The organism is Frondihabitans sp. VKM Ac-2883, assembly GCF_015350875.1.
GTDB lineage: Bacteria > Actinomycetota > Actinomycetes > Actinomycetales > Microbacteriaceae > Frondihabitans.
On sequence record NZ_JADKSF010000001.1, the window covers coordinates 444,867 to 502,537 of the forward strand.

45 protein-coding genes and 1 pseudogene (2 of these 46 cut by a window edge) are annotated in these 57,671 nt (G+C 68.9%); 11 read left to right on the forward strand and 35 right to left on the reverse strand.

The genetic code is table 11. The features are described from left to right. Together ITJ49_RS02320 and ITJ49_RS02325 are read left to right on the forward strand one after the other, a co-directional pair. On the forward strand, positions 1-4,651 hold the 3' portion of the coding sequence (locus ITJ49_RS02320; RefSeq protein WP_194600870.1) for a DEAD/DEAH box helicase. It extends 173 nt beyond the left edge of the window; 4,651 of the gene's 4,824 nt are visible here — the last part of the coding sequence; its start codon lies beyond the left edge, outside the window; the stop codon is at positions 4,649-4,651. 192 nt (positions 4,652-4,843) lie between these two features. Further along, positions 4,844-5,620 (forward strand): Fpg/Nei family DNA glycosylase, encoded by a 777-nt coding sequence (locus ITJ49_RS02325; RefSeq protein ID WP_194600873.1) that lies wholly within the window; start codon positions 4,844-4,846, stop codon positions 5,618-5,620. 154 nt (positions 5,621-5,774) lie between these two features. On the opposite strand, the gene ITJ49_RS02330 is transcribed toward ITJ49_RS02325, so the two are convergent. The 9 genes from ITJ49_RS02330 to ITJ49_RS02370 form a co-directional block, all read right to left on the reverse strand. After that, positions 5,775-7,751 carry a glycosyl hydrolase gene (locus ITJ49_RS02330; RefSeq protein ID WP_194600875.1) on the reverse strand — a complete coding sequence of 659 codons (1,977 nt, stop codon included), beginning with the start codon at positions 7,749-7,751 and terminating at the stop codon, positions 5,775-5,777. A 119-nt stretch (positions 7,752-7,870) separates the two neighbouring features. Then, positions 7,871-8,602 carry an HlyD family secretion protein gene (locus tag ITJ49_RS02335; protein WP_194600879.1) on the reverse strand — a complete coding sequence of 244 codons (732 nt, stop codon included), beginning with the start codon at positions 8,600-8,602 and terminating at the stop codon, positions 7,871-7,873. Beyond that, positions 8,599-10,548, reverse strand: a complete 1,950-nt coding sequence (locus ITJ49_RS02340) for a glycosyltransferase (protein WP_228513892.1) — start codon at positions 10,546-10,548, stop codon at positions 8,599-8,601. Before ITJ49_RS02340 ends, ITJ49_RS02335 begins: the two co-directional genes overlap by 4 nt. Positions 10,549-10,899: 351 nt before the next feature. Next, positions 10,900-11,784, reverse strand: a complete 885-nt coding sequence (locus ITJ49_RS02345) for a hypothetical protein (protein WP_228513893.1) — start codon at positions 11,782-11,784, stop codon at positions 10,900-10,902. Positions 11,785-11,808: 24 nt separating this feature from the next. Then, positions 11,809-12,111, reverse strand: coding sequence for a hypothetical protein (locus ITJ49_RS02350; protein WP_055964728.1), 303 nt, complete (start codon positions 12,109-12,111; stop codon positions 11,809-11,811). Between the two features lie 188 nt (positions 12,112-12,299). Next, positions 12,300-12,623, reverse strand: a complete 324-nt coding sequence (locus ITJ49_RS02355; protein ID WP_055964725.1) for a hypothetical protein — start codon at positions 12,621-12,623, stop codon at positions 12,300-12,302. A 136-nt stretch (positions 12,624-12,759) separates the two neighbouring features. After that, positions 12,760-13,926, reverse strand: coding sequence for a DUF2510 domain-containing protein (locus ITJ49_RS02360; protein ID WP_194600885.1), 1,167 nt, complete (start codon positions 13,924-13,926; stop codon positions 12,760-12,762). Positions 13,927-14,063: 137 nt separating this feature from the next. Beyond that, positions 14,064-14,915, reverse strand: coding sequence for a helix-turn-helix transcriptional regulator (locus tag ITJ49_RS02365; RefSeq protein ID WP_194601396.1), 852 nt, complete (start codon positions 14,913-14,915; stop codon positions 14,064-14,066). Positions 14,916-15,104: 189 nt separating this feature from the next. Then, entirely contained in the window at positions 15,105-15,944 is an 840-nt protein-coding gene (locus ITJ49_RS02370) for a glycosyltransferase family 2 protein (RefSeq protein ID WP_194600888.1), read from the reverse strand. A gap of 519 nt (positions 15,945-16,463) precedes the next feature. On the opposite strand from ITJ49_RS02370, the gene ITJ49_RS02375 reads away from it, so the two are divergent. Together ITJ49_RS02375 and ITJ49_RS02380 are read left to right on the forward strand one after the other, a co-directional pair. Beyond that, positions 16,464-17,489 (forward strand): glycosyl hydrolase family 18 protein, encoded by a 1,026-nt coding sequence (locus ITJ49_RS02375; RefSeq protein WP_194600891.1) that lies wholly within the window; start codon positions 16,464-16,466, stop codon positions 17,487-17,489. A gap of 112 nt (positions 17,490-17,601) precedes the next feature. Continuing rightward, positions 17,602-17,892 (forward strand): hypothetical protein, encoded by a 291-nt coding sequence (locus ITJ49_RS02380; RefSeq protein WP_123939743.1) that lies wholly within the window; start codon positions 17,602-17,604, stop codon positions 17,890-17,892. Positions 17,893-18,037: 145 nt separating this feature from the next. Here the strand turns inward: ITJ49_RS02380 and ITJ49_RS02385 are convergent, their stop codons facing one another. The 3 genes from ITJ49_RS02385 to ITJ49_RS02395 form a co-directional block, all read right to left on the reverse strand. Further along, positions 18,038-18,319 carry a hypothetical protein gene (locus ITJ49_RS02385; protein WP_370544333.1) on the reverse strand — a complete coding sequence of 94 codons (282 nt, stop codon included), beginning with the start codon at positions 18,317-18,319 and terminating at the stop codon, positions 18,038-18,040. A 14-nt stretch (positions 18,320-18,333) separates the two neighbouring features. Then, positions 18,334-18,930 carry a GNAT family N-acetyltransferase gene (locus ITJ49_RS02390; RefSeq protein WP_194600897.1) on the reverse strand — a complete coding sequence of 199 codons (597 nt, stop codon included), beginning with the start codon at positions 18,928-18,930 and terminating at the stop codon, positions 18,334-18,336. Between the two features lie 191 nt (positions 18,931-19,121). Next, a complete protein-coding gene (locus ITJ49_RS02395; RefSeq protein ID WP_194600900.1) occupies positions 19,122-19,826 on the reverse strand; it encodes a ScbR family autoregulator-binding transcription factor in 705 nt (234 codons plus the stop codon). Positions 19,827-20,010: 184 nt separating this feature from the next. On the opposite strand from ITJ49_RS02395, the gene ITJ49_RS02400 reads away from it, so the two are divergent. After that, entirely contained in the window at positions 20,011-21,114 is a 1,104-nt protein-coding gene (locus tag ITJ49_RS02400; protein WP_194600903.1) for a glycerate kinase, read from the forward strand. Positions 21,115-21,206: 92 nt separating this feature from the next. Here the strand turns inward: ITJ49_RS02400 and ITJ49_RS02405 are convergent, their stop codons facing one another. Together ITJ49_RS02405 and ITJ49_RS02410 are read right to left on the reverse strand one after the other, a co-directional pair. After that, positions 21,207-22,292, reverse strand: a complete 1,086-nt coding sequence (locus ITJ49_RS02405; RefSeq protein ID WP_194600906.1) for an alkene reductase — start codon at positions 22,290-22,292, stop codon at positions 21,207-21,209. Positions 22,293-22,322: 30 nt separating this feature from the next. Next, positions 22,323-23,312: an MBL fold metallo-hydrolase gene (locus ITJ49_RS02410; protein ID WP_228513895.1), complete on the reverse strand. Its 990-nt coding sequence runs from the start codon at positions 23,310-23,312 to the stop codon at positions 22,323-22,325. Between the two features lie 157 nt (positions 23,313-23,469). Here ITJ49_RS02410 and ITJ49_RS02415 point away from each other — a divergent pair, with 157 nt between their 5' ends. Next, positions 23,470-24,363 (forward strand): SDR family oxidoreductase, encoded by an 894-nt coding sequence (locus ITJ49_RS02415; protein ID WP_194600910.1) that lies wholly within the window; start codon positions 23,470-23,472, stop codon positions 24,361-24,363. 39 nt (positions 24,364-24,402) lie between these two features. On the opposite strand, the gene ITJ49_RS02420 is transcribed toward ITJ49_RS02415, so the two are convergent. From ITJ49_RS02420 to ITJ49_RS02430, 3 genes are all read right to left on the reverse strand, one after another. Continuing rightward, positions 24,403-25,617 (reverse strand): hypothetical protein, encoded by a 1,215-nt coding sequence (locus tag ITJ49_RS02420; RefSeq protein ID WP_194600913.1) that lies wholly within the window; start codon positions 25,615-25,617, stop codon positions 24,403-24,405. Between the two features lie 76 nt (positions 25,618-25,693). After that, positions 25,694-26,608: a GH25 family lysozyme gene (locus ITJ49_RS02425; RefSeq protein WP_194600915.1), complete on the reverse strand. Its 915-nt coding sequence runs from the start codon at positions 26,606-26,608 to the stop codon at positions 25,694-25,696. A 2-nt stretch (positions 26,609-26,610) separates the two neighbouring features. Further along, entirely contained in the window at positions 26,611-26,796 is a 186-nt protein-coding gene (locus tag ITJ49_RS02430) for a PspC domain-containing protein (protein WP_055964692.1), read from the reverse strand. Between the two features lie 80 nt (positions 26,797-26,876). On the opposite strand from ITJ49_RS02430, the gene ITJ49_RS02435 reads away from it, so the two are divergent. Then, complete coding sequence (locus ITJ49_RS02435; protein WP_194600918.1) at positions 26,877-27,374, forward strand: SRPBCC family protein; 498 nt, start codon at positions 26,877-26,879, stop codon at positions 27,372-27,374. Positions 27,375-27,567: 193 nt separating this feature from the next. Here ITJ49_RS02435 and ITJ49_RS02440 read toward each other — a convergent pair whose 3' ends face one another. The 5 genes from ITJ49_RS02440 to ITJ49_RS02460 form a co-directional block, all read right to left on the reverse strand. Then, entirely contained in the window at positions 27,568-28,074 is a 507-nt protein-coding gene (locus ITJ49_RS02440; RefSeq protein ID WP_233572921.1) for a hypothetical protein, read from the reverse strand. 128 nt (positions 28,075-28,202) lie between these two features. Continuing rightward, on the reverse strand, positions 28,203-28,715 hold the full coding sequence (locus ITJ49_RS02445; protein WP_194600920.1) for an FBP domain-containing protein: 513 nt from the start codon (positions 28,713-28,715) through the stop codon (positions 28,203-28,205). A 204-nt stretch (positions 28,716-28,919) separates the two neighbouring features. Further along, entirely contained in the window at positions 28,920-29,729 is an 810-nt protein-coding gene (locus ITJ49_RS02450) for a tryptophan-rich sensory protein (RefSeq protein ID WP_194600925.1), read from the reverse strand. Between the two features lie 120 nt (positions 29,730-29,849). Continuing rightward, on the reverse strand, positions 29,850-31,313 hold the full coding sequence (locus tag ITJ49_RS02455; RefSeq protein WP_194600928.1) for a hypothetical protein: 1,464 nt from the start codon (positions 31,311-31,313) through the stop codon (positions 29,850-29,852). Further along, complete coding sequence (locus ITJ49_RS02460; RefSeq protein ID WP_194600931.1) at positions 31,310-39,544, reverse strand: pectinesterase family protein; 8,235 nt, start codon at positions 39,542-39,544, stop codon at positions 31,310-31,312. Before ITJ49_RS02460 ends, ITJ49_RS02455 begins: the two co-directional genes overlap by 4 nt. A gap of 367 nt (positions 39,545-39,911) precedes the next feature. Here ITJ49_RS02460 and ITJ49_RS17960 point away from each other — a divergent pair, with 367 nt between their 5' ends. Together ITJ49_RS17960 and ITJ49_RS02470 are read left to right on the forward strand one after the other, a co-directional pair. Next, on the forward strand, positions 39,912-41,852 hold the full coding sequence (locus tag ITJ49_RS17960; RefSeq protein ID WP_370544334.1) for a LamG-like jellyroll fold domain-containing protein: 1,941 nt from the start codon (positions 39,912-39,914) through the stop codon (positions 41,850-41,852). A gap of 239 nt (positions 41,853-42,091) precedes the next feature. Next, on the forward strand, positions 42,092-42,742 hold the full coding sequence (locus ITJ49_RS02470) for an HAD family hydrolase (RefSeq protein WP_228513989.1): 651 nt from the start codon (positions 42,092-42,094) through the stop codon (positions 42,740-42,742). Positions 42,743-42,946: 204 nt separating this feature from the next. Here ITJ49_RS02470 and ITJ49_RS02475 read toward each other — a convergent pair whose 3' ends face one another. From ITJ49_RS02475 to ITJ49_RS02490, 4 genes and pseudogenes are all read right to left on the reverse strand, one after another. Next, complete coding sequence (locus tag ITJ49_RS02475) at positions 42,947-43,942, reverse strand: carboxypeptidase-like regulatory domain-containing protein (RefSeq protein ID WP_194600934.1); 996 nt, start codon at positions 43,940-43,942, stop codon at positions 42,947-42,949. A gap of 247 nt (positions 43,943-44,189) precedes the next feature. Beyond that, positions 44,190-44,459: an aspartate/glutamate racemase family protein gene (locus tag ITJ49_RS02480; RefSeq protein ID WP_194600937.1), complete on the reverse strand. Its 270-nt coding sequence runs from the start codon at positions 44,457-44,459 to the stop codon at positions 44,190-44,192. A 97-nt stretch (positions 44,460-44,556) separates the two neighbouring features. Beyond that, positions 44,557-44,898 (reverse strand): annotated as a pseudogene (locus ITJ49_RS02485) (helix-turn-helix domain-containing protein); the annotation flags it as partial. Continuing rightward, complete coding sequence (locus tag ITJ49_RS02490) at positions 44,877-45,896, reverse strand: AraC family transcriptional regulator (protein ID WP_194600939.1); 1,020 nt, start codon at positions 45,894-45,896, stop codon at positions 44,877-44,879. The gene ITJ49_RS02490 and the pseudogene ITJ49_RS02485, both read right to left, overlap by 22 nt. Before the next feature lie 209 nt (positions 45,897-46,105). On the opposite strand from ITJ49_RS02490, the gene ITJ49_RS02495 reads away from it, so the two are divergent. Then, the gene (locus tag ITJ49_RS02495) at positions 46,106-47,350 is read left to right on the forward strand and encodes a GAF domain-containing protein (RefSeq protein WP_194600942.1); all 1,245 of its coding nucleotides are present in this window, start codon (positions 46,106-46,108) and stop codon (positions 47,348-47,350) included. A gap of 585 nt (positions 47,351-47,935) precedes the next feature. On the opposite strand, the gene ITJ49_RS02500 is transcribed toward ITJ49_RS02495, so the two are convergent. The 9 genes from ITJ49_RS02500 to dnaK form a co-directional block, all read right to left on the reverse strand. Continuing rightward, complete coding sequence (locus ITJ49_RS02500; RefSeq protein WP_370544335.1) at positions 47,936-48,457, reverse strand: NADPH-dependent F420 reductase; 522 nt, start codon at positions 48,455-48,457, stop codon at positions 47,936-47,938. A 113-nt stretch (positions 48,458-48,570) separates the two neighbouring features. Continuing rightward, positions 48,571-50,106 carry an FAD-dependent oxidoreductase gene (locus ITJ49_RS02505; RefSeq protein ID WP_370544336.1) on the reverse strand — a complete coding sequence of 512 codons (1,536 nt, stop codon included), beginning with the start codon at positions 50,104-50,106 and terminating at the stop codon, positions 48,571-48,573. Positions 50,107-50,216: 110 nt separating this feature from the next. Further along, positions 50,217-50,480, reverse strand: a complete 264-nt coding sequence (locus ITJ49_RS02510; RefSeq protein WP_194600949.1) for a UBP-type zinc finger domain-containing protein — start codon at positions 50,478-50,480, stop codon at positions 50,217-50,219. Continuing rightward, on the reverse strand, positions 50,477-50,929 hold the full coding sequence (gene trxA / locus ITJ49_RS02515; protein ID WP_194600951.1) for a thioredoxin: 453 nt from the start codon (positions 50,927-50,929) through the stop codon (positions 50,477-50,479). Before trxA ends, ITJ49_RS02510 begins: the two co-directional genes overlap by 4 nt. Next, positions 50,926-53,568: an ATP-dependent chaperone ClpB gene (clpB, locus tag ITJ49_RS02520; RefSeq protein ID WP_194600954.1), complete on the reverse strand. Its 2,643-nt coding sequence runs from the start codon at positions 53,566-53,568 to the stop codon at positions 50,926-50,928. The genes trxA and clpB overlap by 4 nt, the downstream gene beginning before the upstream one ends. Beyond that, positions 53,559-53,876 (reverse strand): chaperone modulator CbpM, encoded by a 318-nt coding sequence (locus tag ITJ49_RS02525; protein WP_194600957.1) that lies wholly within the window; start codon positions 53,874-53,876, stop codon positions 53,559-53,561. The genes clpB and ITJ49_RS02525 overlap by 10 nt, the downstream gene beginning before the upstream one ends. After that, entirely contained in the window at positions 53,873-54,820 is a 948-nt protein-coding gene (locus tag ITJ49_RS02530) for a DnaJ C-terminal domain-containing protein (protein WP_370544337.1), read from the reverse strand. The genes ITJ49_RS02525 and ITJ49_RS02530 overlap by 4 nt, the downstream gene beginning before the upstream one ends. Positions 54,821-54,824: 4 nt before the next feature. Then, complete coding sequence (locus tag ITJ49_RS02535; protein WP_194600959.1) at positions 54,825-55,352, reverse strand: nucleotide exchange factor GrpE; 528 nt, start codon at positions 55,350-55,352, stop codon at positions 54,825-54,827. Positions 55,353-55,363: 11 nt separating this feature from the next. Further along, positions 55,364-57,235, reverse strand: a complete 1,872-nt coding sequence (gene dnaK / locus ITJ49_RS02540; RefSeq protein WP_194600962.1) for a molecular chaperone DnaK — start codon at positions 57,233-57,235, stop codon at positions 55,364-55,366. A gap of 189 nt (positions 57,236-57,424) precedes the next feature. On the opposite strand from dnaK, the gene ITJ49_RS02545 reads away from it, so the two are divergent. Beyond that, on the forward strand, positions 57,425-57,671 hold the 5' portion of the coding sequence (locus ITJ49_RS02545) for a CdaR family transcriptional regulator (protein WP_194600965.1). Its footprint extends 1,433 nt past the window's final position; the window shows 247 of its 1,680 coding nt (coding positions 1-247); it begins with the start codon at positions 57,425-57,427; the stop codon falls past the right edge of the window.

A 57,671-nucleotide genomic window follows, 5' to 3' on the forward strand; every position in this document is an offset into this window, starting at 1 on the left:
GATCGACAAGCTGGCGTCGTCTCCGCCGCCCGAAGAGAAGCAGCACCGCACGAGGGTCCTCTACATCTCGCCCCTCAAGGCGCTCGGCGTCGATGTCGAGCGCAACCTCCGCTCTCCGCTGGTCGGCGTCACGCAGACTGCACGCCGCCTCGGCACCGAGGCCCCCGAGATCACAGTCGGCGTCCGGTCCGGCGACACCACGTCGTCCGATCGTCGGCTGCTCCAGCGCACACCCCCCGACATCCTCATCACGACGCCCGAGTCGCTCTACCTCATGCTCACGTCGGCCGCCCGCGAAAACCTCAAGGGCGTCGAGACGGTCATCATCGACGAGGTCCACGCGGTCGCCTCCACCAAGCGGGGCTCCCACCTCGCTGTCTCCCTCGAACGTCTCGACGCCCTGCTCGACAAACCGGCGCAACGGATCGGGCTCTCCGCGACAGTCCGCCCGCCCGAAGAGGTCGCGAGGTTCCTGGGTGGCTCGAGCCCGGTCACGATCGTGGCTCCCCCGTCCGAGAAGAAGTTCGACCTCCGGGTCGTCGTGCCGGTCGACGACATGACCGAGCTCGGCACGGCCACTCCGCTCGAGGGCTCCGCGGCCGGCGCGGCACCCCAGGGGTCGATCTGGCCCCACGTCGAAGAGGGCATCGTCGATCTCATCCTCGAGCACCGGTCGACGATCGTCTTCGCCAACTCCCGCCGCCTCGCCGAGCGCCTGACCGCCCGCCTCAACGACATCTACGTCGAGCGCACCTTCGGCCAGACAGCTGAGGCCGGCGAGCAGGCCGAGAGCGAGCTCGTCGAAGTCGGTTCGCACACGCAGACATCCCAGACGATCGAGGGCGCAGGATCCCGCCCGACCCCGTTCACACCCGCCCCCGCAGGCTCCTCTCCTACTCAGGCGCTGCCCGCCCAGGCTGTGCCCGCTCAAGCTGTGCCGGCCCAAGCTGTGCCCGCCCAAGCTGTGCCCGCCCAAATCATGGGCGGCTCCGGCCAGACGACGGGAGCCGAGCCCCTCCTCGCCCGGGCCCATCACGGCTCCGTCAGCAAAGACCAGCGCGCCCTGATCGAAGACGACCTCAAGAGCGGTCGTCTGCGATGCGTCGTCGCGACAAGCTCGCTCGAGCTCGGCATCGACATGGGCGCCGTCGACCTCGTGGTGCAGGTCGAGTCTCCGCCCTCGGTCGCGAGCGGGCTCCAGCGGGTCGGCCGCGCCGGCCACCAGGTCGGCGAGGTATCGCGCGGCGTGCTGTTCCCTAAGCACCGCGCCGACCTCATCCACTCGGCCGTCGCCGCCGAGCGCATGGTCTCCGGGCTGATCGAAGAGCTCCAGATGCCGGCGAACCCCCTCGACGTGCTAGCCCAGCAGACCGTGGCCGCGGTGGCCCTCGACGAGATCGACGCCGACGAGTGGTACGACACGGTCCGCCGTAGCGCGCCCTTCGCGAACCTGCCGCGGTCGGCGTACGACGCGACCCTCGACCTGCTGAGCGGCAAATACCCGTCCGACGAATTCGCCGAGCTGCGCCCCCGCATCGTCTGGGATCGCGTGCACGGCACGCTTTCCGGGCGCCCAGGCGCGCAGCGCCTCGCCGTCACGAGCGGCGGCACCATTCCCGACCGCGGCCTCTTCGGCGTCTTCATGGTCGGCGAGAAGGCCGCCCGCGTCGGCGAGCTCGACGAAGAGATGGTCTACGAATCCCGGGTCGGCGACGTCTTCGCGCTCGGTGCGACCAGCTGGCGCATCGAAGACATCACCCACGACCGGGTGCTCGTGTCTCCCGCCTACGGCCAGCCGGGCCGCGTCCCTTTCTGGAAGGGCGACGGAATCGGGCGTCCGGCCGAGCTCGGGCGGGCCATCGGCGCCTACACGCGTGAGCTCTCCAATTCGAGCCTCGCCGACGCGACCGCGCGCGTGGTCGCCGGCGGGCTCGACGAACGCGCCGCGAAGAACCTCCTCGCCTTCCTCACCGAACAGCGCGACGTCGCGGGGCACGTGCCGACCGATACGACGCTCGTGGTCGAGCGATTCCGCGACGAGCTGGGCGACTGGAGGCTCATTCTGCACTCTCCCTATGGCATGCGCGTGCACGCACCGTGGGCGCTGGCGGTAAGTGCACGAATTCGCGACCAGCTCGGCATCGACGGCTCGGCGATGGCGGCTGACGACGGCATCGTGGTGCGCATCCCCGACACCGACGCCGAGCCTCCCGGAGCCGACCTCTTCACGTTCGAACGCGACGACCTCGACGCCATCGTCACCGAGGAGGTCGGCGGCTCCGCCCTGTTCTCGTCGCGCTTCCGCGAGTGCGCCGCGCGAGCTCTCCTGCTCCCCCGCTACAACCCGGGTCGCCGCTCCCCGCTCTGGCAGCAGCGCCAGCGGGCGTCGCAGCTGCTCGACGTCGCCCGCAAATACCCGCAGTTTCCGATCGTGCTCGAGGCGGTCCGCGAGGTGCTGCAAGACGTCTACGACCTCCCGGCGCTGATGAGTCTCACCGATGCCCTCGCTCGGCGAGAAATCCGAGTCGTCGAGACCGAGACGCAGATGCCGTCTCCCTTCGCCCGGTCGCTGCTCTTCGGCTACGTCGCGGCGTTCCTCTACGAGGGCGACTCGCCCCTCGCCGAACGGCGAGCCGCAGCCCTGTCGCTCGACTCATCGCTGCTGGCCGAACTCCTCGGCCGGGCCGAACTCCGCGAGCTGCTCGACGCCGACGTCATCGACCAGCATGAGCGAGAACTGCAGAAACTCGTGCCCGAGCGGCGCGCCCGCGACATCGAGGGCGTCGTCGACCTGCTGCGGCTGCTGGGGCCCCTCGCGACCGACGAGATCGTGGAGCGGAGTTGGCTGGCCGAGGGAGCGGCCGCCGCACCCGACGCACTCGATGCGGCGCGACGCGAGCTCGACACGGCGTTGGGTGAGCTGGTGCGGTCGTCTCGGATCCTGCGCTTTACCCACGCGGGCGTGGAGCGCTGGGCAGGCATCGAAGACGCCAGCCGCCTGCGCGACGCTCTCGGCGTGAACCTGCCTATCGGCGTGCCCTCGGCATTCGTCGAACCCGTCGACGACCCGCTCGGCGACCTCGTCGGCCGATTCGCGCGGACGCACGCGCCGTTCGGGCCCGTCGAGGTGGCGCAGCGACTGGGGCTCGGCACGGCGGTGGTGCTCGAGACACTCCGACGCCTGGGCACTCAGCGTCGCGTGATGGAGGGCGAGTTCCGGCCCGACCGTCAGGGCAGCGAGTGGTGCGACGCCGAGGTGCTGCGACGCCTCCGCAGTCGTTCGCTGGCTGCGCTGCGCCACGAGGTCGAGCCGGTGTCGCACGACACGCTCGGCCGCTTCCTGCCCGCGTGGCAGCACGTCGCCACCGGCGTCAAAGGGTCGGGGCTGCGCGGCATCGACGGGGTCGTCCAGGTGATCGACCAGCTCAGCGGCGTCGCGCTTCCGGCCTCGTCGTGGGAGACACTCATTCTGCCGTCGCGGGTCACCGACTACTCGACCGGCATGCTCGATGAGCTGACGGCGACGGGCGAGGTCATCTGGTCGGGTGCCGGTTCGCTGGCGGGCAACGACGGCTGGGTCAGCCTGCACCTCGCCGACGGGGCCCAGGTCACGCTGGCGGAGCCCTCCGGCGACGAGACCACCGAGCTGCAACGCGAGATCCTCAGCGCACTGGCCGGGGGCGGCGCCTACTTCTTCCGACAGCTGAGCGACTCGGTGGGCGCGACCGCATCGTCACCCCTGCTCGACACCGACCTCGTCACCGCCATCTGGGATCTCGTCTGGCAGGGCCAGATCACCAACGACACCTTCGCGCCGCTGCGCACCCAGGTCAGCGGCAAGGCGCCGCGCACCCGGACCCCGACCACTCGCTCCCGCGCCTCCTATCGCGGACGGGTGCCGCGCTCGGCGATGCCCCGCCAGGCCGGGCCTCCGACCGTGGGCGGGCGCTGGTCGCTGCTGCCCCTCGCCGAACCCGACGCCACCGTCCGCGCCGCCGCTCAGGCCGAGATGCTGCTCGAACGACACGGAGTGGTCACTCGTGGCGCTGTGATGAACGAGGGAGTGCGCGGCGGCTTCTCGACGGTCTACAAAGTCCTCTCGACGTTCGAAGAGACCGGCCGGGCGCGTCGCGGGTACTTCGTCGAGGGCCTCGGTGCCGCGCAATTCGCCACCGGACCCACCGTCGACCGTCTTCGCGCGTTCGTTCGCGACGACGACCGTGAAGGCTCCGAGGCGCTCGCGTCCGCAGGTCGAGGCGACGCCGTTCCCGTCGTCACCCTGGCCGCGACCGACCCCGCCAACCCGTACGGCGCCGCGCTGCCGTGGCCGACCGCACCCGACGATGCGCCCGAGGGCGCGCCCCGGGGCCACCGCCCGGGCCGCAAAGCCGGTGCCCTCGTCGTTCTCGTCGACGGGCGGCTCGTCGTCTACGTCGAGCGGGGCGGCAAGACCGTGCTGACCTTCGGCGATCCGACCGAGCGCGATCTCGCTGTCGCCGCTGCGTCGCTGGCCGGTGTCGTGCGGGCGAGGCTCGGCAAGCTCGCGGTCGAGCGGGTCGACGGGGAGTTCGTGCTCGGCAGCCGGTTCGGCGACGCACTGCGGGAGGCCGGGTTCGCGCCGACCCCGAGCGGCGTGCGGTTGCGATCGTGATGGGCCCTGCGGTAGTGACGGGCTCTGCGGTCGTGACGGACCCCGCGGCCGTGATTGGCACTGCAATCCGACGCGGATCGGCCGATCCGACCCGGCGCGCCACGTCGTCATGGCCGAATCGCGTCGCTTCGCTCGCCGGCTCCTCGGCGCCCACCACCGGCACCGCGACCGCCACCGAAACCGGAGCCCACCATGCCTGAGGGCGACACCGTCTACCGCGCCGCAAAGAATCTCGATGCAGTACTCCGCGGGCAACGGCTCACGAAATCCGACTTCCGGGTGCCCGAGTTCGCCACGATCGACCTCGCCGGCGAGGTCGTCGACGATGTCATCAGCCGCGGCAAGCACCTGTTGCACCACATCGGCGACGTGACCTTGCACACTCACCTCAAGATGGAAGGATCCTGGCACGTGTACCGGCACGGCACCAAGTGGCGCCGCCCCGCGTACCAGGCCCGAGTCGTGCTCGAGACGGAGGAGTGGGTCGCTGTGGGCTTCGACCTCGGAATCGTCGAGCTCGTACCCCGCGACGACGACGACAGCGTCGTCGCCTACCTCGGCCCCGATCTGCTCGGCCCCGGCTGGAACGCCGAGATCGCCCTCGCCAACATCGAACGCGACCCCGCCCGCGAGATCGGACTCGCCCTGCTCGACCAACGCGTCCTCGCCGGCGTCGGCAACGTCTACCGCAACGAGCTCTGCTTCTTACGGGGCGTGCTTCCTACCCGGCCGGTGAGCGAGGTGCCGCAGCTGCCCAAGATGGTCGACCTCGCGCATCGGCTGATCCAGGCCAACAAAGACCGGGTGGAGCGCACCACGACCGGCACCCTCCGCGGCACGACCGACTGGGTCTACGGCAGAGCCGGCAAGCCGTGCCTCCGGTGCGGAACGAAGATCAAGCGGGGCGAGCTCGGCGAATCCGAGCTGGAGCTGCGCGAGACGTACTGGTGCCCCCACTGCCAGACCTGAAACCCCCCGCCTGACGCCGACCCGCACCAGCGAGGTGACGCGAATCGGCCGACGTCGCGCGCCGCGGCGCTGTGACATCGGCCGATTCGCGCGAGGTCAGGCCCGGCCCGAACGCCCGGCCCGAACGCGCAGGCCGCAAGCAAGCCCGCGCCAGCTACGCCCCGGCCTCCTGCGCCATGATGTACGCCAGCAGGTACGTGCGCGAGTTGCCGTTGTCGATTGCGGTCGACGGCAGCTTCTTCGCCGCCGCGAGTGCCGAGGCCGCCGCATCCTTACCGGCGAGCGACTCGTACATGAGCACGTAGTCGATCAGCGTTGCGTCTGCGCCCCCGGTCAGAGCTGCCGCGACCAGCTTCTTGATGTGCGAGGCGCCGCCGCCCGCCGACGACCCGAGGTACGTCGACACAGGGCTCATCGGGATCAGCTGGATGCCGATGATCGCGCTGGGCGCCGCCGAGAACCAGGTCGCGTAGTCGCGCTTGCCACCCCAGTTGAGCGACACGAGGTCATGCGAGAAACCGTCGAACTGCGGCTCGTCAAGCGACGGGTTGACGTAGTAAGCGAGCGCCGACGCGGTCTCGCCGCTGAGCAGCCAGTTCGCCTCGCCCTCGAGAGCTGAATCTCCTGAGGCTTTGGCCCACAGGGCGAGCCCCGTCCACGCGTTGACGGCTTCGGACGACGACTCCTGGTTGTTCCCGTCGGCGAAGGGCGAGTAGCCGGACGCCCAGCTGTGCGAGAAGTACGGGTCGTAGACGCGGGTGTCGGGAAAGTATTTGCCCGAGCCGTCGCCGGTGTTGGTGGCGATGTCGGCGGCGAGCAGGTTCATCACCGGTGCCCACTTGGCGGCGAGCGACGGCGTCGACTGGGCGACCACGCCGGCCGCGTAGAGAAAGTACCCGTAGTGGAAGTGGTGGTCGTTGTCTTCCTCCGAGCCGAACGAGTTCGCGAGCCCCACGATGGTCTTGAGCTTTGCGTCGTAGACGAAGCACTCCTGTGCGCGTGTCGTGCAGCCGCCGGGTTCCATCCACTTGTCGATCTGGGTGGTCAGGGCGGTCGTCAGCGTCTTCTCGGATGCGTCGTCGCCGAGCTGGCGAGCGAGCTGCAGCAGCATGGCGGCGCGGTAGAGCGATTTTCCGCCGTAGTAGGTGTCGGTGGCGAAGGTCGGCAGCAGCTTGACGTCGACCTCGAGCTGCGACTTCAGCGCGGCCTTGTTCGACGACGAGACCTTCGTCAGGTCGAGGCTCGACGTGGCCGTGATCGTCGGCGTGGTGAACGACAGGCCCGACGAGATGCACAGCGGCGTCGTGCCGTAGAGGCCGGCATACGAGGCGGACGTGCAGCCGGCGGAGGCGTCTGCGCCCTGGTGCGGCAGCGGCACGACGAGAGTGCTGCCGGGGGCTTTAGTCGTGCTCGCCGCGGTCCGGTAGGCAAGCTTCGTCTTCTGCCCCGCCGACGTCGACGCGTAGGTCGTCGTCACGCCGGTGAGCGGCGAGGCCGCGGCCTTCTGCAGGGCGGTGACATCGGTCGCGGAAGTCCCCTCGGGCACGGGGAACAGGGTCAGCGAGCCGCCCTTCTCCAGCGTGACCTGAGGGCCCGCGATGGTGGCATCACTCGTCGCCACCGACCACTTCTGGCCCGAGACCGTGAGCGTGCCGTCGGATCCTGAGGTGTCGATCGGCCCGTTCAGGGTCACCGAACCGGCACGCGCCGCGGTGTACGAGACGAGCGGCGAGCCTTCGGCGATGGTGACATGGCCGAGGATCCGACTGCCCGACAGATACTCGATCGTCACCGAGACGGAGTCGTACGCGCTGACGATCGCACTGTCGGCGCCGAGGTCGGCCGAGACCTGGGTGACGGCTTCACCGAAGACGGTGTTCTCGGTGCCCGTGACCACGGGCAGACCGGTGTTGAACCCGGTGGCGGTCTGCTGGAACGACAGCGGGTACGGGAAGACCGCCATCGGGGTGTCGCCGAAGACCAGGCCGGAGAACCACTTGTTCGTCGGCGGGGTGAGCCCCTCGGCGAGGCGCATCTTCGGCGTCGCCGCGATCGACCTCGTCACGAGCTTGTCGAGGAGCGGCCCGACGGTGTCGTCACCGAGCACCTTCTGCCCGGCGCCGAGCGGCACCGATGATTTCGACGGAGTGGGGTCGGCAGTGGGCCCCGCGGATGTGCACCCGGTCACCACGAGGGCGACGGCTGCGGTGAGGGCGAGGAGGGCGGTGGCACGAGTGCGGAACGCGATGGCTACAGGCCGATCTTCTGGACGAACGCGAGCATGGCGTCCTGCGCGCCGGCGAACATGCCGTCCTGACGCAGGGAGAGGGTGGCGGTGATCGGCGTGCCCGGGTTGACGAGGCCAGAGTAGGCGCCCTGCACGAGGTACTTGCTGGCCACCTCGATCTCGGTCTCGGCGTTACCCTCGGTCGTCTGCACGGAGACCTTCTTGACCGTCCCGTCGACCGTCGTCTGGTTCGGCAGCATGAGCTCGACGGTGGCGCCGTCCTGGATCCGCTCGTAGTCGCGCGGCGTCAGCGTGTAGTCGCCGAGAACATACAGGCTGTCGGCCCGGTCGATGGTGGCGAGGTCGGCGCCCGATTGCACGAAGCCGCCCTCTTTCGTGTCGATCTTCGAGACGATTCCGCTGACCGTCGCCAAGAAGGTCATGGTGCCGTCGGGGGTGACGGTGTAGCTCGTGCTCTTGTAGCTCAGCAGGTCGGACCGGACGTCTTGCAGCACCGAGAGGCTCTTGATCTGGAAGAGCTTGTCGCCCTTCGTGACCTTGTCACCGACCTCGACGAACTGTTTGACGATCGAGCCCGAGTAGTCGGTTCCGATCTCGTACTCCTCCGCCTGGATGCTGGCGCTCGTGGAGACGACCTGCGACTGGCGCTTGGTGAAGATGACGGTGAAGGCCGCCACGAGAACGATCACGACGAGGATTCCGGCGAGGAGCTTGAAACGGCTGGACCAGGTCATGACGCGACCCTTTCGTCGGCGGTGGCGCTGCGGCGACCGGTGCGGGTGGCGAGGATCTGCTCGCGGGGAAGGGTCTCTTCGATGGAGGCGGCGAGCAGCGCGACCTCTTCGGGTGTGCGCGGCGCCGGTCGGGAGATCTGGGTGCGCGTCGGGGTCGTCGTGATGTGCTTCGGCGTGGCCTGGTCGAGGTTCGCCGAGACGACGAGGTCGCCATTCGCGGCCAGCTTGTTCGCCTTGCGGATCTCTTTGGCCTCGCGGCTGGCGACGATGAGGAACGACAGCAGGATCCCGGTGTTCAGCAGGTTCCAGAAGGTCGCCAGAGTCCACACCCCGTTCTGCATGTCGCGGTAGATGGCGACGACGCTGGTGAGCGCCAGGAAGACGAAGAAGAGCACCTGAGGGATGATGAAGTTGAACGGCGACTTCTGCACGTTCTTACCACCCGTCACGTGCCAGCCGACGTCCTTGCCGGTCATGACGTTCCAGAACGCCTTGACGTAGATCGGGAACGACACCGTCGCCAGCATCAGCACCTCGTACCGGAACGATCCCAGCGTGTAGAACGCCAGCAGGATCTGCATCAGGTAGAAGCTGCAGTAGTAGAGGATCCACTGACCGAGCGAGATCGTCAGGTTCATTGGGCGAAGGTCGAAGAAGATCTCCATCGGCGGCACGAGCAGAAGCAGCAGCGGCGCGATTCCGGTGAGGTAGTTCGTCGCGGTGACCATGTACTGCAGGCGCTGGTCCATCGTCAGGGTGCGCTTCGGCGACAGCGGGTTGTGCTGGAACAGGATCTCGAATCCGCCGGAGGCCCAGCGCAGCTGCTGCTTCGAGTACGCCTCGATGGTCTCGGGGGCGTCGCCGACCGCGAGGGTCAGGGGGATGTAGATCGAACGCCAGCCGGCCTCGTGGAGGTGCAGCGAGGTCCAGACGTCTTCCGACTTGGAGTCGGTGACCATGCCGCCGATGTCGTCAATGGCGGCACGGCGGAAGATCACGTTGGTGCCGACGCAGAACGCCGCGTTGAAGCGGTTGCGGCCCGGCTGGATGAACTTGTAGAAGACGGCCTGCATGTAGCCGGCACCGCGGGAGACGAGCGAGGCGAGGTTGCCGTACGCCTGCGGCGTCTGCACGAACGCGACCTTCTCGTCGATGAAGAACGGCACGGTCTCGTGCAAGAACTCGGGCTTCGGCACGAAGTCGGCGTCGAAGATCGCGTAGTAGTCGCCCTTGGCGAGAGCGAGCGCGTGGTTGACGTTGCCGGCCTTCGCTCCGTGGTTGGTCAGGCGGCGCACGTAGCGGGCGTTGTGGCGGGCCGCGAGGTCGCGCACCTCATCGCTCTTGCCGTCGTCGAGGATCCAGGTGCGGTGCTCGCCCTGAAGTGCGATCGCCGCGGTCAGCGTCGCCTCGATCTTGGCGATCTCTTCGCCGTAGACCGTGATGAAGACGTCGATGATCTTCCGCTCGCCGTCGACCAGCATCGGCCAGAGGTGCGGCTGGTCGCGGATGCCGAGACGGTCGATCCCGACTTCGTCGTACAGGGTGTCCTGCGTGTTGTGGAAGTCGAAGTCGCGCGGGTCGGCGCCTCCCGAGAGGATCGTCCACATCGCCAGCAGTGCCTGGATCACGACGACGGCCTCCGCCACGATGACCATCGTGTACGGCAGCAGGTCGCCGCGGTTCGCCGGGTTGAGGAGGAACTGACCGTAGACCAGGATCCCCAGCGTCGAGACGAGCACGAGCAGCACCATCACCGGAGAGTGGGTCCGTCCCTCGGGCCGTCCGCCCGCGGTGATGTGCTCGGTGGTGTGGACCTTCCGGGCCTTCACGGGCTTGCGTTCCGCCCGCTCGGCCTCGAGGCGACGGCGCTCCGCGTCGAGACGCGATGCGTCGTTCTGGGCGCTGCGGCGGGCAGACCTACGGTCGCCGGGCATGGTTCGGGACATGCGGGGTGTTCTCCTGGTTCGGGTTCAGGGGAGGTGCCGCGTGTCGAAGGCGTCGTGCGGAAGCGGCCATCGAGACGAGACGATGTCGGCTACGGCGGCGACTGAGTGTGCGACGCGACGGGAATCGCGCCACGTGTGCTGGTGAAGCAGCGACCGGCTGGGTAGGCCGATCTTGTGGGTGTCAACAGACTAGGGGACGGTCCCCCTTTCGGAGGGCCCCCGTTCGGGGTGCAAAAAAGGATGGGGTATGCCCGGTTCCCGATTTTCCGGGCCTCTCACCCGCTCCGATCACCCGTCTCGGGCGGTTTTACGCGCGAGGACGACACCATTCGGGGTACACGCGTCGAATCGTCAGGAGACCTGCGTCAGCCACTCCGCCAGGAATTCCGCGCCGGCCTCGTCGTGGATCGCCCCGGTCGCGCTGGTGCGGATCGGGTAGGCCTTCTCCGGCACGCCGTCACCCGGCCGGACGTCGACGTGCTCGACCTCGTACCCACCGGCGTGCAGCCAGTCGGCCATGGCGTAGTCGCTGCGGGAGTCGCCGACCGTTCGCCATGCGAGTGGCAGCTCGCCGTCCAGGGCGAGGAGTTCGAGGGCTCGACGGGCACCGAGGTCTTTGCCGAGCAGCACCGATTCGATGTCGGTCGAGATGATCGTGGGGTCGATTCGCCATTGCACGTCGCCGTGAGCGTCGGGCCGCACGTCGTCGAGACGGCGCACGCCGAAGCCGCGCCGCGCGAGCGCCTCCCGGGCGACTTCGTCAAAGAGCGCCTGCATGGCGAGATAGGTGGAGTTCTCGATCGAGGTGAGCTGCTCGACCGACACCATCGCCCGCTTGGTGCGATCGAAGAAGACCCGGTCGGCGAATCGCTCGGCGACCACGGCCTCCATCTCGGCCGCGAAGTCGGCAGGCATGGCGAGTGACTCGTCGATCTCGAGCTCACCCATGCCCCCGTCGAATCGCGGCCCGATCGAGAACCACACGGCGCCCTTCTCGCAGACTCCGTGCACCCTCGCGTGATCGGGCAGGCCCGCGGCGATGAGCGGCCCGACGACCTCTTCGCGGATGAACGCGTCGGAACGCCCGGTGTTGAAGACCAGGGGGATGCCCGCGTCGGCGAGCGCGACCAGATCGCGGGTGATGGCCGGGAGGTCGATGGTACGGGTGATCGGGCTGGCGATGGGGCCGTCGACGTCGAGGAGCAGGCCGAGGGCGGGGGCAGAGGTCGAGGGCATGCCCTCGATCATTCCAGGTCTTTGCTACGCGTCGACGAGCTCGTCGACGGGCACGACCGACTGCGAGAAGAGGAGCTCCTGGTAGGCGAGCTCTTCGGCCTGCTTCTGCGCCTTGCGCAGGCGGAGGTCGCGGCGACGTGCCGGCTCGTTCACGGGGGCGTCTCCGGCGAAGAGTGGTCGCAACTCGTCGACCCGACGGGCGATCCGATCGCCCAGCTCGCCGAAGAACTCATCACGGCCCGGCATGTCGAGAAAGCGCCGCTCATCGGCCGCTCGCCAGAGATCGCTGGCGAGCTCGCCATACGCGTTCATCTGCCCCTGCTTCATAACCGAGCCCCCGCTCCGTCAGTCGTTCCGTGTGACTAGTCCACAGCACCCGCCGAGAAGGTGCATCAGCCTCAAGACTGATCCTTCGAACTATCGGTCGGCACGCAGGTACCACTGAACTTCGTGAGAGACCGAACACCAGGATCCCACCACCCGCCAGACGACACCGCCAGCGGTCGAGATCGACTCTAGGCCGAACGCCCGTTTCCGTCGTGGGCATGCTCGAGCACAGCTCGCGCCGCGACCTGCAACACGTCGTGTGCATCGCAGCGGCGTTGCTCGGCGACCGCGCCGCTCAGGCCGGTCGTCATCGCGGCACTCGCCACTGCCAGTGCGCTCACGACCTCGGCTTGACGTGCCGAAAGGGGCTCGTCGCTCAGAGTGTTGACGAGCTCGATCAGGCCGCGTTCGCTGGACTGCTGAGCATCGTCGCCACCGTCGAGGGAGGCCGTGGCCACCGCGACGAGCGCCAGCGCCAGCGCGGCTGCCTCGCGTTCGGTCAAGTGGTCCATGGCGTGCACGGTACCCCGCCCGGCCGTGCGGGGCCGGAGGCGTCTCCCAGGTCGAGGGCCCTGACACTGCAAATCGGGCCGAACTCCACCCTTCGACGGTGTCCGGCCCGATTTGTGGTGTCGCGCTCGAGAGGCGCTAGAGCGACGATCCGATCGCCGAGAAGACTCCGACGATCAGGGCCGTGAAGGCGATGATGTTGATGACAACGATCGCGATGCTGATCCACAGCGGCAGCAGGCCACGACCCGAGCGACGGTGCACGACGACCGAACGGCCGATGATGTACACCAGCGGTGTGAAGAGCGCGAAGAACGACCAGGCCCAGTGGAACGGCCTGACGACGCCCTGGCGCTGCAGAGCCTTCCAGTCGAAGTAGGCGAGTACGACCGTCGCGGCGGCGATGAGGAGCCCGAGGATCGAGGTGAGCCCGGAGCTGGCAGTCGTCGTTCCGAAGCCCTGCGCCGAGTTCGGGTTCGCCTCGATCTGGCGGATGGCGTCTTCAAGCACCGGCTGCAGGCTCGCGAACGACAGGAGGCTGATGATGAGCGAGATGATCGGCAGGCCGACGATGACCCAGATGAAGATGTTGGTGACCTTGGCGTCTTTCGGCGCCTTCGGGATCTCCTGGCCGTAGCCATACTGCTGCGGACCGTACTGATTCTGACCGTACTGGTTCTGGCCGTACTGATTCTGCTGCCCGTAGGGCTGCTGGCCGTTCTGCTGCTGACCGTACTGGTTCGGGGCGTACTGGTTTTGGCCGTTTTGGTTCTGGCCGTACTGGCCCTGCTGCCCATAGGGCTGCTGTCCGTACTGTGCGGGCGCCTGGCCCTGCTGACCCTGCTGTCCATACGGCTGCTGCTGGCCCTGCTGGCCATACTGACCCTGCTGCCCCTGGCCCTGCGAGCCGTACGGCTGCTGCTGACCGTACTGCCCCTGCGAACCGGCCGAGCTCTGCGAACTCTGAGGGTTCTGCGAGCGCTGCTCGGACGCCGACCCGGGCGTCTGGTACCCGGGGATCCGCTCGCCGTAGGCGGGCCGATCGCGGTCGTCTCGCGCGGTGGGCGCCTGAGCCTCGGGCTCGACGGCCGAGCTGGGCGCGGCTACCGAAGCGGCCTCGGCCTGCGGTTCGGGCCGAGCGGCCTGCTGCGGTGGCGCGTCGTGCTGGTGCAGCGGCGCCTGAGGTTCGGGGCCACGGACGTGCTCCGTCCAGGCGCGGCCGTCCCACCAGCGGTAGCCGGGATCACCGGACGGGTTCGGATACCAGCCGGGCTGCGGCAGTGCATTTCCGGTCGAGTCGGTCACGAGGGTTCCTTTGCAGTAGTGACGCAGCTGCAGTAGTGACGCAGCGTGGCGTCGTCGTCAGGTCGACAACGGGGTCGTTCGTCGCCCAGCCTAGGTCGAGGATCCTTGCAGCGACCAGAGAATGAACCCTCAGACAGCTAAGCGGTCCCGCCGGCGAACGACTGCCGTCCGACGACGGCGAGCAGATCGAGCTTCTCGGCCGACTCGCTCCCCGGCACGGCTGTGAAGACGAGCAGTCGCTGCGAGTCGTCGTTCGGTGTCAGGATCTGGCAGTCGACCGCAATCACCCCGAGCTCCGGGTGGACGATGCGCTTCTCTTCGCCGCGCCGCTCGGCCACGTCGTGTTTCTGCCACAGGAGCCGGAACTCGGGGCTCCGCTCGAGGAGGCTGTCGACGATCGCGTGGGCGCGCGGATCCTTGGCTCCCCGTCGTGTCACCGAGACACGCAAATCGGCCACTTGCACCCGACTCTGGTGGTCGTGGTCTTCGGCGGGGTAGACGTCGCGGCCCTCGGGGTGCGTGAACCAGCGGTGCACCTGGCTGCGGTCGAGCCCCTCGTAGCGGAAGTCGTCGCCGAGGAGCGCCTGCGCGGCGGGATTCTGGGCGAGCGTCGTGCCGAGGTCGTCGATCACCTGGGCGGGGGTGTCGTGGAGCCGGTCGAGGATCCGGAGGAGCGTCGGGTGCACGTGCTCGCTCAGCGCCTGCCGCTGCGGCGGGTTGTGGCCGGCGAGGCGGTGCAGGTGATTCCGCTCGTCCACCGTCAGCCGGAGCGCCCGCGTGATCGCCCCGAGGATCTGCTCGGACGGCTGGGTGGCGCGCTGCTGCTCGAGGCGGCTGACGTAGTCGACGCTCATTCCGGCGAGCATTGCGACCTCTTCGCGGCGGAGGCCTGGCGTGCGGCGGCGGGCTCCGGCGCCGAGCCCGACGTCGGCCGGGCTGAGCGCCTCGCGGCGGCGGCGCAGGAAGTCGGCGAGCTGGGCGCGGTCCATGTCCATGCGTCGATTCTCCGCCCGTGCGGGGTGCCGAGCCAGGGATCGCCGCTCCCCCGCCCTGCTCGAGCCTCCCCTTTGCCAATTGGCGAGCGATCGGAAGACCGGGCCGGAAGTCACGCGTGACGGGAGCGACTCGGGTTCGGTTTCGCTCGCAAAATTGCGGGGCCGACGGTCGGGGCAGGCGGGTCAGCGCCGGGCGAATCGCTGTTCGACCTCGACGCGGAAGGGGGCGACGATCGGGGCGGCCACGACGATCGGCTCGCGACGGACGTGAGCGAGAGCGGCGTTCTCGCGGCGCCTCTCGTCGAAGATCGTCTTCAGCACGCGGATGCCGTCGCCAATAGCGTCGAGACTCGACTCGCTGTGAATGCGGTGCTTCTCGAACGACGGCACCTCGACGACGCGCAGCTTCGCGGCCGCGAAACGGCAGGTGAGGATCGTGTCGATCTCGAAGCCGTCGCCCCAGAGCATCGCACCGTCGGAGGGAGCCTCGACCGCCGAGTCGACCAGCTCGAGGGCGGGGAGCACATCGCGCCAGAACGCGTTGTAGCCGTAGCAGAGGTCGGAGTAGCGGGTGCCGAGCAGCACGTTGCAGATCAGGTTCAGGCCGAGATCCCGACCGGAGCGGAAGAGGTTCAGGTCGGCGGAGCCGCCACCCCTGCGAAAGCGCGAGCCCTTGGCGACGTCGGCGCCCTTGACGAGGGTGTCGACCAGGGCGGGGATGTCTGCGGGGTCGGCTGTCCCGTCGGCGTCGAACAAGACGATGATGTCGCCGGTCGCGGCCTCGAAGCCACAGGCGAGAGCATTGCCCTTGCCCGTGCGGGTCTGGTGGACGACCTTGATCCCGGGGAGGACACGGAGGGCGGTCTCGACGGTTCCGTCGACAGAGTCGCCGTCGATCAGGATGACCTCGTACGCGTCGGGGAGCTGAGGCAGGATCACCTCGAGGTTCGTGGCCTCGTTGCGAGCGGGAACGATGATCGAGATGGTCGGGTTCGATGGGCGGGGGGCAGTGCGGAACGTCATGTCGGGGAGCCCATTCGGGTAGGCGGTGCGTTCGGGAGTGGTGCCGACGCTCCTCGGCCTGGGTAAGACCTCGGTGCGCCGTCGGGTACCGCACAAGCTAGCTTCGAACGCCGACCTGCGCGAACCCCCCGCTTGGGGGGTCCGCACGCGAACGGCACCCCTGCGAGACCCCGTTCGGGCGTCTTTTTGTCACCCGATGGAGGGGGTGATGGCGTACCAGAGTCCTCGACGAGGAGGACACTCGTGTACCCCGAGCCGCGCCACGTCTCCATCGAGAGTCCTCCATTGTGCGGACACGCGCGAACCCTGTACCCCTCGGCCCTCGAGACGACGGCACCAAGGATCCGCCGCCCACGCCTCTCGAACCGACGCTTCTGACCCCTTTTCAGCCGCGCCCCACCCTCCCTCGGCCTCGCATTCGAAGTGCCTCTGCCACCCGAACTGGGGGCATATTTTCGCCTTGCGCAGCAGCGGCCGATTACGCAGGTCGACCACTGGGCATCCCACTACCCTCGATCCATGACCACACGATCGCCGCTCCGACTCCTGATCGCCTCGGCGGGAGTGGCGGCGCTCCTCGCCCTCGCTGGCTGCTCGAGCGCGGGCGGCCCGGCGAACACGGCGGAGATTCCGACCGGGGTGGCGTTCGAGGGCTACGCCGTCGCCGGCGACTCGGCCTTGAAGGCTCTCGCGAGCGACTCCGCCGCCCTCGACACAGTCGCCATCTCGGGTGTGAGCCTCACCTCGGAGGGCGGTGGAGTGGCGGCATCGTCGAGCGACGCGCTCGCCCTGCTCGCGAAGGCGCACTCCGCCAAGAAGAAGGCAGAGCTCGTCGTCGACAACATCGACGCGAGCAAGGGCGTCTACAGCCAGGCGATCGCGACCAAGATGCTCTCGAGCGAGTCGAACCGGCAGTTCGTCATCGCCGGCCTCGCCGGAGAAGTGGAGCACGGCGGCTACGACGGCGTGCAGCTCGACTTCGAGAGCCTCGCGGCGTCGAACTCCGACGACCTCGTCTCGTTCGCGAGCGAACTCCGCGAGACGCTTCCGGCGAAGGCCACGATCTCGATGGCGCTGACCGCGCAGACATCGGCGAGCGGCTACCTCGCCGCCGGCTACGACTTGGCGAAGCTCACGGCGTCGATCGACCGCTTCGTGCTGCTCGCCTACGGCGAGCACGGCAGCTCGTTCAGCGAAGCTGGCCCGGTCGGCGGGCTCCCCTGGGCACAGCAGGCATTGGCGGCGCTCCTCACTCTCGTTCCGGCGAAGACGGTCGACCTCGCGGTGGCGGGTTACGGCTCGACCTGGCCGACCACTGGCAAGGGTGGCGTGATCTCGCCCGCCGAGGCCCGCGAGCAGGCCGGGAGCCGCGCCAACTGGGTCTCCGCCCAGGGGGAATGGACGGCCAAACTCGCCGACGGCACCGTGCTCTGGTGGTCTGACGCGAGGTCGCTCACAGTGCGCGCGAATGCCGCGAAATCGGCCGGCCTGCACGGCGTCGCGCTGTGGCAGATCGCGACGGCCGACCCCGTGGCGAGAGGGTAGCGACGGGCTGGCGGATCCTCGTCCTCTAAATCCGGTTGGCGAGTCGTCGCTCGACGACGTAGAGTCCCGGTAATCGAACGTACGTTCGAATGAGAGGGGCGAGGTGGACGTCATGACCCGGGTCGACGAGGAGGTGTCTGTGTGGGTGTCCGAGGAGGGCATCCCGCAGCGGATCGTGTGGAAGGCCGAGCGATTTCGGGTGAGTGACACCCCGACGCGGCTGAATCCCACGTATCCCGGCTGGCAGACCGAGGCGGCATTCGACCCCGCCTTCACGCACCCGCCCGAGCCGCGCGAATCGTGGCGGTTCCAGGCCACAGCCGAGAGCGGGCAGACCATGGTCTTCGATGTGAGCCGCGAGCCGTACAACTCGCGCTGGCGGCTGCTGCGCACCTACGACTGAGCGGGTCGGGCCCGCTTGCCGCCTGCCGCCTGCCGCCTGCACCGAATTTGAAGGAAAAACCGTGGCCGGGGGCCCGCCGATCCGCTTGTCCTCGTCGGGCGGCGGCGGTTTCTCCTTCGAATTTGCAAGAGCTGCGAGCTGCGAGCTACGCGTACGGCAGCCGCGTCCAGGTGCCGCCGTCGCGCCGTGTCAGCGCCACCCGCTGCACCTCGGCGAGCGCCGTCGTCGCCATCGCGACGAGGTCGGCCACGCGAGCGGCTTGGCGGTCGGCATCCGCCGTGAAGCGGACCACCAGTCGGGCCTCGCCCCGCACGACCGCGACATCGCGCGCCTCGACGGTGACCTCGGCCGCCGCCGCCTCGGCTGCGCGGGGCAGAACGGCGTCGGGAGCGACCCCGGGTGCCAGCCGCCCAACGGTGAGGGTCACTCGATACGAGGCCATCAGGCATGCCCGGCGAGACGCTGAGTCAGCGATTGCCGCACGGTCGGCCATTCGCCGTCGATGATCGAGAAGACGACGGTGTCGCGGATCGTCCCGTCCGGCCACACTCGGTGATTGCGCAGCACTCCGTCTTGCTTGGCGCCGAGGCGTGCCACCGCGGCCCGCGACTGCTGGTTGTGCCAGTGCACCCGGAATTCCACGGCGATGCAGCCGAGGCTCTCGAACGCGTGCCCGAGCAGCAGCAGTTTCGCCTCGGTGTTGATGCCGGTGCGCTGCGCCTCACGGCCGAGCCAGGTAGAGCCGATTTCGAGCCGGCGGTGTTCCGGCTCCAGGTTGAGCAGCGTGGTGATGCCGACGGCGCGACCGCTGCGGGTGTCGATCACCGCCCACGGCACCTGCGTTCCGGCCCGATGCAGTGCGAGCCGCGCTCGGATGTCGTCCGCCATGTCGTCGGGCGCCGCGATGTGTGTCGCGTACCAGGTGCGCCAGAGGTCTCCGACGGCTACGGCCTCGGCGAGATCGGCGGCGTGGGTCTCGGCCAGCGGCTCGAGCCGGACGCGGCCGCCGACGAGGGTGGGAAGCGCGGTGAACTCCATGCGTCGACCCTATTGGCGCCGGCGCGTCACTGCGCCGTCGCGGCCGCCGAATTCGAAGGAGAAACCGCACGCCGGGGCCCGCCGATCCGCATGACTTCGTCGAGCAGCTCGCGTTTTTCCTTCAAATTCGAAGGGACGGCAGGATCCGGCACGCCGACCTCACCTCAGACCCGCTGTGCCACACGACCCCGCTACGGCCGGATCAGCGCCGGCAGCAGCTGCGACGACTCCACATGCTCCGGCGCCGCGATCCCCGAGATCAGGATCTCCCACATCTCGCGGACCCTCACGAACAGATCGGGTCCGTGCCCGAGTGAGTTCGAGACGAGATTGACCCCGACGAAGGCTCCGACGACGAATCGCGAGAGCTTCTCCGGATCGAGGCCGGGCCGGAGTTCGCCGTTCTCGACCCCGCGCCGGAGGAGGTCGACGGTCAGGTCGGTCCATAGGTCGTAGGGCGCGCTGATGTCGAGCTGGGCGACGAGCTCCTCCGTCGTCAGCTTGACGCCGGCCGCGACGACGGCGTCGTCGACGATCTGCGCGGCGAGGTTACGGTGGAGCCGGATCATCGTCTCGATAACGGAGTAACCCGCATCGAGGGTTTCTTGCGCCCGAAGCGCGGTCAGCCGCGTCTCTTCGGCGATCACGGCATTTGCGAGGTCGCGCTTCGACGAGAAGTGGAAGTACAGAGCACCCTTGGTCACCCCCGCCTCGACGGCCACCACGTCGAGGGTCGTCCGGGCGTATCCACGCTCGGCGAAGACGGTCGCCGCAGCCTGAATGATGGCGCTCTGAGTCGCCTGCGCACGCTCTTGGCGCGGCTTGGGAAGAGCCGGGGGCGTTGGTCGGTCGCCGTACCCCTGCTCGTTGTTCGTGACGCCATCGTCATCACTCACGATGTCACCGCCGTCTTTTCTCATTGGCAGTCTCCACACGGCCTGACCCGTGCGTGCTCATGCTAGACCGCGACCGAGCGGTCTACGGCGCTGGGCTCGAGATGGCGTTTTCGGGATAGGCGTGGGGGACGGCGGTGTGGAGGTGGGACGGCGGGGCTGGGGCAGGGGACCATAGGGTCAACCCATGAGGATCGTCATCGCCTGCGATTCGTTCAAGGGCTCAGCCACCGCCGCCGAGGTCTGCGCTGCCCTCGGCCGTGGCTGGCAGCGGGTGCGACCGGCCGACGACATTATCGTGCGCCCCATGGCCGACGGGGGCGAGGGCACGCTCGACGCCTTCGAAGCCGGCATTCCCGGTGCCGTCCGGCATCCGATCCGGGTGACAGGGCCTCTCGGCGAGGCCCACGAGGCGTCGTTCCTCACGCTGCCCGACGGCACGGCGGTCGTCGAGCTCGCCTCGACCAGCGGCATCACGCTGGTGCCGGAGGGTGGGCTCCGGCCGCTTGACGCGACCACGACGGGATTCGGGCAGGCGGTCGCAAGCGCCCTCGGGGCGGGGGCCGTCCGTGTGCTGCTCGCCGTCGGATCCTCGTGTTCGACCGACGGCGGCGCCGGCGCCCTGACCGCCCTGGGTGCGCGGTTCTCGAGAGCTGACGGCACGGCGATCGCCAGCGGGGCGCGAGGCCTCGCCGACCTCGCCTCGGTCGATCTCGACGGGCTCCCGGCACTGCCCACGGGAGGAGCGGTCGTGCTGTCGGACGTGACGAACCCGCTGACCGGGCCGACCGGGGCCGCCGCGGTCTTCGGTCCGCAGAAGGGCGCGACCGCCGACGACGTCGTGCTGATCGACCGCTGGCTCACCCACTACGCCGAGCTCATGCCGGGCGACCCGGGGTCAGCGACCGCGCCGGGTGCCGGTGCGGCCGGCGGTACCGGATTCGGGCTCCTCGCCTGGGGAGCCACGATCCAAAGCGGCGCCAGCTTCGTCGCCGACCTGCTCGACCTGCCCGGAGCGATCGCGGAGGCCGACGTCGTCATCACGGGCGAGGGCCGGTTCGACGACCAGTCGGCCGCGGGCAAGGCTCCGTCGGTCGTGCTCGACGTCGCGGAACAGGCCGACGTGCCCGCGCTGCTCGTCGCAGGGTCGATCACGGCCGACACGACGCGATTCGCTGCAACCGTGTCACTCAGCGAGCTGGCGGGCGAGACGGCGAGTGCGCTTCAGGATCCGACGCACTGGCTCGAGCGGGCAGGCGAGACTCTCGCTCTGGCTCACCCAGCGATCTGACGCGAATCGGCCGACATCGCGGCGCCGCGGCGCGCGATGTCGGCCGATTCGAGCGAGGTCACGCCCGAGCACCTCGTGACGCGGGCGACGCCCTACGCGTCGGCTCGCACCTGCAGGCTCGGGTAGTCGGTGTAACCCTCGGCGCCCGGGCCGTAGAACGTGCCGGGGTTCGGCTCGTTCTCGTCGGCCTCGGCCTGCCAGCGCTCGACGAGGTCGGGGTTCGCGATCGCGAGACGGCCGACGGCGATGGCGTCGGCGTGGGCCGACTCGATGAGCTCGGTGGCCTCGGCGCGGGTGGTGACCTGCCCGAAGCCGGAGTTGACGACGAACGCGCCGCCGAACCGCTCGTGCAGGTCGGTGACGAGCGCCCCCTCGAGGTCGGCCTGCAGAATGCTCACGTAGGCGAGGTCGAGCGGTGCGAGGGCGTCGATCAGGATGCCGTAGGTCTCGTGCACGTCAGCGGGATCGGTCTCGGCGATGCCCTGGATGTTGTGCGCCGGCGAGATGCGGATGCCGGTGCGGCCGGCACCGATCGCCTCGCGGACGGCCTTGACGACCTCGATGACGAAGCGGGCGCGGTTCTCCGGGCTGCCGCCGTACTGGTCGTCGCGCTCGTTTCCGCCGGGTGCCAGGAACTCGTGCAGCAGGTAGCCGTTGGCCGAGTGGATCTCGACGCCGTCGAAGCCGGCGCGGATCGCGTTGCGGGCTCCGACCACCAGCTGCTCCTTGACGTCGGCGAGCTCGTCGATCGTCAGGGCGTGCGGCACGGGGAAAGCGACCTTGCCCTCGGCGGTGTGGGTCTCGCCCTCGATCGCGATCGCCGACGGGGCGACGATGCGGTCGGTGCCGGTGATGTCGGTGTGCGAGACGCGGCCGCCGTGCATGAGCTGCAGCACGATGGTGCCGCCGCGGGCGTGGACGGCGCTGGTGACGACCTGCCAGGCCTCGACCTGCTCGTCGGTCTCGATGCCGGGCTGGCCCGGGTAGGCCTTGCCCTCTTGCACGGGCCAGACGCCCTCGCTGACGATCATGCCGAACGAAGCGCGCTGCGCGTAGTACTCGACGACGAGGTCGCCGGGAACGCCGCTCTCGCTGGAGCGGAGGCGGGTAAGAGGCGCCATAGTGACTCGGTTGTCGAGTCGGAGGTCGCCGAAGACGGCGGGTGTAAAGAGGTCCATTCCGCCGAGTTTAGGCCCGACGACAGGCAACTACCGTCGTCCGCCGACGTATTCACGGTGCAGGGCGGTCTGCGACAGCGCCGACCACAACTGAAACCCGCTGAGATTGTCGAAACCCGCAGTCCAGGAGAGCTTCGAGGCAATCTCCCAGATCGAAAGCGAAGGATCCGCGGCCACCGTAGCCCGCACCTCCGCCGTCCGCCGGAGGTGATGCTCTGCCGTCTCCGCCGCCCGCTCGGCCACCCCCGTGAACCGGAAGCCGTGCCCCGGCAGCACCTCGACATCATCCGGTCGCGAGATGCGCTCCAGCCCCTGCAGGTAGTCGGCGAGCGGGTTGGTCGTCGACGCTCCGCCGAGACCGAAGCCGCTGAACACGGTCGGCAGCAGGTGATCGCCGCTGAACAGGAGGCCTCGGCCGGTGTCGCGCAGACAGAGGTGACCGGGCGTGTGACCGGGCGTGTGCACGACGTCGAGCGCGAAGCCGGGCACATCGAGGCGGTCGTCGTCGGAGAGCAGCAGGTCGATCGCGGGGACGATCACGGGCGGCATGGCGTCGGCGACGGCGACGAGCTCGGCCGAGCGTTCGACGGGGACTCCCCACTCGCGCGCCTGCCGAGCGGTGGCCTCGCGGGTCGGCGGGTGCTCGGCCAGGGTCTGCAGGGCCGCTGCTTCGGCATGGTGCAGGGCGAGCGTGGCGCCGGAGGCGTGCTGGATCCTCGTCGCCATTCCGAGATGATCGGCGTGCAGGTGCGTGACGGTGACGGAACGGATCGCGTCGGGTCGGGCGTCGAGCGAGGCCAGCGCGTCGACGAGGCGGCCCCAGTTGTCGTCGCCGTCGGTGCCGGGGTCGATCACGTGGAATCCGCCCGAGGAGTCGCGGAGGAGATAGAGGAGCGACGCCGGCAGATGCTCGCCCGGCATCGGCTGGCCGAGAGCCCAGACGTCGTCGCGCACCTGTTCGAGGCCCGGCACACCGAACGCCGCGCTCGCGTCGAACTGGGCTGCGCTGGTCGACTCCATGCCGTCAGCCTACGAGCGTCGCGCTCGGCGAAGTACGACCGCGAGGGAGCGCGCGACCGGCACGGCCGAACCCCCTGTACCCCGCTTCGCTCACCGGACTACCGTCGGGCCCGGATACCCGTGCTCCGGTATCTCCCGCGACAGCGAAAGGCATTCCATGGCTCCCGATCAGTACGCATTCGAAGATCCCAGCAAGAAGTACGAGATGACCCCGCCCGAGCAGTATCTCGAGGGTGCCGGCAAAGACGAGGATCTTGCGATCCCCGCCGACCACGGCGAAGAGACCTACCGCGGCAGCGGCCGCCTCGAGGGGCGCAAGGCGCTCATCACCGGCGGCGACTCCGGCATCGGCGCGGCTGTCGCCATCGCCTACGCCCGCGAGGGCGCGGACGTCGCGATCAGCTACCTCCCCGAAGAGCAGGAGGACGCCGACAACATCGTCGCCCTCATCGAGAAGGCCGGGCGCAAGGCCGTCGCCATCCCCGGTGACATCAAAGACGAGGCCTTCTGCGAGCAGCTCGTGAAGACGGCCGTCGACGGTCTCGGTGGCCTGGACATCCTCGTCAACAACGCGGGCAAGCAGCAACACGTCGAAGACCTCCTCGAGCTCACGACGAAGAACTTCGACGACACGTTCAAGACGAACGTCTACGCCATGTTCTGGATCACGAAGGCGGCGCTCCCGCACCTCGCGCCCGGCTCGAGCATCATCAACACGACCTCGATCCAGGCGTACAGCCCGGCCGAGTTCCTGGTCGACTACGCGTCGACGAAGGCCGCGATCAACACCTTTTCGAAGGCGCTCTCGCAGCAGCTCGCCCCGAAGGGCATCCGGGTCAATGCGGTCGCTCCCGGCCCGATCTGGACCCCGCTGCAGCCCGCTGGCGGCCAGCCCGCCGATGCCCTGCCCGAGGTCGGCGACGAGACGCCGCTCGGCCGCTGGGGCCAGCCGGCCGAGCTCGCTCCCGCCTACGTCTTCCTGGCGTCGGGCGAGTCGAGCTACGTGATCGGCGAGACGCTGCACGTCAACGGCGGTATGCCCACGCCGTAATCCGGCGCTGCCCCGAGCACCCCGCGCCCGTCGTCCCGCTCAGGCGGTGACGGCGGGCACGGTGCCGAGGGCGACTTCGCGCTGCACCGCGAGAGCGAGTTCGCGCAGCAGCACGAGGTCGACACTGTCGGCCGGACGCGGTCGCGAGTCGATCACGCAGAGCGCGCCGACTCGGATTCCGCCGGGCCCCTCGATCGGGTAGCCGGCGTAGAACCGCGCGGCGGGGTGCGTGACGAACCGGTCGTCGGCCCAGAGGTCGGGCACGATGAACGGCCCCGACCCCTTGATGGTCTCGGCGCACATCGCTCCGCGCAGCGGAATCTCGCTGGCGTAGGCACCGGCGATCGCCTTGTTCCACACGCGATCGGGCCCCACGATCGAAAACGCCGCGCCAGTCGCAGCCAGAAGGATCCGCGCCCGCTCGACGATGTCATCGAACCGTCGCTCGCGCTGAGAGTCGAGGATCCCGAGGTCGTAGATGACGCCGAGCCGCTCGGACTCCGTCTGGGGCGAATCACGGAGCGGACAGATCTCTCGCCCCGCCGCGAACTGCTCGTCGAGGGGTGCACGGAGGCGCGCCGCGAGCATGTCGGCCACGGCGCGATAGACGTCGGACGACTTCGGGGGCGCAGTGTGTGCATCCGATGCCTGCCCGTGGGGAAGGGCGACGAAACGTACTCCCGGCAACTCGTCGCAGAGGTCGGCAGCCTCCGCGTTGAGTCGATCGGCGTGCTCGTCGAGGATGCTGCCCGGTGTGATGTCGAAGAGGCTCAGCGTCGAGGGTCGATCGATCTCGAGCACGACGATCTCGGCACCGTCATGGCGGTGCGCAATCGCCCGGGCGAGCACGGCCGCCAGCGACTCGCGGTAGCGCGCAACCGACGTCATGCGCAGGGCATCACTCAGCCCGAGCACCACGACGATCGCGTCGTACGCGCCGAGACGGCTCAGAGGCAACGCGGCCGCAGCGGAGGTGATGGTCATCGTCGGGTCGGCCAGGACATCGACGTCGGTGCCACGCCCGGTGCGCATGCTCACGCTCCGCGCGAGATGCCCCGGCAGCGCCAGGTCGTGACTCCGCACACCCCAGCCCACGGCTTCGCCGTTGCCGAAGATCAGAATGCGGTCGGGATCGACTCCCGGGGCGTGCGCCCAGGGGGCGTCATCCGGGCGGGGCAGCGTCAGCCGAGCGCCGAGGCCTGCGAAGCGCCCCCGGAAGAACGGGAGGGCAAGCGAATGCGGCAGAGAGGGCACGGTGGTTCCGATCGGCTTGCGGGTGAGGCGCTGACACAGGTGACTCTTGACTATCACCCGTGCGTCACCCCTGAGGCTAGTCCCCAGATGCGGGGGTGATCCGATCGGTCTGTATTTCGGGGAGCGCTTCGAACCGCGATTCGGCGAGCGCAACGAGGTCGTCGAACGACCCCGCGAAGAGGTTCTCGTCGGACGCCGCAACGTCGCCCTTGGAGCGGTTCGTGATGCCCTTGTAGCGCGATCCCGTGCTCGTGTACTGCCAGATGGTCCAGCCCGGCCAGCCGTTCGGGAGGTCGATCGATCCGCCGCCGACATCGTCGACGTAGCGGGCCAGGAACAGCGGGTACGACGTGAAGTCGGTCGACCCTCCGGTGCAGGTCTTCCACCAGTTCGCGTTCGTGTAGATGGCCGGCACTCGCCCGGTGAGCCCGGTCACGGTGTCGAGATAGGCCGACACCCAGCGCTGCATCTGCTTCGGCGTGAGGCCCCAGCAGGAGTTCGTGCCGTCCGACGCGGCGTAAGGGTTGAACTCGAGGTCGAGAAGCGGCGGCAGCGTCCAGCCGCCGTCGACACGGCCTCTGCCGAGCTCGCCGAGCGACGCCACGAAGTACTCGGCCTGCTTCACCGCGGTCGAGGTGTTCGGTTTCGCGAAGTGATAAGCCCCGCGGATGAGGCCCGCTGCCTTTGCGGTCGTGTACTGGTTGGCGAGACGCGCACTCGTGTAGGTGTCGCCCTCGGTCGCCTTGATGTAGACGAACCGTGCGCCCCGGGCATAGGCCTTTCTGAAGCTGACGCCGTGCTGGTAGGCGCTGACGTCGAGGCCGGGGACGGTCTGGTCGGGCAACGCCGTGCCCGAGGAGGTGGAGGGCGCGGCGGCGGCAACGGGCGGTGACCCCGCTCGCGACGGGCCCGGATCCTCAAGCACTGTCGAACCGGCCACGCTGAGCACGATCAAACCCGCGATCAGCGCCGCCGCTCGGCCGTGGGGCACGCCTACTTCTGCTTGGGGATCAGGATCCAGAGCGCCAGGTAGAGCAGGAACTGCGGCCCGGGCAGGATGATCGACACGACGAATAGCAGCCGCACGACGAAGCGGCTCCAGTGGAAGCGGTCGGCGATGGCCGCGCAGACACCCGCGATGACGGTGCCGCGCTTGGGTCGGACGAGGTGATGAGCCATGCCACGAGTGTGCCCGACCTGCCTGATCCCACCATGAGTGCGGGCCAACCCGAGTCGCGTGTCGGCTCCGAACCCCTCTCATGAGTACAACGTCGTCGTCGACCGCCTCCGCCCACGGTGTGGCCCGCTCGGGTCTCGAGGCCACGTGGGACGTCAGCACGCCCCTCACCCCCGTCGGCTTCTACCCCCGCTCCGGCCTGCTGCCCGCCGTCGTCGAGGTGCGCGATCAGACCGGCGCGTGGGACGCCCCGGGCCAGACCCGGCAGCTGATGCTGTCCGACGGCGGAAGCGTGATCGAGCACACCGTTCTCGTCGATCGGCCCGGCAAGTTCGTGTACGAGCTCAGCGACTTCCAGAAGCTCTTCGGGGTGCTCGTGTCGGGCGCCCGCGCCGAGTGGGAGTACAGCGAGGTGCCCGGCGGCACGCGAATCGACTGGACCTACACGTTCTTCGCGAGGCCACGCGCCGGGCTCGCGCTTCGCGGCATCGTGTCGCTGCTCTGGGGCCCCTACATGCGCCGGGTGCTGCCCGGGATCATCGCCGAGGTCGAACGGCAGGATCCGGCCCACCGCCGCTGAGGTCGGCGTCGCTCGCGCTCTGCGGTGCCCGCTCCGCTCGCCTCCGCTCGGCCCCGCTCGGCCCCGCTCTCCGCTCGGAGTCGGCGGGTGTAGTCAGGTGTCGGCGGGTGCTGGAGCACCCGCCGATTCCTCAGAACACCCGCCGACCTCTCGGGGGCCTTGCACGGGCCCCACCCAGGCGAAGGGTCCGCTGTCAGCCGTGCGCGAGCAGTTCGAGCCCGATCACCGCGAGGCCGAGCACGACTTCGGCGAGCAGCACGACGGCCTTCTGCCAGAACGGCAGGGTGATCCGGCGGACGGCGAGGAATCCCACGAAGGCCAGCGTCGCGATGAGCACCACGACCGCCGCCTGGATCGCAGCCTCGATCGACCACACGTCGAGCTGCGCGAGCAGAAGAAACACCATCGGCAGCACGACGACGCCGATCGAGCCGATGCTCACCGCGATCATGTGCCGGAGCTCCGGCGCGGTCGGCAGCTTCGCATGCACGGTCAGGTGGCTCAGCAGATCGGCCACGAAGACGGCGAGCAGGGTGCCGACCACAGCGATGAGCAGCGTGATCGCCGCCTGACCCGGAGTGGTCTCGGAGGCATGCGACTGAAGCGTGAGCACCACGGCGAGGCTCGTGAAGGTGACGTAGATGCGCTCCTTCAGGCTCTCGGCGCGCGCTTCGGCGTCGGGTGCGGGTCGGGTGCTCACCGGCTCAGCCTAGGCCGCGGGTGTCGCTCGCCGTGCTGCGCGTTACTCACCGTTTCACGCATCACTCACCGTTTATTCGGTGCGCGATGCGTGAAACGGTTAGTGACGCTGGCTGTCGGCTACCGCACCTACACCGACGCGGCGAACGCAGCCACCCGCGACCGCAGCCGCACGACCTGCTCGTCACGGGCGGCGTCGGCGTCGAAGCCGAGGTACGCCTCGGGCGGACGGCGCCAGGCATTGGTGGAGCACTCGAAGTCGGCGCAGACGAGGGTGCCGAGCGTGTTGCCGTTGCGGCCCGAAGCGCCGGAGCGCTTGGCGCTGTAGAACACGACCGGGCTCGGCAGCGTGATGTCCTGGCACCAGGCGCACTGGGCACGAGCGGTCGGCGCCACGTCGCCCTGCCGCAGGAGGATCGCGGTGACTCCGTCGCCGGCGGACGGGATTGCGGTGACTCCGTCGCCTGCGGACGGGATCACGGCGTATGCCCGGCGCGGCATCTTGGGGTCGCGCCAGCCTAGGAAGTCGAGGGCGTCCCACTCGATTTCGCCGAACGAGGGCGGCAGCGTCAGGTCGGCGACCTCTTTGCGGGAGGCGTTCGAGAACGAGGAGCGGATGGTTTTTTCGGTCAGAGGAAGCACGGGTGATCACCAGTCAGAAGAAGGCGCGCGAGGGCGCAAGAAATCGGAAGCCGGCGATGGGAACGCCGGAGAAGGGAGGGTCGGGCCTACCTGCCGCCGGCGAGAATGCCGCCGACGACCTCCCGACGCCCGCAGGGCTTCGCCGATCCGATGGTGTTCACTCCTTAACGGTAACCCTCGAAGGCGTTCCGCGGATCCTTGTCGCTACGCTCGCGTCGTGCTCGCCGCTCCTCGCGCCGATCGCAGCCGGACGACGACGGTCGCGACCACGATGACGACGACAGCGACGATCGCGGCCACCGCGGTGGGTGTCGACTCGGGCGAGCCGGTCAGCCGCGCCTGGGCGATCCACGCGAGCCCCCACCCGAGCGACAGGGCCGGAGCGATGCGCCCGCGGCCGAGGATGGCCACGGCGAGGCCCACGAGGCCGGCGACCGCGACGATCACGACCGCCCAGAGATCGGGCGAGATGCCGAAACCCTCTGAGCCTTCCGCGACGAGGAGGGCGGTGACGTCGGCGGCCGTCGCCACCGACACCCAGCCGAGGTAGAGCCCGACTGTTCCGTCGGTGACGACTGCGTCGACAACACTCGCGGACTTTGTCGTCGCGGTGACTCGGAAGGAGATGACGAGCGAGACGAGCAGTGCCGCGATGACGGGCACACTCAGCCACAGCTGATCGAACTGGATGCTCAGGATCCAGGCCGCGTTCAGCACGAGCGACCACGCGATCGGGTAGCCGAGTCGGCGGTGCCTCTCCGCGGTCGCTTGCGCTGGGAAGAACTGCCAGACCGCGTAGGCGACGAGGCCGAGGTAGATCAGGCCCCAGATCTGGAAGGCACCCGTGCCAGGAGCGATCAGTGTTGCGTCTGCGGCGAGCGCGCCACCTGCGGCCTCGGCGATGGGAGTGCCGAAGAGCACGCCCGACCCGACGAACGAGCCGACGATCGCGATCACGGCGCTGACGGCGACCGTCGTCTGCCGCCGGCGATCGCTTCGAGTGGGAGTCGACATGACGATCATCTTGCCCCAGACGGCTCGCCGGCGACCTGACGCGAATCGGCCGATGTCACAGCGCCACGGCGCGCGAGGTCGGCCGATTCGCGCGACCTCCCTCGCCGCGAGGTCGCGCTGCTAGAGAACGCGGCCCGGCAGGCGCCGCCTCCACAGCAGCCAGGCACCGACGCCGACGCCGAGAAGGGCAAGGCCGCCGCCGACACCGGCGACGATCGGCAGGAGCGCGGACCGCGCCGAATCGGAGGGAGCGGCCAGCACCGCGGTCGGCTCCCCCGGCGCCGGGGCCGCCGAACTACCGGGTGCAGCGATCGCGACCGGGGTGCCGTCGACGCTGACGGCGACGTGCGAACGAACGTAGTCAGAGGCTCGGTTGGCCCAGCCCGTCGAGGTGGTGCCGCCCGACTGCCGCGCCTGGGCTGCCGCCGAGGTCGCCCCACTCGATCCCGATGAGGTGGAGGATCCAGACGGTCCAGCGGACCCGGACGTCCCACTCGCACCGGGCGCCGGCGAAGACGAAACCGGAGACCCCGGAGTGACAGGAGACCCGGGAGTCACCGGAGACGCGGGCGAACCCGGCAGCGCGGGGTCGTCGGCACACGACGCGACCTGCAGCTCGGCGCTGCGCGTCGTGCGCGGAGCCGCGTCGTCGCTCACCTCGACGCGATAGGCGCCCACGGCGAGGCCCGAGAATTCGACGCGGTGGTCGAGGTCGTCGCCGACGAGCGACACGACGGGCTGACCGCTGCCCGAACCCGACCTGGTGAGAGCGACGTCGTAGCCGCGACCGGTCACGAGCGAGGCGATGTCGGCCATGATCGACCTCGACCCGCCGACCGCGGTGCACTGCGAGACGGTGGTCTCGAGGCTCACCGGCGCGGCGCACCCGGGCAGTGTGATGCTCTCGACGGTCGAGAGCCCGTCGTCCGACTGGTCGGTGACCCGCACGACGTAGTCGACTCCCGCGGTCAGTCCGGAGAAGTGCTTCGTGATCTCGGGCTGGGTACGGAACTGGAAGTGCTTGACGACCTCTCCCCCAGTGAGCACTTCGATCAAATACGTGGTGCTGCGGCGGAGCGACCCGACGCTGAGATCGAGACCCTGCTGCGCGCTGCGGTCCGGGTTGGTGCAGTTCGTGGTGGCCACCCGGAGGGAGACCGGCGAGCACGGGGCGGTCGTGCCCGAGACGGTCGCGTCGGATCCTGAGCCCGGTGTGAAGTCACGCCCGGCCGAATCCGCCCCGAACGAGTTGAGATCGACCGAGTAGCGGTGCGCGACGGTCGGGTCGAAGTCGTAGACGCCCGGAAAGCTGCCCTTGAACTCGCGCCAGTCGTCACCCGACGAATCGCGCTGGGTCGACCCGTCGGTCTGGACCTCTCCGTCGACGACCACCCGCACCTCGCCCTTGTCGACGAAGCCCTTCGGCTTCACGACGAGAGACGAGCACGAGTCGGAGATGCCCGGAACGGGCGCGGTCAGAGTGTCGGCGTGGGCCGCCGGAGCGGCGAGGAAGGAGAGGCTCCCGGCCACGGCGACCGCAAGGGTCACCGCGGCGAGACGGCGGGGCAGGGTCGAGGCGCTCATCGGGCGGTCGGGTTCCAGCCGTCGGTGCCGGCCAGGTAGCTCGAGGCGGTGAAGCCCGTCGCCGCGGAGTCGGTCAGCTGAGGTCGCGTTGCCGGGTCGACGATCGTCGCGCCGGCGCCCGTGTTCTGGTACTCCGAGAACCGGCCCGCCTTCCACGTGGTGACGGCGTCCCAGTCGTTCCAGGGCTTGGCCTGGACGATGCCAGCTCCGAGCTCGGTGTTGCGCACGACGACCTGGGCCTGGCCCTGAGTCGAATACGGGCGACCGAGGTAGACCGTGTTCGCGGCACCGTCGGTCAGGATCCGGCTGTCGGCGATCAGGAAGCCGAACGGCGAGGCAGCGCCCACCGACGAGTCGGTGAGGGTCGCGCCGGGCCGGTCGAGCACGTGGATGGTGCTGCGGCTCACCACGGTGACGGCCCGTCCGAGGATCAGGTCGGACCCGCCCTCGATGTACGACGAGGTGATGAAGATGCGACTGAAGGTCGCCGTGTTCGCCGTCGATGCCAGAATCGTCTGCTTGTCGCCGAGCAGTCGCACGTTGTCGAAGACCTGCTTGTCACCCGACTTCACCTGCACCGCGGTGGCCTGCGCGCCGGCCGTGGTGGCGACGCTCTTCAGAGTCACCGCCCGCAGCGTCCACTGGTTGCCCGAGATGGTCATCGCGGCGACGGTTCCGCCGGGGGCGGTGATGACGACGTCCGAAGGATCCCCGGTCGCGCCGACGATGTTCACGCCGTAGCGGTTGCCACTCACGATCGGGCCGGTGTACGTGCCGGGCTGGACCAGGATCGTGCGGTAGCCCTGCGCGGCGTAGTCGGCGTTGTTGGCGAGGAGGCCCGGGCTGGCAGCCACGAGTGCACCCGACGCGTCGACCTGGCCGAGGATCGCCTGGATCGAGGTCGCGTCACCCGAACCGTCGGCCGCGACCACGTAGTCGACCTTGATCGGCGTCGCCGTGGCACCGGACGACGCCAGCGAGGCGTTGCCGGAGGCGTCTCGGGCGACCACCGAATACGTGTAGGCGGTGCCGATGACGACGGTCGAGTCGACGAACTTTGTCGTCGAGGCCCCGGTGGAGCCCGCGAGCGTCGCAGCCCCGGTGCCCGCGACGCGGTAGACGTCGTAGCCGGCGAGATCGTCGTCGGAGTCGGCGGCCCAGTTCACGGTGACGGAGCCCTTGCCGAGCAGGGTCTGCACCTTCGACGGCACCACGGGGGCGATGCTGTCACCCGGGGCGGGCGTCACCGTCACGGCGGCCGAGAGAGCCGACTCGTTGCCAAAGACGTCGACCGCGGTCACCCGGTACGAGTACTCGGTTCCGTTCGTCAGGCCCTGGTCGGTACGCGTCGCACCGGTGAGGAGGCTGTCATTCACCTTCGTGCCATCGCGGTAGACGTTGTAGCCGGCGAGGTCGGACTCGGTGTTCGGAGTCCACGAGAGGATCGCCTTCGAGTCGGCCGCGGCACCCGCGACACCGACCGGAGCCGCCGGCGGCGCGGTGTCGGCGGGAGTCGCCGAGACCGTGACTGCGGAGGCACGGTTGCCCGAGGCGTCTTTGGCAACCACGGCGTAGGTGTACGCGGTGCCGTTGACGAGCCCGGTGTCGGTGAAGCTGGTGACCAGACCCAAGGATCCGACGAGCGTCGCCTGCGACGCCGTCACACTCGCCCCGGTGGACCGGTAGACGTTGTACCCGCCGAGGTCGCTGTCCCCCGGAGCCGTCCAGGTCAGCGTCGCCGACCGGTCACCCGTGCTGGCCGCGAGCGCCGAGACCGAGGCCGGAGCCGTGACGTCGGCCGGGGTGGCCGGGTCGGCGACCGCGGGGTACCAGGTCGGCGCGCCGAGCCAGTTCGCGACCGTGATGGTCGTCGACTCCGCGGGCGACAGCTGCGGGCGCGACGCGGTGACGGTGGAGCCGGCGCCGGTGTTGCCGTACTCGGCGAAGCGCGCGTTGAGCCAGGCGTACCCGTTGAAGTCCTGCCACGGCGCCGACTTGATTCCGGCACCGAGGGCGGTGTCGCGCACGATGGCCTGCGGCGCGTTCGCCGCGGTCGTCGTGCCCTGGGCGTACGGGCCGCCGAGGCGGACGTCGCTCACTCCGGTGGCCGGGGTGATCGCCCCGCCGATGACCAGGATCCCGTTGCCGCCCGTGGCTGTCGTCGACGGGATGAAGACGGTGCCGGAGGTGCGGGTCGGGGTGATGGTCGTGGCGTGGATGACGAGCGTGGCTCGACCGAGGACGATGTTGGTCGCGCCCTGGATGGTCGACGACTCGATCAGTTGGCGGCTCGTCGCTCCGGCGGTCGGGACGTCGGCCCACACGGTCCGGTCGGTGGCGCTGAGAGCGACGCCGGTGAGCAGCACCTTGTCGCCGGTCATGGAGACCGCCGGGCCGTTGCTGACGCCGGAGGTGTTCGCGATGCTGAGGTTCGACACGGTGACGTCCGATCCGGTGATACCGACGGTCGGCGTCGCGGTCGGGTTCGTCAGCGTGACGTCCGAGGATCCTGCGCCCGCGCCGATGATCGTGACGTTCGAGCGCGCGATCGTGGTCGTGCCGGTGTAGGTGCCCGGCTGGACCTTGATCACCCAGGGGGCGGTGCCGGTCGCCGCGTCGACCGCGGACTGCAGCGTCGGATACCGGGTGCCGGCCTCGACGGTGGCGTCGATACGAAGGCTCGGGGTCACGGTCGCCACGGTGGAGAGGGGGGATTCGTTGCCCGCCGAGTCGATGGCCGAGACCCGGAAGTCGTACGATTGCCCGTTCGTCAGACCGGTGGCCGTATAACCGGCCGTGGTCGTGGTGCCGACGAGGTCGCCCTGGCGGTAGACCCGGTAGCCGACGACGTCGGCCTCGGTGCTCTCCTGCCAGGCGAGCACGGCCTGCGAGCTCCCGGCACCGGCCGTGACGCCGACGGGGGCAGACGGCGCGGCGGCGGCGGCGGGGTCGACGACGGGGTTCCAGCCGTCCGTGCCGGCCAGGTAGATCGCGGGCGTGGCCTGCGCCGCCTGGGCGACGGTCAGCTGGGGCCGGTTCGCGTTCGTGGTCGCGCCCGGTCCGGTCGTACCCGACTCGGCGAAGCGGCCGTCGGTCCAGACGTTCGGCGCGAAGTCGACCCAGGGCTGGGCGGTCGAGATGCCGGCCGACATCCAGGTGTTCTTGATCGTCGTCTCGCCGCGCGAGTTGTCGGCGTAGACCCCGTCGCTCCAGGAGCGCCACGGGCGGCCGAGGGCGAACGAGCCGTCGTTGTCGCTCGCGACGCGGCTGTCGACGACGAGGTAGCCGTGCGACTTGCTCGCGGTGCTCGGCGCGAAGATGGTGCCGCCGTTGTGGGCGGTGGCGTGGATCGTCGTCCGATCGAAGACCGCCGTCGCGCGACCGAAGATGAAGTCGACGTTGCCCTCGATGAAGCTGTTGACGTAGTACTGGCGCGGGTAGCCCGAGCCGTCGGCCGAGATGTTGCCGTTGGCGTCGGCGTTCAGGGTGTCCTGCACGCCGAGGAGTCGCACGTTGCTGTACACCTGGCGGTCGCCGGTGGCGCGGAGAGCGACGGCCTGCGTGTTGAAGTTGCCGATCTCGGGGTGCGAGGCGCTGTCGAACGAGTTGCGGATGGTGAGATCGCGCACCTGCACACCGGCACCGCTGAGGGTGACGGTGGCGCTGCCCGCGGTGCCGCAGGTCGCAGCCGTGACCGCGGGGCAGGTGGAGGCGGAGCTCGCCGTGCCGTTGGCGTTGTCGAAGGTCAGGACGACGTCGCGGGCGTTTCCGGTGGTGCCGGCGATGATCACGTTGGCCTTGGCCGACGAGACGACGCCGCGGTAGGTACCCGGCTCGACCAGGATCACCTTCGGCTTGGTCGACGTTCCCGCGGTGATCGCGGTCAGCGCCTGCTGCAGGGTCGTGTAGTCGCCCGACCCGTCGGCGGCGACCGTGAGGTCGGCGACGAGAGGCGTGACGGCGGGGGTGGCCGAGGCCTTCGCCCCGTCCGATACGAGGCCGGCACGATCGACGGCGACGACGAGGTAGTGGTAGTCGGTGCCGTTGGTCAGTCCCTTGTCGACGAAGGTCGGTTTGGCGACCTCGGCGACCAGGTGGGCTGCATCGACCTCGACGTCGTCGGAGCCAGCCGAGCGGTAGACCCGGTACGCGGTGACGTCGGCCTCGACCGAGTCGTTCCACGACAGGCCGACCTGCTTCTCGGCGGGGGTCGCGACGAGACCGGTGACGCTCGCCGGAGCGATGTCGGCGGCGGGGTCGACGACCGGGTTCCAGCCGTCGGAGCCGGCGAGGTACGTGGCGGAGGTGTAGCCGGACGCCTGCGCGTCAGAGAGCTGGGGCCTGGTGGCGGAGACGCCGGATCCTGGGCCCGAGTTGTCGTACTCGCCGAATCGTGCGCTCTGCCACTGCGTGGTGATGCCGCTGTTGACCATGTTGGTCCAGGTCTGGGTGGAGCTCACGACCGGTCCGAGCCAGGTGTCGCGCACGACGACCTGCGCCACGGCGTTGGTGTCGGCGACGGAGGTGCCGTCGGCCTGGGCCTTGCCGGGCTGCCATGGGCGACCGAGGTTCTGAGAGCCGTCGGGGGCGCTGCCGATGATGCGGCTGCCCGTGATCAGGATCCCGAACTTCTGCGACAGGTCGGTGCTGGCCGCGGTGACCGCCCCGTTCGGCGAGGTGCCGTGGTCGAGCGCCTTCAGCGTGGAGTCGTCGATGACGACGGTGCCACGGCCGAAGATGAAGTCGACGTCACCCTCGACGTAGCCGCCGTGGAAGTACGAGCGGGCCGGGGTGGCCGACGACGGGCTGTTGGCGTACCACGTGTCTTGGTTGCCGAGCAGACGCACGTTGTCGTACGTGAGGCGATCGCCGGTGGTGCGGAGCGCGACGGCCTGGCCGTTCGCATAGGTGCCCTCGACGTAGGAGTTCTCGACCGTGAGGCTGCGGAGCTGCACGTTATTGCCGGTGATCACGAGGGTGGCGCTGCCCGAGGTGCCGTAGGTGTCAGCGACGCCGTTCGTCGAGCTGCCGGTCGGGGTGCCCGCGGCGCGGTTGCCCGTGATGACGACGTCGGAGGCGTGACCCGTCGCGCCGACCACGATCGTGTACGGCTTCTGAATCGTGTCGTACTCGGCGTAGCGGCCCGCGGCGAGCGAGATGACGGTCGGGTCGGTCGCTGTTCCCGCCGGGGCTGCGGCGAGTGCGTCGGCAAGGGTCGTGAAGTGCGTGGCCCCGTCGGAGGTACCCGCGGGATCGACGGAGATGTCGGTCACGAGGGGTGCAGCGGCGACGACCGCGGTCACCGCGGCGGACGGCAGCGACGCGACGCCGGTGCGCGACGTGGCCACGACGACGTAGCGGTAGGTGGCGCCGTTGACGACCGTCGTGTCGCTGAAGGTCGGGGAGTCGACCGAGGCGATCTTCGAGAAGGCGCCGGTTTCGTCGGCGCGCAGCACGTTCCATCCGGTGACGGCGGCCGAGGTGTCGTCACTCCAGGTGAGGTGGACGACCCGCGAGTCGGGGGCGGCGACAAGGTCGGTCGGGGTGGTCGGGACGGCCGTGGGCGCCGCGGTGACGGGGTTCCAGCCGTCTTTGCCGGCAAGGTACTTCTCCGGGGTGGCGTTGGCCGCGTCTTTGGCGGTGAGCTGCGGGCGGTTCGCGTTGACGGTGGCGCCGGGGCCGGTGTTGCCGAACTCGGCGAAGCGGGCGCTCTGCCAGGTGAAGTTGACCTTGACGCCGGCGGAGTTGGTCGACGCCATGTCGTCCCAGGGGGCGGCGGTGTCGACGGCGGCGGGCAGCCAGGTGTTCATCACCACGACGGAGGCGAGGGCCGAGGGGTCGGCGCTCGGGTGCCACGGGCGGCCGAGGTTGATGGTGCCGGCGGCGGCGTTACTGACGACCTTGCTGTCGGTGATCAAGAAGCCGTACTTGCTGCCCTTGTCGGTGCTGGCAGCGGTCAAGTAGCCGTTGTTCGCCTTGCCGCGGTCGAGCGACTTGAAGGTGTCGCGCTGGAAGACGGCGGTACCGGCACCGAAGAGGTAGTCGACGTCGCCCTCGAGGTAGCTGTCGACGTAGTACTGGCGGATCCTGGTGGTCGGCTTCGGGGTGTCGGCCAGAAGGGTGTCCTGGTTGCCGAGCAGACGAACGGTGTCGGCGACGAACCGGTCGCCCTCGACGCGGAGGGCGACGGCCTGCGCGCTGGTGATCTGCGGGTTCGCGGCCTCGTCGAAGGTGTTCGCGACGGTGAGGTGGTCGAGGGTGATGTTGGAGCCGGTCACGAAGACGACGGCGCTGCCCGCGGTGCCGAGGGTCGACTCGGGCTCGTCGGGGTCGGAGCTGCCGGAGGCGCGGGCCGAGCGGATGACGACGTCGCCGGGCTTGGCGCCCAGTCCGTGCAAGGTCACGTTCGACTGCGCGATCTCGAACGACTCGTCGTAGGTGCCGGGCGCGATGTCGACGCGGTAGTTCGCCAGCGACGATTTCGGGATTGAGTCAAGCGCCGCCGTGATGGTCGGGAAGAGCCCCTGGGGGCCGACGGTCAGGACCGTCTGCACGAGCGGGATCGGGATGGGGGTGGTGAGCGAGGTGCCCGAGACGGTGCTGCTCGCCTTCGAGACGTTGCCGACCGTGTCGCGCGCGGTGATCCGGTAGTAGACGGTCACGCCCTTGGGGGCGCTCGAGTCGACGAAGCGCGGCGAGACGCCCGCGTCGGCGGTCGAGACGGTGGAGAGGAGCACGTAGGTGCCCGACGAGGCGGTGCTGCGCGAGACCGAGTAGCCGGCGACGTCGAGATCCTTCGGCGCCGTCCAGGCGAGGTCGAGACCGGCCGTGGCGTCCTGGGTCACCTTGAACGACGACGGCGCTCCAGGAGCCACGTTCGGGTTGTTGGCCGTCACGGCGAGGTACGAGGAGGTGTTGCCCGAGGTGTCGACGGCGCGGATCCGGTAGTAGTCGGTCTCCCCCTCGGTCACCGAGACGTCGGTGAAGGTCGTGGCGACCAGGGCCTTGGCGCTGCCGGTCGGCAGGTACGGCACGTAGACCTCGTCGCCGTTGCGCTTGGTGACGAGGTAGCCGGCGAGGTCGGCCTCGGTGTTCGCCTTCCAGGTGACGGTCACTCCACCCGTGGCGAGCACGACGACCTTGGGGCTCGACGGCGCCTTCGGGGGTGTCGTGTCGCCGGGAACGACGACGCTCGCGGTGACGACGGAGCTCGAGCCGACGGCGTTGGTCGCGGTCAGCGTGTAGTACGAGGTGGCGCCGGCCGGGGCACCGGCATCCGAGAAGCTCGTGGCGGTGGGCGACGACGCGTTGATCCGAGAGAAGGATCCGCCGGCACTCGTTCCCCGCGACAGCACATAGCCGGTCGCACCGGTCGAGGCGGTCCACGACAGGGCGGGCACGTTGCCCGAGCCGAGCTTTACCGAGAAGCCCGTCGGCGTGGCCGGCGCGACCGGCGCACCCGCAGGGCGGGTGGCCGTCGCGCTCGTCGCACTCGATACGTTGCCGGTGAGGTCGACGGCGGTGATCCGGTAATACGACTTCGTGCCCGAGGGGGCCTGGGAGTCGGTGAACTGCGACGTCGACACCGGGCTCGAGGTGAGCAGCGTGTAGGTGCCGCTCGACGACGTGGCACGCGACACCGAATAGCCCTTGAGGTCGGGCTCGTCGTTGTCGGCCCAGTCGAGGGAGACACCTCCGGCCGAGACGGAGGTCTTGACGCTCGCGGGCGCATCGGGCTTGGTCGTGTCTTTGGCGACGATGCTCTTGACGCTCGAGAGCTTCGAGACGTTACCGGTCTTGTCGACCGCCGCGACGGCGTAGAAGTACGAGGTGCCGCCGGTCGCCGCCGGGTCGGTCACCTTGACGGCCGTGGTCGAGGCCACGAGCGTCGACGAAGTGGTCACACTCGTCGACGTCGACCGGTAGACGCGGTAGGTGGCGAGGTCGGAAGCCGAGACCTTGCCCCAGGTCACGACGGCTCCAACGCCACCGAAGTAGGAGGTCGCCAGGCTGCTCGGCGCCGAGGGGGCAGTCGTGTCGGTCGCGCCGAAGGCGCTCTGCAGCGGGAGCGCCGCGGCGGCCAAGGCGGCGATGCCGAGCGCCGCACCGGCGAGGTGAAGGCGCTTTCTCGTGCGAGCACGCGTGCGGGGTCGCAAGGACGACTCGGGCGAAGTCGACGGTGCAGAAGAGGCGGGCGCAGAGAAATCGGGCGCAGAAAAGGGTGCGGGCATGGCTTTCGGGAGCCTTCAGCTGAGCGCCATAGCCGAGCGAGCGCACACCAAAGAGAGCTGCCGGGTAAGCATGGTGGACGGCGCGATCGGGTATCGCGGAATTCGGGTTGTGATCTCACGCGCGGTGCTCGGGTAAGCACTGCGCGTGTCCCCATAGTGGGGGACTCGTCACCGAAAATCAAGTAAAACTCAGAAGCGGCGTCGGCGTCGTTCGGCGGGGACAGGCCGAGCCCGCCCGGAGGGTCAGTCCGTGAGACGTGCCGCGGATCCTTGGCGTTGTCTCGCCCTCGCCCTGCGGCGGACGGTACGACTCGTGTTCACCACCTGGTCGCGTCTCGTTCTGCGCCGATCGCTATCGTCCGGCGCTGTGAAGAACTCACCCCGTGATCCCGAGCACACGCCCCTCTCCCGCCATGGCTTCCTCGTCGGTTCCGGCCTGGCCGGTGCTGCCGGCCTCGCCGGAGCGAACGCTCTGCAGAGCGCGCCCGCTCTCGCCGCACCACTCCCCCCAACCGCCGGCTCGGCCCTGCCGCTGAACGCCACAGCGGTTTCGACTCAGACGGCCGCGTCAGGAAAGTCGGGGCGCTGGGAGCCGGACACCACGTCCCCGCGTTTCACCGTCGCGGTGATGCCCGACACCCAGTACATGTTCGACGGGGAGGCGGTCGACGAGGCGCCGATGCGCGCCTCGCTCGAGTACGTCGTTCGCGAGCAGGCCCGTCACAACACCGTCTTTCTCGTGCACCTCGGCGACCTGACCCAGAACGGAGCGGCGTCCGAGATGACGGCGGCCGGGGCGGTCTTCGACGTGCTCGACCGAGCGCACGCGCCCTACAGCGTGCTCGCCGGCAACCACGACATCGACTCCTCGACCACCGACCAGCGCGGCCCGACGCCCTACCTCGACGTGTTCGGCCCGAGGCGATTTCGGCGAGCGCCGGGCTGGATCGGGTCGAGCCCCGACGGCTACAACAGTGCGCATCGCTTCACCGCGGCCGGTCGCGAATGGATCGTCCTCGCCCTCGACTGGCGGACGAGCGCGAGCGGCCTCGCCTGGGCCAGCTCGGTCTTAGCGGCACGACCGCACTCGCCGGTGATCCTCACCACGCACACGCTCGTCGACTCGGACCCCGACGGAGGCGCCGCATTCGACGCCTACGGGCAGCAGCTCTGGGATGACTTCATCGCCGACCACGACCAGGTGTTCCTCACCCTCAACGGCCATTACTGGGGGCCGGGGCGCACCACGAAGCAGAACGCCGCCGGCCACGACGTCGCCCTGCACCTGACCAACTATCAGAACCGCTACTACGGCGGGGCGGCAATGATCCGGCTCTATCACGTTGATCTCGAACGGAACGTGATCGACGTCGAGACCCTGTCTCCCTTCTTGCTCGGCGGCGGCCTCGGCGACTCCAATGAGCTCGCGGCCCAGGAACTCACGCTCAGCGGAGACGTCGACCGCTTCACCATGGAGGTGGACTTCGACGCCCGGTTCGCCGGCTTCGCGCCGATCGCACCACGCCCCTCTCGCCCGGCCGCCCGAATGCTGGTGCCGGGAACCCTCGCGTACTGGCGCTTCGACGGCCATTCGGATGGTGCCGCGCTCGCTTCGTCGACGCGAGTGCGCGACCAGAGCGGTCACGGGAACCACCTCGAAGTGGCCCCGCGGGCCGGCGCCGTCGCGGGGGCGCTGCGCTGGTCGACCGACCACCACCCCGATCAGCCGGGCTCGGGAAGCCTCGCGCTGCAGGGCGGTAAGCCCGCTGGCCAGCATCTGCAGACGGTGAACGCCGCGCCGATCAACACGCAGCACTTCACCGGCGGGTACACCGTCGAGGCGTTCTTCTTCCTGCCGACGACATTCGACCCCAGCGCAAACGGCTTCAGCGCCCTGCTCTCGCAGTTCTCGAGTGCGGGCCAGGCAGGCAAGGCCCGGGGTGCGGGCGGCGACCCTGACGAGCCCGCGGTGACGCTGAGCCTCTCGGGCGACCGCGAGCTGCAGTGGTGCGTCTATCCGGCAAGCAAGGACGGCTCGCTGACGAACTGGGGGCACGAGCTTCCGCTCGGAAAGTGGTGGCACGTCGCCGTGGTGAACGACCGATCGCACACGGTCATGTACGTCGACGGATGTCCGGTGGTGAGAAACCCGAGGACGCGCAACCGTGGGCTGAGCACCATCGGCAAGCCGTGGCTACTCGGCGGGTACCGCTACGGCGGCGCGCTCGACCAGGTGTTCGTCGGGTCTATCGGCGACGTGCGGATCGTCGGTCGCGCCCTGGAGCCGGCGGAGTTCATGATCGCGTGATCCGGTGGGCGGTCGCCTCGTCGCGTCGTCGAAGCCGCCAGCGTGTCGCCGTCGCCTGAAGTCGCCACCCTTCGACCGTAGGCTCGGAGACGAACCGGCCGGAGGGGGGTTGACCGCATCCGCTGCGACCAGAAGAGTGTGCTGTTTCGTGTGAGCACGAGCTTTCCCCGTTCTCACCTCGCATCGAACACCAGGAGGCTCCCATCACTCAGGCACGTGACACCACCGCGCACGCGGTCCTGTTCGACATCGACGGCACGCTTGTCGACTCGAACTTCCTCCACGTCGACGCGTGGAACACCGCCTTCGTCGACCTCGGCCTCAGCGTGCCGTCCTGGCGCATCCAAAGCGCGATCGGGGCCGACGGCTCGGAGCTCCTCTCGCAACTCATCGGAGATGAATCCGACGAGGTCAAGACGAGAGCAACGGAGCTGCACTCGACCCACTTCCAGAAGCTGACGCCGCGTCTCCGACTGCTTCCGGGCGCTCGAGACCTGGTCAAAGCTGTCGCCGACCGCGGGTCTCGCGTCGTACTCGCGACGTCGGCTCCGCAGGAGGAACTCGATCACCTCCTCGAGCTGCTCGACATCGACGACCTCCTCTACGCGGTGACTTCGGGCGAAGACGTAGAGACCTCCAAGCCCGAACCCGACATCATCGCTATCGCCCTGGAGCGTGCCGGTGTCGATGCGGCCTCAGCGGTCATGGTCGGAGACGCCGTCTGGGATATCAAGTCGGCTACGGCAGCGGGCGTCCCGACCGTAGCCCTTCGCTCGGGCGGGACGGGACGAGCCGAACTGCTCGAGGCCGGTGCCGCCGCTGTCTACGACGACGCCGCCGACCTGACGCACCACATCGCATCGAGCCCGCTGGGGCGGCTCTGGGCCTAGGGCCCCGAGGGTAGGGCTCGGGGCCGGATCTCGGGGGCGCGGGGCGGACGTAGATTAGCGCGTAGGAGCGTCGGGGGCACCGCCCCGCAAGACAAACTGGCGCTCCATCGCGACCGTCTCGAGCCTCAGCAGGGGCCAACGTGCACTCCTCACCGTGGCCGGGGGCGAGGCATCCGAGGCGCCGATGCTGACCTCCGGTTCAGGTCAAGGCACTTTTGCGTAGAGGCCGACCGCACTGGAAAACTCGACGTACTTCGGCACGGCCGCTCGGGCATCCGCCGTCATCGGGGTCAGCTGGCCGGTGTACCACCAGGTGCGGCTGGGCGTAGACATGGTCGCCACCGTGCGCACACTCACCGTGTAGTTACCCGTCGGCACGGCGAACTTCACCGGCTGCAGGACGCCGGCCACTCCTCCGGTGCGCTGCGCGGAGGTCGCTCCGGTCGCGACGTTCGTAAGGGTCACGGTCGCACCGACAGTCGCAGCTCCGTCTGCTGGCGGGTTGACGCCGACGCCGATGTCGTACGCGGTATGGATGAGCCGCGTCGAGAGTGCGACGCGACTCGGGGCGGCGCCGGGCCTTTCGGCGTACACGCGAGTCATCCAGGAGAGGCTGGTGCGGAAGTTCTGGTCTCCGGTGAAGAGCTTGTAGACATCGGATGCCAGTCCGATGAACGTGTAGCGCCCGGTCTGATCGGTGGTGGTGTCGACCTCGGGGAACACGTAGCCCATTCCCTCGACGGTGACCTTGGTGCCGACGAGCGGTGCTCCGCTCGGCCCGGTGAGCTTGCCCGTCACGGTGGCACCCTTAGCAAGCTCCGCCGTAACGGCTGTGCTGATACCGGCCGAGACCCCCACGCTGTCGATGCGCGTCCGTGCGTAGGTGGCGGATCCTGCGCTCGGCGGCTCGACCGTGAGGTCGTAATACGGAGTCGGAGGCAGGTCGGCGATCACTGCCCGACCCGCGGAGTCGGTCGTGGCCCTACGGAAGCCGCCGCCTTCGGGGGTGGGGACGTAGACGCTCGCCGTCGCCCCGGCCAGCGCGAGGGGGCTTCCGGCGACATCGACGAGCTGGACGCCGATGCTTCCCGTGGGTGCGGTGATGGCCAGCGCGGCCGTGGCCGCCTGGGCGGGCAGAACCGCCAATGCGAGAGTCGCAAGCAGTGCTGCGAGCGTTGTCCGTGTGCCTGTCTTCGTCATGGCTCCCCGTTTCGTTCGCGCCGCGCGGGCGCAGCTACGACTCTTCGGGTGAGCCTTGAACCTGCGACAGTACCGGCCGCCCTCCCCCACAACAAGCCCTTGCCCGTCATCGACGTACGCCAGGCCGTGACAGGAGCGCTACTTCACTGGAGGTCTTTCAACTGGTCCGTTTCGCTGAGCCGGTTGTTCGCCGAATGAGCGGCAGAGGTGAGTCGGTGATGACGCGCGCTGCGATTCGGCCACGCGGCTAAACGCTCCAGCTGCGGCCTTTCGCCCGAGGAGAAGCGAACGAGTCGATCTTGCTCGTTGAAAGCCCCTGGCGGATCAGAGTTTCGACGAGGGCCGACGCGGCGGCGACCCCGTCGACGACCGGCACGGGCAGGCGGTCCCGCACGTGCTCTTCGAGGCCGGCCATGCCCGCGCAGCCGAGGCAGATGACTTCGGCCCCCTTCGCGATTGCTCGCTGTCCGGCCGCCACGATCGCTTCAGCCGTGGAACCATGTGCAGATCTTGACACGACCTACCGTCATCGGGCCTCAGGAACTCGCAGCCTGCCGTGCGTTGTCCCGCCCGAGCCATCTCATGGTCAGAGAAAGAGCGCGGGGCCGGAAGGCCTAGACCTGCTCCGCTCGCAGGATTGCGCGGTAGACCGTCGACCGGGCCACACCGAACAGCTCAGCGATCTCGCTCGTCGTGTGAGCACCCGTGCGGTGCAGCTGCACGAGGTGCTTCTCCTGTAAGCCGGTGAGCTTGGGCTTGCGGCCGCGGAGCTTGCAGGCGGCCTTGGCGATCGCCATGCCCTCACGGGTGCGGGCACGGATGAGGTCGGTCTCGAACTCGGCCACCAGGCCGAGCACATTGAACAAGAGCCGGCCAACGGGGTCGGTGGGGTCGTAGACCGCTCCCCCGAGGTTCAGTGCGACACCCTTCTTCGTCAGCTCGTCCGCGATGGGTCGCTCCGCATTTTCGTTTCTGTGAGACGGATCGTGTCCGACGGGAGCTCAGAGAACCGCCGCGAGTACGCGGCGGCGAATCGCCCGAGGTGCACGAAGCCCCACTTGTTGGCCACGCCGGTGATCGTGACAGTGCCCGAAGGCGCGCTGAGGAGGTCCTCGCGAGCTCTCTCCAGTCGGATCCGCTGCAGGTATCTCATCGGCGTGGTGTCGAGAGTGTTGCGGAAGGCCAGGTGAAGGCTTCGCGCGCTCGTCGCCGCCTCGTGCGCGAGCTCGTTGATCGTCCACGAGCGGGCCGGGTCGTTCTGGAGCAGCTCGACCGCGCGGGCCACGTCTCTGTGACCCGAGCTCGGCACCGGCGCATACAAGGCGTCGAAATAGTTGTGGGGTTGTGCGAAAAGGAGGACGTCGAGAAGGACTTGTTCCAGGTGGTGCACGGACAGCGGATGGGACAACAGGCCGCGGTTTCGTCGGGAGGCGTCGTCGATGAGCCGAAGCGTCTGAAGGAGCGTCTGGCCACCGGCCGTCTCGAGGCTCAGTTCCGTCTCGAATACGAGAGGAGGGAGATCGAGCACGTCGAGCAACTGTTCTGTCTGGCGCTGGATTTCTCCGCGCGGAATCATGAGGGCGACTTGAGCGAAGCCTTGGTCGCAGTCCAATTCGACGGGGCGGCCCGGCATGAAGACACCGGCCGCCTTCTCTGTTCCGTACACTTGCGGGCCGTGGACGGCGCCCATGACGGTTCGCGACTGGGTGGGAATGTCGATGTGGTAGTTCTCAGGTTCTGCCGTGTGGATCCGGACGGCTTCCTGGAAGCTCATGAACCCGACGGTGACTCGCCCGACAGGCAGCGCGTTCAGACGCAGGCCGACGGTTGAGGCCGCCCCGGCGGATGGAAACTCCACGGGAAGGTACACGCGTTTAAGGGCCTCGCGTGACTCGTCGACGCCGCGGGCCGAAACGACCCTGTGGTCGGCAAACATCTCCGTGTTTGCACTCATGGATTGATTCTACTCGGGTGGGTCTGGCCACCACGATCGTCGCATTCGGCACCATACGGCTTAGCCGTTGCAGGATGCGGATAGTGCGTCGACCCCGGTCCTTCCTACCGTGAGAGTCCACCACAGCTAGGTGACGAAACGATGGGCTGAGGTCCATCGCGTCGCACCAAATCTGACGTCGCCGTCGCGATTTATCACTGGAGATCTCCATGATCAGCACCAGCCTCGTTCCTGCCGCCCGCAGCGTGATGCGCAAAAAGTACCGGTTTCTGTCAGCGCGAGCCGGCTTGGTGGGACGACCCGACGATTCGGCCGCGGCGAGTGTCCCGGCGCCGGTCGGCCACCGAATCCTGGTCGTAGGAAACGAGTACGCCATCTCGTGGGGAGTACGCCTGCACGCTCTCGCCTTGCCCGGCCAACTCGCCCGGGAACTAGCGCTCCGGACGGGCCTCGGCGCCGACGTGGACGTCATCGCCACCCCCGGAATGTCGATCACCGATGCGCTGACGTCTTTCGAAGGTCACGACCTCAGCGTCTATGACGCCGTGGTCGTGCTGACCGGTGTCGGAGACGCCTTTCAACTCATGCCGCCCCGCGTGTGGCGGGAACGCGTCGACCAGCTCACGTCTGCCCTCCTCGAGACCTCACCGCCAACAACAACGATCACCGTCGTGGGAATCCAGCCGGCGAGTTCGATCAACATCACGCGGACGAAGGAAAACGGCCTCGTCGATCAGTGGGCCGAGAGCCTGAACAAGGTCACCGAGGCTGCTCTCCTCGGGCAGGACCGACTGCGCTACCTCCCTGCACCGGCCGTCCCCGAGAGCGCTGTCGACGCTGTCGACCGGCTGCGTTTCAAGAGCCCGGCCGTGTACAAGGCATGGGCGGTGACCGTGGCCCGGCACCTCGTTCCCCTTCTCGACACGGCACACGACGACCCGACGCCCGACGACCCGGACCGGAAGAAGCTGACGGGCCCTCTCGCGCTTCGCAGGCGGCTCGCGGCACTCGAAGGCCTCGCCATCATCGACAGTTCCCCGGAAGCTCGCTACACCTCGATCGTTCGACGGGCACGTGACCTCTTCGGCACGGAAGGAGCTGTGTTCTCACTCATCACCGACACTCGCCAATGGAACAAAGCCATAATCGGCTCTGTTCCAACCGAAGTTCCAATCGAGGAATCGTTCTGCGCAACGACAATCCGATCCATCGGAGCGTTCGTGGTGGAGGACGCGTGGAAGGATTCCCGAATTAGCTTCGACACCGAGATTCGCTTCTATGCCGGCTACCCGGTCAACGCGCCCGACGGCACCCCCATCGGCGCTCTGTGTGTCTTCGACGGCAAACCGAGAGACGCCTCCACCATGGAAGCGACGTACTTGCGAGAACTTGCGCTCATGATCACCGACCAGCTGGCACATCCCACTTCAGCCCAGGGCATTCAGGCCGTCTAACAGGTCAGTCCACGTTCTGGCGCGCATGTCGCGGCATTACCACCGTGTTTGCCGATGTTGAACGCCGATGGCCTCGCGAAACCGGGAACGATGCACGGACAGTGACCGCTGACGTGTGCCGTCACCTACGCTCAAGTGTCGACTTTGCCGCTCTCTAGCGGCGTTCTTCGACGACTAACCAGCATCTGTGGCCCGCACTCTCGCCATCCCCTCGCTGCTGGTTCGGCTCCAACAGTGAGCACCTCAAATCTCACTTTTCTTCTTCTACCTGGTCGAAGCGATAGTGACGCTTGCAGCAGACGGACGCGGTTCGCACGCCGTCTCGAGAATCTAAAGATTGGCAAGACAGCACCAGTAAAGGTCGCAGCTCCCTCGTCCTGGCATCTCGGCGCTACGTGTTTTAGATCGCCGGTGATTTGTGATCGAACGCTGCACCTGGCCTTTCGGTTGATATGTCGTGAGAAGTCTCGACTGATTGGATCTCGTGCAAATCGTCCATCCGACGATCCCCCTTGCAGACCCCCGGAGGTCTTGCTGATCGAGCTGTCCACATCCGAAGGGTGCAATTACGCAGATCATGTCGAACTAGCGGATCACGGCGAACCCGCCGTTCCACCCGATCTTCTCGCTCACCGCGAGCGTGAGCTGCAGGAAGCCGATCGCCTCGAGTTCGCGCGCGCGGCTCAGGGCCCCCGCGTCGAGAGCAGAGACGCCGCCGACCGTGATCGCATCGATCAGTGAGGTCTTGGCATCAGCGTCGTCGCCCGCCACGAGCACGGTGGTCGGCACACCGCCGACCTGCCTGTTCACGAGGGTGGCGGCGAAGGTGGTCTTGAACGCCTTGAGGACGTGGCTCTCGGGGGGCTTTGCCTGGATGTGGGACGCGGCGGACTCGGCGGCGGGCACCACCAGCGAGACGAAGGTGGAGAAGTCGAGCGGATTGGTGATGTCGACGACCGTCTTGCCGGCGAGTTGCGCACCGAAGGCGGTCAGGATGCCGTCGACCTCGGGATAGGGTACGGCGAGCACCACGATGTGTCCCGAGATGGTCGCCTCCCTCTGGCCACGCGTGACGTTGGCGACATCGCTGCCTCCCGCAGCGAACACCCCCCCCGATCGCGTCGCCCATGGCGCCTTTGCCGATGATGGTGATGCGTGACATGACGATCCCTTACCCTTCTGATGGTGTGTGCTTGTGGAGTCGATCGGCGCACGGTAGCTCACGATCGGCTGCCGCCGGTCGCGATGTGATCGTGAACCATCCGGACGACGCTCGCTCCTTCGCCTATCGCCGCCGATATTCGCTTGACCGACTGGCTGCGCACGTCACCGATCGCGAAGACACCCGCAACCGATGTCTCGAGGGCGGCCCTGCTCGAACCGGACGGTGTCGTGCCGCTCCCCGTGATCAGGTAGCCGCGCTCGTCCCGCGCGACGTCAGGGCCGAGCCACGAGGTGGCAGGCGACGCCCCGATGAAGACGAACAGATTCGTCGCGGGGATCTCGGTTCGGACACCCGAGGGCACGTGCTCGACGACGACCGACTCGAGTTCGTCTCGGCCGTTCGCCTCCACCACCACCGTCTGCAGATGCACCGTGATGCGGCGATGCTCCTCCACCTGCACGATCAAGTAGCGCGACATGCTCGCCTGGAGATCCGCCCCGCGCACGACCAGGTCCACCTGCGACGCGGTGCCGGCGAGGAAGACGGCGGCCTGCCCGGCCGAGTTGCCGCCCCCGACCACGACGACAGGCGCCGCGCCGCACTGACGCGCCTCGTTGAGTGTGGCGGCGTAGTAGACGCTCGTGTACTCGAAGCGGTCGAGGCCCGCCACAGCGAGGCGGTTGTAGCTCATCCCGGATGCAACCACCACCGCCCGTGGGGTGACGCTCGTTCCGTCTGAGAAACGCACCACAAGCGCACCTTCGTCGACGACGAAGATCTCGGCGACGGAGGGCGCGACCAGGGTGGCGCCGAACTTCGCGACCTGCAGGGTGGCGCGCTCCGCGAGTTCCGCGCCGGAGATGCCGGAGGGGAATCCGAGGTAGTTCTCGATCCGCGCCGACAGTGCCGCCTGCCCTCCAGTCCCGACAGCGTCGGCGACCAGGACCGACAGTCCGTCCGAGGCGGCGTAGACCGTCGCAGCGAGACCCGCGGGCCCTGCACCGACGACGAGCACGTCGCTGCTCGCCGGAGGGAGGGCGCTCCGCACGCCGAGCGCCTCTGCGAGCTCCTCAACGAACGGGTTCCGGAGGATCCGCGATCCGCCGATGATCACCACCGGCACCTCGGACGGGCTGAGACCCAGCCGCCGCAGGATCGCCTCGGCGCCCGGGTCGTGTTCCAGGTCGAGCAGCCGGTGCGGTACCCGATTTCGCGCCGCGAAGTCGAGCAGCCGACGGGTGTCGGGCGAGAACGGCGATCCGACCACGCGGAGCCCTGCCCCGAACCCGATCGCCATCGACCGGCGGATCAGGTAGGCGCGCAGGATGACGTCGCCGAGCAGCGGCTCCCCGGTCACGATCCTCGTCAGCTCCTCGATCGGCACCACGAGCGCGACGCCGTCGACGACCGCGGTGGTCGTGCTGAAGGTCGGCTGCCCTTCCAGCAACCCTATGTCGCCCAAGAAACGGCCGGGGCCGTGGATGCCGACCTGCTCGCCGTCGGAGGCCTCGAGCAAGCCCTCGAGCACCACGAAGAACGAGATGGGCACCTCGCCCGCCCGCGTGAGCACCTGCCCTTCGGAGACGGGCACGAGCGATCCCACCCCCCTGAGCACCTCCAACTGCAGAGGTGTGAGCCGTGGGTAGGCTCCGAGCGTGTCCGGCGTCTCCACGACGACGCGCCCCGATCCGAGGCCCGGCATCAGACGAAGTCCTCGTCGATGTAGCACCAGCGCCAGGTCTCCCCCGGCTCGAGGGAGCGGACGATCGGATGCCCGTGGTGCTGCGCGTGCGCTCGCGCGTGCCTCATCGGCGACGAGTCGCAGCATCCGACCTTGCCGCAGGTCAGACACAGCCGTAGATGCACCCACAGGGTGCCGAGGGCCACGCAGTCCTCGCAGGCGCCGGGAGTGCGGGGAGACACCGGGCGGACGAAGACGAGATGGGGATCGGGGCGGACGGTCATGAGCCTCCTCCTTCTTTCGCCATCGCCTCATCGAACCAGCGGCGCAGCACGCCGAGCGGGGCCGCACCGGCCTGCTGGGCTATGACCTCGCCTCCGCGCAGCACGAGCAGTGTCGGCACGGCCTGGATGCCGAACCGCGACGACAGACCTGGCGCGCGATCGACATCCACCTTCACGAGCTTCAGCTCGCCCGCTCGCTCGGTGGCCAGCTGCTCCAGGATGGGGCTGACCACGCGGCACGGACCGCACCAGCTCGCCCACAGGTCGACGATCACCGGCGGATCGGCCTTCTCGGCGACCTCGGCGAAGGTGTCGTCGAGGGCGTCGACGATCCAGGGAAGCGGCTCGTGGCAGTTCCCGCAGCGTGGCCGTCCCGCTCCGGCTGTGAGCACGCGGTTCTTATGCTGGCATTTCGGGCACCGGATGCTGGTGGTCGCCGTGGCCGTCATGTCATCACCCCGGCCTCGGCGTCGGCCGCCGCGCGCTCCAGGTCGACCACGAGGTCGCCGTCCCGCACGTCGATGCGCACGGTTGAGCCCTCGCCGACCGATCCGGAGAGGAGCGCCCGGCCCAGCCGCGTCTCGATGTCGTGCGAGATGTACCGCCGCAGCGGCCGGGCGCCGTAGAGCGGGTCGTAGCCGCGCTCGGCGATCAGCCACCGCGCTTCGGGAGTGAGTTCCAGCGTTATCTGGCGTTCCGCAAGGCGCCGGCGGAGGTCGTCTATCAGCAGCTCGACGATCGACTCGATCTGTTCCAGGCCGAGCGGCGCGAAGACGACGATGTCGTCGACGCGGTTGAGGAACTCCGGGCGGAAGCGGCCGCGCAGTTCGGCGAGCACCTGGTCGCGAACCTCGTCGGTGATGCCCCCGCCGCTGTCTCGAGCGCCACTGAGGAGGTGGTCCGCACCGATGTTGGAGGTCATGATCACGACGGTGTTCCGGAAGCCCACCGTGCGGCCCTGGCTGTCGGTGATGCGGCCGTCGTCGAGCACCTGCAGCAGGGTGTTGAACACGTCCGGATGCGCCTTCTCGATCTCGTCGAAGAGCACGACGCAGTACGGCCGCCTCCGTACCGCCTCGGTGAGCTGACCGCCCTCGTCGTATCCGACGTACCCGGGAGGCGCCCCGACCAGGCGGCTGACAGTGTGCCGCTCCTGGTACTCGCTCATGTCGAGACGGATCATCGCGGACTCGCTGTCGAACAACGCGCCGGCCAGGGCCTTGGCGAGCTCGGTCTTGCCGACGCCCGTCGGCCCCAGGAAGATGAACGACCCGATCGGCCGACGTGGGTCGCGGATGCCCGACCGGGCACGGATGATCGCATCGGCGACCAGCCTCACGGCCTCCGACTGCCCGACGACGCGCTCCTCGAGCACCTCGTCGAGCTTCAGCACCTTCTCGCTCTCACCCTCCTGCAGGCGAGCGACCGGGATGCCGGTCCAGGAGGCGACGATCTCGGCGATCTCCTCCTCGGTCACGACCTCGCGCAACATCCGCTGCCGGCCCTGCTTCGACTGGAGCCGCGCCTCCTCGGCGGCGAGGTTGCGCTCGAGGTCGGCGAGTGTCCCGTAGCGCAGTTCCGCCGCACGGTCGAGGTCGTAGTTGCGTTCGGCCTGCTCCGCCTCACGCCGCACCCGCTCGAGTTCGCTGCGCAGCTCCTGCACCCTGCGGATGGCCTGGCGTTCGGCCTCCCACTGCGCGCGCTTCGCGTCGGCATCCGCCCGCAGGTCGGCGAGCTCCCGGCGCAGCTCCCGCAGACGGAGGCCGCTCGGCTTGTCTTTCTCCTTCGCCAGCGCGGCCTCCTCGATCTCGAGGCGGGTCACCCTCCGCGTGAGCTCGTCGAGCTCGGCAGGCATCGAGTCGATCTCGGTGCGCAGCCGCGCACAGGCCTCGTCGACGAGGTCGATGGCCTTGTCGGGCAGGAACCGCTCGGTGATGTACCGGTGGGAGAGGGTGGCGGCCGCGACGAGCGCGTTGTCCTGGATGCGCACGCCGTGGAAGACCTCGAGGCGCTCGCGCAGTCCACGGAGGATCGAGATGGCGTCTTCGACGCCCGGTTCCTCCACCAGCACGGTCTGGAACCGGCGCTCGAGCGCGGCATCCTTCGCGATGTGCCGGCGGTACTCGTCCAGCGTCGTCGCGCCGATGAGGTGCAGCTCGCCGCGAGCGAGCATCGGCTTCATCATGTTGCCCGCATCCATGGCGCCCTCGGTCGCCCCGGCACCGACGAGCGTGTGCAGTTCGTCGATGAAGAGCAGAATGCGCCCATCCGACGACGTGACCTCGGCCAGCACCGCTTTCATCCGCTCCTCGAACTCGCCGCGGTACTTCGCGCCGGCGACCAGAGCCGCGAGGTCGAGCTGGAAGACCGTCTTGTCGCGGAGCCCTTCGGGAACGTCGGTGCGGACGATCCGCTGGGCCAGACCCTCGACGATGGCGGTCTTGCCGACACCCGGCTCGCCGATCAGCACCGGGTTGTTCTTCGTCTTGCGCGACAGGATCTGAATGACACGACGGATCTCGGCGTCGCGCCCGATGACCGGATCGAGGCGCCCGGCCCGGGCGTCGGCCACGAGATCGCGGCCGTACTTCTCCAAGGCCTCGTAGGTCTGCTCGGGGGTGGCGAAATTGACGTGCTGGTTACCGCGGACGGCGGTGAGCGCCGTCAGGAAGCTCTCACGCGCGACGCCGTCACTCTGCAGCAGGCGCGCCGTCGCACTTCCGAGGTCGTCGGTGAGCGCGAGCAGCAGATGCTCCACCGAGACGTAGGAGTCCTTGAGCCGATCCGCCTCCCTCTCGGCACGGTCGAGGGTCGCTGCCAGGGTCTTCGAGAGGAACACCTGGCCGGGCGTCGCCCCGGGCCCCGTGGCCCTCGGTTTGCGCTCGATCGCGCTAGTCACGTCGCCGAGCAGCACCGGCAGATCGACACCGGATGCTTCCAGCAGTCGCGGGATCAGGCCGCCCTCCTGCGTGAGCAGCGCCAGCAGGAGGTGCTCGTTCTCGGTCTCCGTCTGCCCGTTCCGGCTCGCGATGCTCTGCGCCTGCTGAAGGGCTTCCTGGGATTTCTGGGTCAGTTTGTTCATCTCCATGGTGGGGTCCCCTTTCCGGAACGGATCACCCGGCGCTTGCTCTCGAGCACATCGATGCGGGCGAGAAGGTCGATGACGAGGGCGACGGCGGTGTAGTTGAGCGACAGGTCGGCGTGCAGCCGCACGATCCGCCGCACCAGTCCGGGTGCGGACGGGTCGAACCACAACCGCCCCGCGCCGTCCCGGTGAGCCGGGACGAGACCGAGCTCGACGAACCGCGCGACGAGTTCGGGGTGCGTGCCGGAGGCGGCAGCGACCATCCCGATGTCGAGGCGGGGTGGGAGCGCTGGAAGCAGCGGAGAGCTCATGATGCGGCCCTCGGATCGTAGGCGGATTCGTGCCCGAGCGTCTCGAAGAGCTCGCGTTCACGGTCGGTGAGGTGCGGGGGGACCATGATCTTCACCTTCGCGAAGAGGTCGCCCGGCTTCCCGCCGGACTGCGGCATGCCCTGACCCTTCAGCCGCAGCCGGCGGCCGCTGGACGAGCCGGGCGGAACCCGCACGGTGATCGGGCCGCCGGGAGCCCGGGTCGAGACGCTCGATCCGAGCGCGGCCTCCCAGGGCGAGATCGGCAGGTCCATCTCGATGTTCTTCCCGTCCAGTCGCAGGCGACGGTCGGGCCGCACGCGGAACGTGACGACGAGGTCGTCGGCCCCGCCGTCGTCCCGGCCCGCGCCCCCGCCGCCAGTCACGCGCATCCGTTGGCCATCGAGGACGCCCGCCGGGATCTGGATGTCGAACGTCTGGCGGTCGCCGTCGGGGCCCGAGACGACGACCGTTCGGGCACCGCCACGAAAGGCCTCCTCGACGGTGAGCTCGAGGGTGGCTTCGGTGTCCATTCCCCGCATCGAGCCGAAGGCGTCGCCGAAGAGGTCTCCCCAGTCGACGGAGGCGCTGCCCGGCCCGGCGCCGCCTTGAGCGCTCGACCAGGTGAAGCCCGAGGGTCGGGGGCGCGCTCGGGTTCGGCCGCCGCCGCTCCCGGCGCCGGCCCGCGTCTGCGACGCATACTCGCGCTCTGCCCCCGCAGCGTATTGACGGAACTCCGGCCCGAACCGGTCGTACTGCGCCCGCGAATCGGGATCTGCCAGTACGTGGTAAGCCTCGCTGATCTCCTTGAACTGGTCTTCCGCTCCCGCCTCCTTGTTGACGTCGGGGTGGTACCTGCGGGCCAGTTTGCGGTAGGCGCGCTGGATCTCCTTGGCGTCGGCCGATCGCGAGACGCCGAGCAGTCGGTAGTAGTCATCGGCCGCCACGATGTCACTCCTCGGCTGAGGTGACTACGACGCCGGCGGCCCGCAGCAGCCGATCCGGGGTCCCGAACCCGAGCCGGGCGACGACCACGACCGTTCGCGGCAGCCGGTCGCCCCGGTCGACCACCGACACGACCTCGTGGATGCGCGGGTCGAAGGGCACTCCACCCTGGTCGATGCGGGGGTAGCCAAGGCGTTCGAGCGAGGCGACGGCTTGTTCCCGGATCGCCTGCATGCCTTCGGCCAGGCCGGCGCTCTGCCCTCGGGCGTAGGTGACCGCATCCTCGAGCCCGTCGACGACGGGGAGGAAGACGGATGCGGCCTGGGCACGCTCGGAGTCGCGGACGAATTCGATCTCCCGAGCCGCCCGCTTCCTCAGGTTGTCGAGGTCGGCGACCGCACGGCGCCAGCGATCCTCGAGGTCGGCGAGACGAAGGTTCGGATCGTCGGGCGCGACGGGCTGGGCCGACGCGGCGCGTGCGCCGGCGCCGGCGTCGGCGTCGGTGTCGGTTTCGGGGCCGTCCGTGTCGTCCATGTCACGGTCCCTCAGCTTCGATCGAACTCGGCGTCGACGACGTCGTCGTCGGACTCGTCCTCGTGAGCCTCGGAGGACGGCGCATCGGATGCCCGGGCGACGGACAGGGCTGCATCCATCTGCTGCAGCTCACTGGTCAGCTCTCGCGATTCGGATGCCGAGGCCTCCCGGCCGACGGCCTCGCGAGCCTGCCCGACCAGCATCTCGGCCCGGGCGCGCTCGTGCTGGAGCACGGAATCACCCTGCTCGGCAAGCGTGCGCTCGACCCGGTAGACGGCGGCGTCGAGCTCGTTGCGGGCGTCGACGTCTCCACGCAGCTGCTGGTCCTCGGCGCGATGCTGTTCGGCCTCGTGCACCATGCGCTCGATCTCGGCCTGATCGAGGTTCGTCGTGCCGCTAATCGTGATGCCCTGCTCCGCACCGGTGTCCTTGTCGCGCGCCTTCACGTTCAGGATGCCGTTCGCGTCGACGTCGAAGGTTACCTCGACCTGGGGTTCGCCGCGCGGCGCCGGCCGGATGCCGGTCAGGGTGAACCGGCCAAGCACGCGGTTGTCGGCGGCACGCTCCCGCTCCCCCTGCAGCACGACGATCTCGACGGAGTCCTGATTGTCCCGCGCGGTGGAGAACACCTCGCTCCGTCGCGCCGGGATGGTGGTGTTGCGCTCGATGATCGTCGTCATCAAGCCGCCGCGCGTCTCGACGCCGAGCGACAGCGGGGTCACGTCGAGCAGCAGCACGTCGCTGACCTCGCCCTTCAGCACGCCCGCTTGGATGGCCGCACCGACGGCGACCACTTCGTCGGGATTGACCGTCATGTTGGGGTCTCTGCCCCCGGTGAGCCGTGTCACGAGGTTCTGCACCGCCGGGATCCTCGTCGAACCCCCGACCAGGATGACCTCGTCGATGTCGTTCTCGGTGACCTTCGCGTCGTCCATCGCCTGCCGCACCGGGTCGAGGCACCGCTCGACGAGATCGGCGGTGATGTTGTCGAAGGTCGCGCGCTTCAGCGTCGTCGTCAGGTGCTTGGGGCCGGCGGCATCCGCCGTGATGAACGGCAGACTGACCTGGGTCTGGCTCACGGTGCTGAGTTCGACCTTGGCCTTCTCAGCCGCCTCGAACAGGCGCTGGAGCGCTTGCGGGTCTTTGCGGAGGTCGATGCCCTCCACCTTCTGGAACTCGTCGGCGAGGTGATCGACCACACGACGGTCGAAGTCGTCGCCACCGAGATGGGTGTCGCCCGCCGTCGAGCGCACCTCCACCACGCCGTCACCGACGTCCAGGAGGCTCACGTCGAAGGTGCCGCCGCCGAGGTCGAACACGAGCACGGTCTCGTGCTCCTTCTTATCCATGCCGTAGGCGAGGGCGGCCGCGGTCGGCTCGTTGATGATGCGGAGCACCTCGAGACCGGCGATGCGGCCGGCGTCCTTCGTCGCGGTGCGCTGGGCGTCGTTGAAGTAGGCGGGGACCGTGATCACCGCCTCGGTCACCTTCTCACCGAGGAACTTGGCGGCGTCGTCGACGAGCTTGCGAAGCACGAGCGCGCTGATCTCCTCCGGGGAGTGGAGCTTGTCGCGCATCATGAACCGGGCTTCGCCGTTCGGCCCCGGCGCGAGGTCGAAGCCGACCGCCTTGGACTCCTCGCCGATCTCGTCGTAAGTGCGCCCGATGAACCTCTTGGCCGACGAGATCGTACCCTTCGGGTTCAGGATCGCCTGCCGCCGTGCGAGCTGCCCGACGAGTCGCTCACCGGTGTCGGTGAACGCGACGACGGACGGGGTCGTGCGGGCCCCCTCTGCGTTCGGGATGACTTTCGCCTCTCCGCCTTCCCAGACCGCGATCACCGAGTTGGTCGTGCCGAGGTCGATGCCGACTGCCTTGACCATCACAGTTCCCCTTTCGTCGAGCGGCCGGGCTCTCCGCCCGCGGCGGGGCCGGGAGCGGTCCCGCTGAGGCCGATTGTGCACCGTCTGCGCCGGCGGCTCTTCGCCCTGGCAGAACGAAAAACGCGGGCGAAGTCGCCCTATCGGGCCAGTGCCGAAGCGGCTAGCGTTAGCCCTGCGGAGTCCACCATCATGTGCGCACTGAGCGACCCAGACCTCGTCATACAAACCGACCTCGATGCCACGGCACGGTCCGACTTGTACGGCCTCTTCAGAGCGGGCTCGAGGGCGTCTGAACAGCCGACGATCCGCCGCACCTTCCGTCTCGCGACCGCCGCCGCGAGGGCGATCTCCGGATGCACGGTCCCCGCCGTCTACACCGCCGAGCGTGGTCGTCTGGTGCGCTATTCGGGCAGAGCCAACCGCCGACTCGATGAGC

Excerpts from the sequence above, each read along its gene's own strand:
- dnaK (WP_194600962.1), bottom strand. The coding sequence starts at position 57,235 with ATGGTCAAGGCAGTCGGCATCGACCTCGGCACGACCAACTCGGTGATC.
- ITJ49_RS02400 (WP_194600903.1), top strand. The coding sequence starts at position 20,011 with ATGAGGATCGTCATCGCCTGCGATTCGTTCAAGGGCTCAGCCACCGCC.
- ITJ49_RS02460 (WP_194600931.1), bottom strand. The coding sequence starts at position 39,544 with ATGCCCGCACCCTTTTCTGCGCCCGATTTCTCTGCGCCCGCCTCTTCT.
- ITJ49_RS02345 (WP_228513893.1), bottom strand. The coding sequence starts at position 11,784 with ATGCCCTCGACCTCTGCCCCCGCCCTCGGCCTGCTCCTCGACGTCGAC.
- ITJ49_RS02525 (WP_194600957.1), bottom strand. The coding sequence starts at position 53,876 with ATGAGCTCTCCGCTGCTTCCAGCGCTCCCACCCCGCCTCGACATCGGG.
- ITJ49_RS02535 (WP_194600959.1), bottom strand. The coding sequence starts at position 55,352 with ATGGACGACACGGACGGCCCCGAAACCGACACCGACGCCGACGCCGGC.
- ITJ49_RS02365 (WP_194601396.1), bottom strand. The coding sequence starts at position 14,915 with ATGGACCGCGCCCAGCTCGCCGACTTCCTGCGCCGCCGCCGCGAGGCG.
- ITJ49_RS02475 (WP_194600934.1), bottom strand. The coding sequence starts at position 43,942 with ATGACGAAGACAGGCACACGGACAACGCTCGCAGCACTGCTTGCGACT.
- ITJ49_RS02375 (WP_194600891.1), top strand. The coding sequence starts at position 16,464 with ATGACCACACGATCGCCGCTCCGACTCCTGATCGCCTCGGCGGGAGTG.
- ITJ49_RS02350 (WP_055964728.1), bottom strand. The coding sequence starts at position 12,111 with ATGAAGCAGGGGCAGATGAACGCGTATGGCGAGCTCGCCAGCGATCTC.
- ITJ49_RS02415 (WP_194600910.1), top strand. The coding sequence starts at position 23,470 with ATGGCTCCCGATCAGTACGCATTCGAAGATCCCAGCAAGAAGTACGAG.
- trxA (WP_194600951.1), bottom strand. The coding sequence starts at position 50,929 with ATGACGGCCACGGCGACCACCAGCATCCGGTGCCCGAAATGCCAGCAT.
- clpB (WP_194600954.1), bottom strand. The coding sequence starts at position 53,568 with ATGGAGATGAACAAACTGACCCAGAAATCCCAGGAAGCCCTTCAGCAG.
- ITJ49_RS02405 (WP_194600906.1), bottom strand. The coding sequence starts at position 22,292 with ATGGACCTCTTTACACCCGCCGTCTTCGGCGACCTCCGACTCGACAAC.
- ITJ49_RS02495 (WP_194600942.1), top strand. The coding sequence starts at position 46,106 with ATGATCAGCACCAGCCTCGTTCCTGCCGCCCGCAGCGTGATGCGCAAA.
- ITJ49_RS02510 (WP_194600949.1), bottom strand. The coding sequence starts at position 50,480 with ATGACCGTCCGCCCCGATCCCCATCTCGTCTTCGTCCGCCCGGTGTCT.
- ITJ49_RS02455 (WP_194600928.1), bottom strand. The coding sequence starts at position 31,313 with ATGAGCGCCTCGACCCTGCCCCGCCGTCTCGCCGCGGTGACCCTTGCG.
- ITJ49_RS02325 (WP_194600873.1), top strand. The coding sequence starts at position 4,844 with ATGCCTGAGGGCGACACCGTCTACCGCGCCGCAAAGAATCTCGATGCA.
- ITJ49_RS02450 (WP_194600925.1), bottom strand. The coding sequence starts at position 29,729 with ATGTCGACTCCCACTCGAAGCGATCGCCGGCGGCAGACGACGGTCGCC.
- ITJ49_RS02430 (WP_055964692.1), bottom strand. The coding sequence starts at position 26,796 with ATGGCTCATCACCTCGTCCGACCCAAGCGCGGCACCGTCATCGCGGGT.
- ITJ49_RS02490 (WP_194600939.1), bottom strand. The coding sequence starts at position 45,896 with ATGAGTGCAAACACGGAGATGTTTGCCGACCACAGGGTCGTTTCGGCC.
- ITJ49_RS02410 (WP_228513895.1), bottom strand. The coding sequence starts at position 23,312 with ATGGAGTCGACCAGCGCAGCCCAGTTCGACGCGAGCGCGGCGTTCGGT.
- ITJ49_RS02370 (WP_194600888.1), bottom strand. The coding sequence starts at position 15,944 with ATGACGTTCCGCACTGCCCCCCGCCCATCGAACCCGACCATCTCGATC.
- ITJ49_RS02340 (WP_228513892.1), bottom strand. The coding sequence starts at position 10,548 with ATGTCCCGAACCATGCCCGGCGACCGTAGGTCTGCCCGCCGCAGCGCC.
- ITJ49_RS02435 (WP_194600918.1), top strand. The coding sequence starts at position 26,877 with ATGAGTACAACGTCGTCGTCGACCGCCTCCGCCCACGGTGTGGCCCGC.
- ITJ49_RS02380 (WP_123939743.1), top strand. The coding sequence starts at position 17,602 with ATGACCCGGGTCGACGAGGAGGTGTCTGTGTGGGTGTCCGAGGAGGGC.
- ITJ49_RS02335 (WP_194600879.1), bottom strand. The coding sequence starts at position 8,602 with ATGACCTGGTCCAGCCGTTTCAAGCTCCTCGCCGGAATCCTCGTCGTG.
- ITJ49_RS02355 (WP_055964725.1), bottom strand. The coding sequence starts at position 12,623 with ATGGACCACTTGACCGAACGCGAGGCAGCCGCGCTGGCGCTGGCGCTC.
- ITJ49_RS02390 (WP_194600897.1), bottom strand. The coding sequence starts at position 18,930 with ATGGAGTTCACCGCGCTTCCCACCCTCGTCGGCGGCCGCGTCCGGCTC.